The 57,671-nt window shown below is 52.7% G+C and carries 49 protein-coding genes and 1 pseudogene (2 of these 50 only partly in view); 26 read left to right on the top strand and 24 right to left on the bottom strand.

The features are described 5' to 3' along the window. The 5 genes and pseudogenes from ACQKE4_RS04580 to ACQKE4_RS04560 form a co-directional block, all read left to right on the top strand. A pseudogene (locus ACQKE4_RS04580) lies at nt 1-419 on the top strand (alpha/beta hydrolase fold domain-containing protein) (its annotated part extends 244 nt beyond the left edge of the window); the annotation flags it as partial. A 119-nt stretch (nt 420-538) separates the two neighbouring features. Continuing rightward, nucleotides 539-1,552: a Bug family tripartite tricarboxylate transporter substrate binding protein gene (locus tag ACQKE4_RS04575; protein WP_081192582.1), complete on the top strand. Its 1,014-nt coding sequence runs from the start codon at nt 539-541 to the stop codon at nt 1,550-1,552. An 84-nt stretch (nt 1,553-1,636) separates the two neighbouring features. Then, complete coding sequence (locus ACQKE4_RS04570; RefSeq protein WP_081192580.1) at nt 1,637-2,086, top strand: tripartite tricarboxylate transporter TctB family protein; 450 nt, start codon at nt 1,637-1,639, stop codon at nt 2,084-2,086. A 9-nt stretch (nt 2,087-2,095) separates the two neighbouring features. Next, nucleotides 2,096-3,604 carry a tripartite tricarboxylate transporter permease gene (locus ACQKE4_RS04565; RefSeq protein ID WP_081192578.1) on the top strand — a complete coding sequence of 503 codons (1,509 nt, stop codon included), beginning with the start codon at nt 2,096-2,098 and terminating at the stop codon, nt 3,602-3,604. Between the two features lie 40 nt (nt 3,605-3,644). After that, nucleotides 3,645-4,655, top strand: coding sequence for an AbrB family transcriptional regulator (locus ACQKE4_RS04560; RefSeq protein ID WP_427387106.1), 1,011 nt, complete (start codon nt 3,645-3,647; stop codon nt 4,653-4,655). On the opposite strand, the gene ACQKE4_RS04555 is transcribed toward ACQKE4_RS04560, so the two are convergent. The 6 genes from ACQKE4_RS04555 to ACQKE4_RS04530 form a co-directional block, all read right to left on the bottom strand. Then, nucleotides 4,648-6,030: a sensor histidine kinase N-terminal domain-containing protein gene (locus ACQKE4_RS04555; RefSeq protein ID WP_427387105.1), complete on the bottom strand. Its 1,383-nt coding sequence runs from the start codon at nt 6,028-6,030 to the stop codon at nt 4,648-4,650. The two genes, ACQKE4_RS04560 and ACQKE4_RS04555, sit on opposite strands and share 8 nt — an antisense overlap. Next, nucleotides 6,023-6,724, bottom strand: a complete 702-nt coding sequence (locus ACQKE4_RS04550; RefSeq protein WP_427387104.1) for a response regulator transcription factor — start codon at nt 6,722-6,724, stop codon at nt 6,023-6,025. The genes ACQKE4_RS04555 and ACQKE4_RS04550 overlap by 8 nt, the downstream gene beginning before the upstream one ends. A 14-nt stretch (nt 6,725-6,738) precedes the next feature. Beyond that, nucleotides 6,739-7,470, bottom strand: a complete 732-nt coding sequence (locus ACQKE4_RS04545) for a response regulator (protein ID WP_427387103.1) — start codon at nt 7,468-7,470, stop codon at nt 6,739-6,741. Nucleotides 7,471-7,543: 73 nt separating this feature from the next. Further along, complete coding sequence (locus ACQKE4_RS04540; RefSeq protein ID WP_427387102.1) at nt 7,544-8,950, bottom strand: ATP-binding protein; 1,407 nt, start codon at nt 8,948-8,950, stop codon at nt 7,544-7,546. Next, complete coding sequence (locus ACQKE4_RS04535) at nt 8,950-12,072, bottom strand: efflux RND transporter permease subunit (RefSeq protein ID WP_427387101.1); 3,123 nt, start codon at nt 12,070-12,072, stop codon at nt 8,950-8,952. Before ACQKE4_RS04535 ends, ACQKE4_RS04540 begins: the two co-directional genes overlap by 1 nt. Continuing rightward, nucleotides 12,069-13,271: an efflux RND transporter periplasmic adaptor subunit gene (locus ACQKE4_RS04530; protein WP_427387100.1), complete on the bottom strand. Its 1,203-nt coding sequence runs from the start codon at nt 13,269-13,271 to the stop codon at nt 12,069-12,071. Before ACQKE4_RS04530 ends, ACQKE4_RS04535 begins: the two co-directional genes overlap by 4 nt. Before the next feature lie 203 nt (nt 13,272-13,474). Here ACQKE4_RS04530 and ACQKE4_RS04525 point away from each other — a divergent pair, with 203 nt between their 5' ends. Next, a complete protein-coding gene (locus tag ACQKE4_RS04525) occupies nt 13,475-14,068 on the top strand; it encodes a TetR family transcriptional regulator C-terminal domain-containing protein (protein ID WP_427387099.1) in 594 nt (197 codons plus the stop codon). A 47-nt stretch (nt 14,069-14,115) separates the two neighbouring features. Here the strand turns inward: ACQKE4_RS04525 and ACQKE4_RS04520 are convergent, their stop codons facing one another. After that, a complete protein-coding gene (locus ACQKE4_RS04520) occupies nt 14,116-15,126 on the bottom strand; it encodes a zinc-binding alcohol dehydrogenase family protein (RefSeq protein ID WP_427387098.1) in 1,011 nt (336 codons plus the stop codon). A 127-nt stretch (nt 15,127-15,253) separates the two neighbouring features. On the opposite strand from ACQKE4_RS04520, the gene ACQKE4_RS04515 reads away from it, so the two are divergent. Beyond that, nucleotides 15,254-16,138 carry an alpha/beta fold hydrolase gene (locus tag ACQKE4_RS04515; RefSeq protein ID WP_427387097.1) on the top strand — a complete coding sequence of 295 codons (885 nt, stop codon included), beginning with the start codon at nt 15,254-15,256 and terminating at the stop codon, nt 16,136-16,138. 51 nt (nt 16,139-16,189) lie between these two features. Here the strand turns inward: ACQKE4_RS04515 and fabF are convergent, their stop codons facing one another. Continuing rightward, nucleotides 16,190-17,458 carry a beta-ketoacyl-ACP synthase II gene (fabF, locus tag ACQKE4_RS04510; RefSeq protein ID WP_172514815.1) on the bottom strand — a complete coding sequence of 423 codons (1,269 nt, stop codon included), beginning with the start codon at nt 17,456-17,458 and terminating at the stop codon, nt 16,190-16,192. An 89-nt stretch (nt 17,459-17,547) separates the two neighbouring features. On the opposite strand from fabF, the gene ACQKE4_RS04505 reads away from it, so the two are divergent. After that, on the top strand, nt 17,548-18,189 hold the full coding sequence (locus tag ACQKE4_RS04505) for a TetR/AcrR family transcriptional regulator (protein WP_172514814.1): 642 nt from the start codon (nt 17,548-17,550) through the stop codon (nt 18,187-18,189). A 182-nt stretch (nt 18,190-18,371) separates the two neighbouring features. Further along, nucleotides 18,372-20,555 carry an OsmC domain/YcaO domain-containing protein gene (locus ACQKE4_RS04500; protein ID WP_427387156.1) on the top strand — a complete coding sequence of 728 codons (2,184 nt, stop codon included), beginning with the start codon at nt 18,372-18,374 and terminating at the stop codon, nt 20,553-20,555. Nucleotides 20,556-20,614: 59 nt separating this feature from the next. Here ACQKE4_RS04500 and ACQKE4_RS04495 read toward each other — a convergent pair whose 3' ends face one another. Next, nucleotides 20,615-21,391 carry an IclR family transcriptional regulator gene (locus ACQKE4_RS04495; RefSeq protein ID WP_427387096.1) on the bottom strand — a complete coding sequence of 259 codons (777 nt, stop codon included), beginning with the start codon at nt 21,389-21,391 and terminating at the stop codon, nt 20,615-20,617. A 365-nt stretch (nt 21,392-21,756) separates the two neighbouring features. Between ACQKE4_RS04495 and ACQKE4_RS04490 the strand changes: the two genes are divergently transcribed. The 4 genes from ACQKE4_RS04490 to ACQKE4_RS04475 all read left to right on the top strand — a co-directional run bounded on the left by ACQKE4_RS04490 (nt 21,757) and on the right by ACQKE4_RS04475 (nt 27,403). Continuing rightward, nucleotides 21,757-22,920, top strand: a complete 1,164-nt coding sequence (locus ACQKE4_RS04490; protein ID WP_427387095.1) for an iron-containing alcohol dehydrogenase — start codon at nt 21,757-21,759, stop codon at nt 22,918-22,920. A 67-nt stretch (nt 22,921-22,987) separates the two neighbouring features. After that, a complete protein-coding gene (gene attM, locus ACQKE4_RS04485) occupies nt 22,988-23,779 on the top strand; it encodes an AttM family quorum-quenching N-acyl homoserine lactonase (RefSeq protein ID WP_427387094.1) in 792 nt (263 codons plus the stop codon). A gap of 1,101 nt (nt 23,780-24,880) precedes the next feature. Next, a complete protein-coding gene (locus ACQKE4_RS04480) occupies nt 24,881-26,344 on the top strand; it encodes an alanine/glycine:cation symporter family protein (RefSeq protein WP_427387093.1) in 1,464 nt (487 codons plus the stop codon). A 39-nt stretch (nt 26,345-26,383) separates the two neighbouring features. Next, entirely contained in the window at nt 26,384-27,403 is a 1,020-nt protein-coding gene (locus ACQKE4_RS04475; protein ID WP_427387092.1) for an asparaginase domain-containing protein, read from the top strand. 27 nt (nt 27,404-27,430) lie between these two features. On the opposite strand, the gene ACQKE4_RS04470 is transcribed toward ACQKE4_RS04475, so the two are convergent. The 4 genes from ACQKE4_RS04470 to ACQKE4_RS04455 form a co-directional block, all read right to left on the bottom strand. Beyond that, nucleotides 27,431-28,660 (bottom strand): nucleoside recognition domain-containing protein, encoded by a 1,230-nt coding sequence (locus ACQKE4_RS04470; protein ID WP_427387091.1) that lies wholly within the window; start codon nt 28,658-28,660, stop codon nt 27,431-27,433. A gap of 97 nt (nt 28,661-28,757) precedes the next feature. After that, on the bottom strand, nt 28,758-29,690 hold the full coding sequence (locus ACQKE4_RS04465) for a lysine exporter LysO family protein (RefSeq protein WP_427387090.1): 933 nt from the start codon (nt 29,688-29,690) through the stop codon (nt 28,758-28,760). Then, the gene (locus ACQKE4_RS04460) at nt 29,691-30,425 is read right to left on the bottom strand and encodes a hypothetical protein (RefSeq protein ID WP_427387089.1); all 735 of its coding nucleotides are present in this window, start codon (nt 30,423-30,425) and stop codon (nt 29,691-29,693) included. It lies immediately after the preceding gene. A 77-nt stretch (nt 30,426-30,502) separates the two neighbouring features. Further along, on the bottom strand, nt 30,503-31,438 hold the full coding sequence (locus ACQKE4_RS04455; protein ID WP_427387088.1) for a 2-hydroxyacid dehydrogenase: 936 nt from the start codon (nt 31,436-31,438) through the stop codon (nt 30,503-30,505). Nucleotides 31,439-31,743: 305 nt separating this feature from the next. Between ACQKE4_RS04455 and doeA the strand changes: the two genes are divergently transcribed. From doeA to ACQKE4_RS04410, 9 genes are all read left to right on the top strand, one after another. Further along, nucleotides 31,744-32,943 carry an ectoine hydrolase DoeA gene (gene doeA, locus ACQKE4_RS04450; RefSeq protein WP_427387087.1) on the top strand — a complete coding sequence of 400 codons (1,200 nt, stop codon included), beginning with the start codon at nt 31,744-31,746 and terminating at the stop codon, nt 32,941-32,943. Between the two features lie 30 nt (nt 32,944-32,973). Then, complete coding sequence (gene doeB, locus ACQKE4_RS04445; protein ID WP_427387086.1) at nt 32,974-33,990, top strand: N(2)-acetyl-L-2,4-diaminobutanoate deacetylase DoeB; 1,017 nt, start codon at nt 32,974-32,976, stop codon at nt 33,988-33,990. A gap of 8 nt (nt 33,991-33,998) precedes the next feature. Then, complete coding sequence (locus ACQKE4_RS04440; protein WP_427387085.1) at nt 33,999-34,475, top strand: Lrp/AsnC family transcriptional regulator; 477 nt, start codon at nt 33,999-34,001, stop codon at nt 34,473-34,475. A gap of 220 nt (nt 34,476-34,695) precedes the next feature. Beyond that, nucleotides 34,696-36,192 (top strand): NAD-dependent succinate-semialdehyde dehydrogenase, encoded by a 1,497-nt coding sequence (locus ACQKE4_RS04435; protein ID WP_427387084.1) that lies wholly within the window; start codon nt 34,696-34,698, stop codon nt 36,190-36,192. Between the two features lie 185 nt (nt 36,193-36,377). Beyond that, a complete protein-coding gene (locus tag ACQKE4_RS04430) occupies nt 36,378-37,811 on the top strand; it encodes an aspartate aminotransferase family protein (RefSeq protein WP_427387083.1) in 1,434 nt (477 codons plus the stop codon). Between the two features lie 145 nt (nt 37,812-37,956). After that, nucleotides 37,957-38,634 carry a haloacid dehalogenase type II gene (locus ACQKE4_RS04425; RefSeq protein WP_427387082.1) on the top strand — a complete coding sequence of 226 codons (678 nt, stop codon included), beginning with the start codon at nt 37,957-37,959 and terminating at the stop codon, nt 38,632-38,634. 61 nt (nt 38,635-38,695) lie between these two features. Next, the gene (locus tag ACQKE4_RS04420) at nt 38,696-39,043 is read left to right on the top strand and encodes a putative quinol monooxygenase (RefSeq protein ID WP_427387081.1); all 348 of its coding nucleotides are present in this window, start codon (nt 38,696-38,698) and stop codon (nt 39,041-39,043) included. Between the two features lie 60 nt (nt 39,044-39,103). Beyond that, nucleotides 39,104-39,571 carry an S-ribosylhomocysteine lyase gene (locus ACQKE4_RS04415; protein WP_290835322.1) on the top strand — a complete coding sequence of 156 codons (468 nt, stop codon included), beginning with the start codon at nt 39,104-39,106 and terminating at the stop codon, nt 39,569-39,571. 155 nt (nt 39,572-39,726) lie between these two features. Beyond that, the gene (locus tag ACQKE4_RS04410; RefSeq protein WP_427387080.1) at nt 39,727-40,338 is read left to right on the top strand and encodes a LysE family translocator; all 612 of its coding nucleotides are present in this window, start codon (nt 39,727-39,729) and stop codon (nt 40,336-40,338) included. 132 nt (nt 40,339-40,470) lie between these two features. Here the strand turns inward: ACQKE4_RS04410 and ACQKE4_RS04405 are convergent, their stop codons facing one another. The 4 genes from ACQKE4_RS04405 to ACQKE4_RS04390 form a co-directional block, all read right to left on the bottom strand. Further along, nucleotides 40,471-41,295 carry a DUF3037 domain-containing protein gene (locus ACQKE4_RS04405; protein ID WP_427387079.1) on the bottom strand — a complete coding sequence of 275 codons (825 nt, stop codon included), beginning with the start codon at nt 41,293-41,295 and terminating at the stop codon, nt 40,471-40,473. Further along, nucleotides 41,292-42,038, bottom strand: coding sequence for a HipA family kinase (locus ACQKE4_RS04400; protein ID WP_427387078.1), 747 nt, complete (start codon nt 42,036-42,038; stop codon nt 41,292-41,294). The genes ACQKE4_RS04405 and ACQKE4_RS04400 overlap by 4 nt, the downstream gene beginning before the upstream one ends. Before the next feature lies 1 nt (nt 42,039). Further along, nucleotides 42,040-45,507 (bottom strand): class I SAM-dependent DNA methyltransferase, encoded by a 3,468-nt coding sequence (locus ACQKE4_RS04395; protein WP_427387077.1) that lies wholly within the window; start codon nt 45,505-45,507, stop codon nt 42,040-42,042. Between the two features lie 106 nt (nt 45,508-45,613). Beyond that, nucleotides 45,614-46,264, bottom strand: coding sequence for a DUF1826 domain-containing protein (locus ACQKE4_RS04390; RefSeq protein WP_427387076.1), 651 nt, complete (start codon nt 46,262-46,264; stop codon nt 45,614-45,616). Nucleotides 46,265-46,554: 290 nt separating this feature from the next. Between ACQKE4_RS04390 and ACQKE4_RS04385 the strand changes: the two genes are divergently transcribed. After that, nucleotides 46,555-47,598, top strand: coding sequence for a CNNM domain-containing protein (locus tag ACQKE4_RS04385; RefSeq protein WP_427387075.1), 1,044 nt, complete (start codon nt 46,555-46,557; stop codon nt 47,596-47,598). Nucleotides 47,599-47,803: 205 nt separating this feature from the next. After that, entirely contained in the window at nt 47,804-48,454 is a 651-nt protein-coding gene (locus ACQKE4_RS04380) for a peroxiredoxin (protein ID WP_427387074.1), read from the top strand. 72 nt (nt 48,455-48,526) lie between these two features. Here the strand turns inward: ACQKE4_RS04380 and ACQKE4_RS04375 are convergent, their stop codons facing one another. Together ACQKE4_RS04375 and ACQKE4_RS04370 are read right to left on the bottom strand one after the other, a co-directional pair. Next, nucleotides 48,527-49,375, bottom strand: a complete 849-nt coding sequence (locus ACQKE4_RS04375; RefSeq protein ID WP_427387073.1) for a methyl-accepting chemotaxis protein — start codon at nt 49,373-49,375, stop codon at nt 48,527-48,529. A 405-nt stretch (nt 49,376-49,780) separates the two neighbouring features. Then, nucleotides 49,781-50,794: an isocitrate dehydrogenase gene (locus ACQKE4_RS04370; protein WP_427387072.1), complete on the bottom strand. Its 1,014-nt coding sequence runs from the start codon at nt 50,792-50,794 to the stop codon at nt 49,781-49,783. Nucleotides 50,795-51,395: 601 nt separating this feature from the next. Here ACQKE4_RS04370 and ACQKE4_RS04365 point away from each other — a divergent pair. Both ACQKE4_RS04365 and cfa read left to right on the top strand, forming a co-directional pair. Then, entirely contained in the window at nt 51,396-52,886 is a 1,491-nt protein-coding gene (locus tag ACQKE4_RS04365; RefSeq protein ID WP_427387071.1) for a SulP family inorganic anion transporter, read from the top strand. 189 nt (nt 52,887-53,075) lie between these two features. Then, complete coding sequence (gene cfa / locus ACQKE4_RS04360) at nt 53,076-54,230, top strand: cyclopropane fatty acyl phospholipid synthase (protein ID WP_427387155.1); 1,155 nt, start codon at nt 53,076-53,078, stop codon at nt 54,228-54,230. Here the strand turns inward: cfa and ACQKE4_RS04355 are convergent. The 5 genes from ACQKE4_RS04355 to ACQKE4_RS04335 form a co-directional block, all read right to left on the bottom strand. Beyond that, entirely contained in the window at nt 54,227-54,880 is a 654-nt protein-coding gene (locus tag ACQKE4_RS04355) for a hypothetical protein (RefSeq protein WP_427387070.1), read from the bottom strand. The two genes, cfa and ACQKE4_RS04355, sit on opposite strands and share 4 nt — an antisense overlap. After that, a complete protein-coding gene (locus ACQKE4_RS04350; protein ID WP_427387069.1) occupies nt 54,871-55,185 on the bottom strand; it encodes a hypothetical protein in 315 nt (104 codons plus the stop codon). Before ACQKE4_RS04350 ends, ACQKE4_RS04355 begins: the two co-directional genes overlap by 10 nt. Nucleotides 55,186-55,217: 32 nt before the next feature. Continuing rightward, a complete protein-coding gene (locus ACQKE4_RS04345) occupies nt 55,218-55,607 on the bottom strand; it encodes a fluoride efflux transporter FluC (RefSeq protein ID WP_427387068.1) in 390 nt (129 codons plus the stop codon). Further along, nucleotides 55,604-55,993: a fluoride efflux transporter CrcB gene (gene crcB, locus ACQKE4_RS04340; RefSeq protein ID WP_427387067.1), complete on the bottom strand. Its 390-nt coding sequence runs from the start codon at nt 55,991-55,993 to the stop codon at nt 55,604-55,606. Before crcB ends, ACQKE4_RS04345 begins: the two co-directional genes overlap by 4 nt. A 97-nt stretch (nt 55,994-56,090) precedes the next feature. Continuing rightward, a protein-coding gene (locus ACQKE4_RS04335) for a 2-isopropylmalate synthase (RefSeq protein ID WP_427387066.1) crosses the window boundary here: on the bottom strand, nt 56,091-57,671 show its 3' portion. Its footprint extends 111 nt past the window's final position; only the last 1,581 of its 1,692 coding nucleotides appear in the window; its start codon lies beyond the right edge, outside the window — the gene reads right to left on this strand; its stop codon occupies nt 56,091-56,093.

Raw genomic sequence — 57,671 nt, 5'->3', positions numbered from 1 at the left:
TGGCATTGGCCGGTGTGGAAGGCCCGCTGGCCGACCCTTACGGTGGCGAGCAAAGTCGTTTAGCCGCTGTGCTGGCTGGCGGGCTGCCCAGCGATCTACTTAAGTTCGACGATGGCCGACTGGTGGTCGACTTTATCGGCGGCACCCGTGCTGAAGAGAATGAAGTGTATCGACTAGCGTCACCCGCCCGGCATATAACCCCACAGGCACCGCCGTTTTTTCTATTCCACGGTAAGTGGGACCGATTAGTGCCCGTGGATCACGCCACAGACTTTTACCAAGCGCTTCAAGACAACAACATCGAGAGCGAGCTTTATCTGCAAAACTTCCGGGGCCACTTTGCCAGCTTTCTCCTTCGTGGCAGCGCTATTGAGGCAGGCATCGCATTTCTTAATCGACAGGTCTTGAGTGAGGACTAGACTTTAGTTGCGTTCTCGCACTATGCAAGGTTGGTGACAGTTTCGTGGGGTAGCGTCTTAGGCTTACAGGTGAAGACCTGTTTCAAAACGTAACAATCTTATAAAAAAGAGAGCCCGCTATGCCTAACAGTCACACTACTTCTTTATCGCTCAACTTTAAATCCTTGTTAGCAGGGGCTACAGCCGTTGTTGCCTCACTCGCTATCGCGCTGCCTGCTGCGGCTGAAGACTATCCCACACGGCCGCTTAATATGGTGGTGGGGTTTGGCACTGGTGGGAGCGCAGATCGCTTGGCTCGCATTATGTCAGGGCCTATCTCTGAAGAGATAGGTGTGCCTATTCAGGTAACGAATCGTCCAGGCGCTGGAACGCAGGTAGCTTCGAACTACGTTCTGAATGTTCCTGATGACGGTTACAACGTATATGCCTCCACGTTTGCTCCTTACTTAACCAACTCGATACTTACTGGCGGTGCCGATTTTAGCGTCGATGATTTCTCCTACATCAACTTTCAGTGGTTCGACCTAGACATTATCGCGGCGAATAAAGACAGCGGTTATGAAGATTTGCCTAGCCTCATGGAAGCCATTCGTGAAGAGAGAGGGCAGGTGCGTGGCGCGGTAGTGCAAGGGTCTGCTGGTCACTTGATGGTGCGCTTACTGCTTGATCAGGCGGGTATCCCTCAGGAGAACCTGAATTTGGTGACCTATAACAGCGGTGGCGAAGCACGTTCCGCTGTGGCGGGTGGTCAGGTGGATTTTGTCTCTATCAGTGCCCAGGGTAGTGAGGGTATCCGCGAATTTCTAACGCCGCTGGCGATTGTGAACGATGAGCGCATTGAGCAGTGGGATGCGCCCCCAATCAATGAAGCGTTAGCACCGATGGATCTTGAAGTGCCGGTACTGCAGGGTTCCATGCGTGGTTTTGCGGTCACCAGTGAAATGGAGCGCCAACATCCTGAGCGTTTTGAAAAACTCTCTTCAGCAATCCAAAGCGCCCTCGCTCGTAAGGATGTTCAAGAGCAATTGGAGCGCAACGAAATGGGGGGTGTTTGGGTAGGCCCAGAACGCTCCAATGAGTTGATGCGCGAAAACTACCAAGTATTCGAGCAGTACGCTCACCTGCTTAACTGAGTTCCCCGTATTAATCGTAATTAACTAATCCTTCCATGATAGCTGGCCCTTCACCTTAATGAAGGGGCAGCATGGGGTTTTACCATGTCTGAATATAAACGTGACTATGGGGATTTCATCGTTCTCATGGGGCTGGCTAGTTTTACGCTTTGGTATTTATTAGACGCTATTAGCGTATCCGCTAGCCCGCAAAACCTGCTGCTGATACTGCCACTTGCGGTCATTGTGTTGGCGATTATTGCACTTGAATTAATCCTGCGCATAAAACATGGCTCGCTGTTCCGCTCTACTGAAGAAGAGCCGCTGCATAAAACATTACCCGTGGTGGGCTTATTTGCCGCCTACGTGTTGTCGCTTGAAGTCCTGGGCTTTGATATTGCCACTGTGGTTTTTTTGGCGCTGTTTTTGATCCTCAAAGGTGAGCGTAATTGGTTGCTACTGGGTGGCTATAGTGTCGCTTTTGGACTTAGCGTCGCGTTCTTTTTCTCACAGATGCTGCCGTACCCCATGACACTGCTGCTGCTACCCAGCTAAGGAGAAACCATGATTGATTTTGGCGCGGTAGGGCAGAGTATGGATCTGCTTTTTTCCAGTTTTGGCCCTTGGCTAGTGGTGGTTCCGGGGATCATATTAGGGCTGATTTTTGGCGCTACGCCAGGGCTACAAATTTCCATGGCTATGGCTATTTTTCTGCCAATGACCATGTATATGGATTTTATCCAAGCCATGCTGTTTTTGACGGCTATTTTTACGGGCGGCTCATTTGGCGCCGGTATTCCCGCCATTTTGATGAATATACCGGGTACCTCTTCGGCGATTGCCACCGCATTTGATGGTTATCCTATGGCACGCAAGGGGCAGCATAATCAGGCGTTAGGCGTTGCATTAGCATCATCGGTGATTGGCGCACTGATGGGCTACATTGTGCTGTTCTTTATGATTCAGCCACTCTCCTACATGGTGCTAAGACTAGGCCCGGCCGAGATGTTTGTGGTTATTCTCTGGGGGATGACGCTTATCGCTAGCCTAAAAGGCGAGCAGGTGCTTAAAGGCTTAGTGGCCGGGTTTATCGGGCTGTTAGTCGGCACGATTGGATTCAGCGAAATTGGCTTGGCACGCGGCACGATGGGGCAAACTTATCTATTGGATGGGGTGCCCGTTATTCCTGCCATGATGGGTATGTTTGCAGCCTCTGAACTTTTTAAGCTAGCCAATAAAGGATTCATTGTTGAGTCTGCCGATGATCGTAAAGTAAAAATTGGCGAGATATTCGAAGGCTGCAAAATGGCAATGCGCTACCCCGTGGTAATGGTTCGCGGTGGCTTAATCGGCGTGTTAGTCGGTGCCGTGCCTGGTGTGGGCTCTTCGGTTTCTAACCTGCTTTCCTATATTGAAACCAAGCGTCGTGATCGCGACCCTGATTCATTTGGTAAGGGTAACCCAAAGGGCGTGGTGGCATCTGAAGCGGCGAACAGCAGCTCCGAAGGGGGCTCGATGGCAACCTTGCTGGCGCTGGGCATACCCGGTGGGGGCGCCACAGCGGTGATGCTGGCGGCGTTTGCTATGCACAACATTACTGGCGGGCCGCAGTTTATACGTCAGCAGACCGATGTTGTGTACGCGATCATTTTTGCTAACTTTGCTCAGGTGTTTCTATTGGTGATCATCGGTTTACTGTTTATTCCGTTACTGGCCAATATCGTTAAAGTGCCGATGCGTTACCTGATTCCATCCGTATTAGTGCTTGCAGTGATGGGGTCCTTCGGGCTAACCGGCAATATGACTGGCCCTGCTACAGTGCTGGTGTTTGCTGTGATCGGTTGGATATTCCGTCACTACGGCTACTCAGTACCTGCTGCAGTCATCGGTATGCTATTGGGGTCGCTGGCTGAAAAATCCTTGCTTCACTCCTATCAAATCAGCGGTGGTGACATTACCTATGTGTTTGAGCGCCCAGTGACGCTAGGGATTTTCGCCCTGTTGCTAATCTCGTTGTTTAGTCAGCCACTAATGAAGAAGCTTAAAGCACGCCAAGAGGCTGCCCAATTATGATACCTATTTTAAATTATGATTAATAAGCTCAGTCACTGATATGTTGAAAAGAACAGTAATTACCGTTGGTTTGGGGTTTTTGGGTGGCTGGGTTGCCACCCTTTTTTCATTACCCCTGGCATGGATGCTGGGGTCTCTATTTATGGTGATGAGCTTATCATTGGCTGGCGTGAAGACCGGTGTCGATAAGCGCTTACACCGCACCGCCATTGCGCTGTTGGGCCTTTTTATCGGTAGCCGAATTCATGCAGATGAGTTGGCTGGGCTTGTGTTTTGGTACCCTAGCGTGCTGGCGATGCTGGTCTATATGGTGCTGATGTTATTTGGCGGATACTGGATATTTAATCGCGCCAACGTTGGGCGCATGAATGCGATGTTCTGCTCTTATCCTGGGAGTATGAATTCAGCGTTAGTACTGGCAGAACGTGCTAATGGGGATTTGCGCTGGATTGCTATTTCACACTCGCTGCGCTTAGTCACCGTTGTGTCAGGTGCGGCAATATTAGCGAGTTTTTTTGTCAATGACGTGACGCTGAGTGGCGCGCCAACATCATTAACCCTGATCGATAGCCTACCGCTGCTACTGGCACCGCTTTGTTGGTGGTTAGGGCGCTTATTGAGGGTACCCTTGCCGGAGTTTCTAGGGCCGATGGCAGCTGGGGCGATTATCGCTAATCTGGGATTTGAAACCTCATTACCCACATGGATAGTACTGGCAGCATTTCTGGTATTGGGCGCCTCAATGGGTGCACGTTTTTCCGGCACTCAGTGGTCGCAGGTGATCAGTATGGGCCGTTACGGCATTACCTTTGCGCTGTTTGCACTAGTAGTGGCTGCCTTGATGGCTTGGCTAGTATCAAGTGTTACCCAATTAGCTTTCGTGGCGGTACTGCTAGCGTTAATTCCTGGCGGTGTGGGTGAGATGGCCGTGATTGCTATGGTGATGGATATCGACCCGGTGTATGTCGTTTCGCATCATATATTGCGACTATTGTTACTCATTTTTATGACGCCGCTGATGGTACGCATCGCCAATGCACCGATTAAGTAATTGGGAAGATCACGGTGACTTCAAAGCCGCCCTGTGGTCGATTGGCTAAGCGGAGTTGTGCTGAGTGTGCGGTGGCGATTTGCTCGACGATCGCCAACCCTAAACCGCTACCGGAAGCGTGCTTATTAAGGCGAAAAAAACGGTCTGTTAACTTAGAAATGGCCGCTTCATCTACACCAGTGCCTTCATCACTTACTGTTAGCGTCACTTGGTGCTCGTTAGCCGTTAAGGCAACGGTAATGACACCGGTATAAGCGGTACTGCCGCCTGCATGCAAGCTAGCATTTTCAATTAGGTTAGTGACTAACCAACGCAGTGTAATAGGGTCGCCAATGACCTTGGGAATTGCATGATGCTGATCGAAGGCAATCTCTTGGCATTGCTGGTAAATATTAGGGGCGGTTTGGGCACAAGCATCCTGGCAAATCACGACCAAATCGACCCTTTCTAAATGAGAGGAGTCGACTAATTCGCTGCGTGTTTTAGTATATTTGAGCAGCTGCTTTACGGTATGACTAGCTTGTTCAGCGATACGTTGTATTTCTTGCAGGCTGGAGTGAACCGGTAATTTAGGGGTCTCTTTTAGAGATATTTCTGTTAAAGCACGAATCTCAGAAATAGGCGTTCTGAGCTGGTGTGAGACATCAGCATTGAGCTGCTGAGTGCTTTCAATACTGCGCCGCATGCGCTGCATTAAATTATTTATGCTCTGAATGAGCGGCAAAATCTCTTTGGGGGCGGCGGCATCATCTAAAGCGTGCAAATCATTTGATGAACGTTGGCGCAGCGCTTGGCTAACGGCGTTTAAAGGAGCCAACCCCTGGTGAATCGCCAGTAAAGCAATGGAAATGGCAAGCAGTCCCGTTACCAGCATTAGCCCTGATAGGGTCACCATAAAATCGTTGGTTAATGTGTGACGTGCTTCTTTGGATTCCGCTACGATGACTTCAATATCGACGGGTTGGTTGCCACGGCTGAAGGGGAGGGTAAGCGCTACGGCGCGTAATGCATTTCCTGCATAATCCACATCATAAAAAATGGGATCATGTGATGCTGTGGGGGGATCTGCCAAACCGCTAAAGCCTGCGATCATACCCCCGTCTGCCTCCTTGATACGGTAGAAAATTTTACCTTCGCCCCGGCTACCAAGTGTACTAACACTGAAGTAGTGCATATTGATGCGTAACTCGCCATCGACGGTATAAATACGCCGCTCTAAGCGTTGCGCAGCATTGAGTAGCAGGTCATCAAAGGTGGCGTTGATTTGCCGGGATAGCAGTAGGTGGCTGGAGATTAGCGCCAGAACAGCCAATACGATGAAGGGCAGGCCAATCCATAACAGTAGTCGGCTACGAATCGATTGGCTTTTACTCATTAGCTGAGCCTGAAACATCTCTGGGTTCTAGGTCTTTAGACGCCAGATAATAGCCCAACCCACGAACCGTCTTCAGGCCGAAATCGTAGCCAATTTTTTTACGGATGCGTGAAATATAAGTTTCTACGGCGGCGTAGCTGACTGATTCAACAGAGCTAGATAGACGGTCAATGATTTGGTCTTTATTGACAAGCCGGTTCTGATTTATCAACAGGTACTCCATCACCTCTAACTCTCTGCGGTGTAATAGCAAAGGTTTACCATCAAGTCGCAGTTCCATGGCATCGGGTAAAAACTCTAAGCGGCCACACTGCAAGGTTTCGCCACCAAAGTGTTTGGCTCGGCGCACTAATGCCCGGGCGCGAGCAGTAACCTCTTCCAGCGAAAATGGTTTACATAAATAGTCGTCTGCGCCCACCTCAAGCCCATGGATACGTTGATCCAGGCTGTCCCGTGCCGAGATGATTAACACAGGAATGGTGTTTTGTTGATGGCGTAATTGGCGAAGCAGGGAGATGCCATCCAGTTCGGGCAGACCAAGATCCAATACCAGCAGGTCATATCCGCCCTGTTCAAGCATATGGAGTGCTTGTCTGCCATTGTCGGCAACATCAATACTAAAGACAGCCTCTTTAAGCGTGGCTGCAATAGAGCGGGCTAAATTAACGTTGTCTTCTACTACCAGCGCCTTCATAAGTCATCCTATCGTTACCCCTCCGGCTGATACTTATAGCCGACACCATATACCGAACGGATGATTTCCAGTTCAGGGAGCGCTTCGTGGATCTTTTTACGCAGTTTCTTGATGTGGCTGTCCACGGTGCGCTCCGAGACAATGCGGTTGTCGCGGTACATGTGATCCATCAGCTGTTCGCGGCTGAAAATGCGCCCCGGTGCCTGCATCATTACTTTTAACAGCTGAAATTCCACTGCCGTTAGCCCTAAATCCTTGCCATATGCCAGCGCCTGCCAACCATCTTCATTTAAGACTACCGGGGCGTTTTGTACTTCTGCCGGCGAGTCGGCGACCGCTTGGCTGCGGCGCAGTACGGCTTTAACACGGGCGACCACTTCACGTGGGCTGAACGGCTTGCAGATATAGTCATCGGCACCGAGTTCCAGCCCCAACAAGCGGTCGACTTCTTCAACCTTAGCGGTGACCATAATGATGGCAATGGTCGGCCAGTGCTGGCGAATTTCGCGGCTGAGGGTGAGGCCATCTTTACCCGGCAGCATAATATCGAGTAGCACCAGAGCTGGCGAGTGCTGTTCTAACCAAGGCAAGACCTCATCGCCATGTCCTAACGTTGTGACTACAAAACCGTGAGTGGTTAAGTAGTCTGCCATCAGGCGGGCAATCTTCGGCTCATCCTCAACAATCAGTACAGAGACAGCGTTGGACGCAGCATTAGAGGTAGTATTAGACGTCGCATTAGACATAGGTAGTCGGACTCGCTTGGCGATGAACGTGAAAATACTCGTTAATACGTTATTAAAAAAAGTTAGTAATAAGTCAGTTAGCTGATAGCAGGGGGAAGCGCAACGTCCAGCGCAACCCACCCAGCGTTGCGCTGGAGGGCGTCAATGTTGCTCCATGGGCATTGATTAACGCACTGGCAATCGAAAGCCCTAAACCACTACCGCCGCTAGCACGATTGCGGGAACCCTCTACGCGATAGAGGCGCTCCGTTAGACGGGCAAGCTCGCCTTCAGGCACGCCCGGCGCACTATCTTCCCAGGTTATCACTGCAAACCCTTGCTGTGCAGTGAGCGTTACGTGCAACTCTCCTGGCGGTTGAGTGTAGGCGCAGCTGTTGTCTAATAGGTTATTCCATAGCTGGCGCAGGCGTTGGGCATCCCCGCGAATCATAATGCCAGCGTCGATCTTCTCGGTCAGCGCTAGGCCGCTTTCAACCAACCAGCGGTCTGCGTCGGCCAAACGGCTGCTAAGGCTTTCGCTAAGATTCATCGGGGCAAGCTGCATATCCAACGCGCCAGCATCGCTTTGTGACAGCAGGCGTAAATCGGTGACCAAGCGCTCTAGCTGGCCCACTTCTTGCGCGAGGGAGCCGAGATTTTCCTGGTTTAGAGGGCGAATGCCATCCTGCATGGCTTCAATCTCTCCTCGCAGCACCGCCAGCGGCGTACGCAGCTCATGGGCCGTGTCAGATACCCAGCGGGCACGGGCATCGCGGCTGGCTTCCAGGGTGGCGGCCAGCACGTTGAAGTCACGCGCCAAGCGCGACAGCTCATCGCGGCCACGTTCGGGTAATCGAGTGCGATAATCCCCTTCGGTAAGCCGAAGCGTGGCGCCTGCCAGTGCCCGGGTGCGGCGCCCCAACCACCAGGAAAGCCCCCCTGCCAGCAGCAGCGAGGCAACGCACAGCGATATAACGATCAGTACCAGGTTACGCTGCTGGCGCTCTAGAAAACGGCTCTCCATGCGCTCCATCATTTCACGAGGAGGCCTGAAACCAAGCGAGCCTATATTCGTTTCATCGCTGCGCAGCGTCAGCCAATGCCAGTTGCCTGGGCCTGTGCGGCCACCTTGGGGCGGCACCACATAGTTGCCATCCGTGTCGCGCAGTGCGAAATCTCGCGCTTCCCCTAGTGGTGAAGGGCGGTCACGATGCTCCTGGCCCAGTTCAAAACGCACAATAAACGGCCAGCGTTCTGGGGCCTGCTCTAACCACTCCCAGCTCTGCTGGGTTTCCCAGCGGGTCACCAAGCCATCGGCCAACAGCGTGGCGCGGCGCTCTTGTGCCTGGTTGAGATAATCGAAAAAGCCGCGGTCAATACTATACGAGACCGCCAGAAACATGCTGGCGGAGATCGCAACATTAACGCTTAAAATGGTCACGAACAGCTTTAGACCCAGGCGGGAGGGTCGCCATTGACGTATGGCAGTCAGCACGGCCATTAATGCGCTCCCTCTTCTTGATTTGGCTTATTGTGCCCGAGCGGCGTTTGTTTCGGTGCGCTAAGGCGCTCGCGAATATTTTCCATGCCCAGGTAGAGGCAGGGCACCAGCACAAGCAGGATGACGGTCGCGAAGATCATCCCGAAACCCAAGGAGATCGCCATCGGAATCATAAACCGCGCCTGCCGAGAGGTTTCCAGAATCATCGGTGCAAGGCCCAAAAAGGTGGTTAACGTGGTCATCATAATCGGCCGTAGGCGCCTTGTGGCAGCGGCGACAATGGCCTCCCGTGGGGCCATCCCTTCACGGCGTTTGCGGTTGGCATAATCGATCAATACCAGCGCATCATTAATCACCACCCCAGACAGCGCGAGCATACCCAGCAGGCTGATGATGGAAAGACCAAAGCCCATAATCATGTGACCAGCGACGGCTCCCACGATACCAAAGGGAATCGCCGCGAGAACCAGCAGTGGCTGCAAATAACTTCTAAACGGAATAGCCAGTAAGGCATATAGCGCCGCTAGCATTAACCACATTGCAGTACGCAGCGTCGCCAGGTTATCAGCGGTATCCTGTTGACGGCCACCCATACTGACCTCAAGCCCCGGCCAAGTGTTGCTAAGCGTGGGGAACACATCTTCTTGCAGCGTGGCGAGCACTTGGTTAATGACCTGGTCGCCTTCGGAGTCGGCGGTGACGGTAATAATCCGGCGGCCATCGATACGCTGAAGACTGCTTGAAGCTTGGCTAAGGGTAATATCGGCGACCCGTGATAGCGGTACGCTAAGCCCATCGGGCGTGCGCACCGGCAGGCGATAGAGCTCGTTCAGGCTGTCGCGATCCTGCTCGGGCAGGCGGACTTCCACACTGACTTCGCGCCGGCCAATAAACTGCTCAACGGCGGTGGCCCCTTGCAGCGGGCCACGCAGGGCCTGAGCAAGATCACTGCCGGTTAATCCCAGTGCACGCCCTTCAGCGGAAAGACGCATTTCGAGCTGGGGCTTGCCATCACCTAGACCGCTGTCGATATCGGTCAAGCCATATTCGCCAAGTAGCTCCGCCAGCCGTGTCGCGGCGGCTTCGAGCACTTGGGTGTTCGGGTGAGAAAGCCGCAAACTCAATGCCGCGCCGCTGCCGGGGCCACCAAAGTCTGATTCAAAGCGCACCGACTGTGCGCCTAGCAAATCGCCGGTCAGCTCTCGCCATTCACGGGCAATGCGGGAAGGGGGCCATGCCTCTAAACTCTCTCTGGCAATATCCAGGCGTACTGACAGGCTTTCCCCATCCAGGCGGCTGCGCGAGCTGCTAAAACTAAGCGTATCTTCCCGCTCGCTGAGCTCCTCAGCAGCATCTAACAACTGTTGGCTAAGCTCGCGGCTCACGCTGATATGGCTGCCAATCGGCAGCGTAATGCTGGCTTGCACCTGATCGGATTCCGCTCGTGGCATCAGCGAAAAACCCAGTCGTCCGCTCATTGCCCAAGCCAACGCGATACAAAGTAGCGCCACCGCTAATGCGACGGTTAGCAGTTGCTGATTAAGCGCGCGCTGCAAAAACGGTTCGAATTGGCGGTAGGTGAAATGGTGTAATCCGCCCTGCATACGCTGACGCACCGCCTCAAGGGGGCGCTGCCAAGCGGGTGTTTGGCGTGGCTTGCGGCTGTGGGCAAGATGGGCAGGCAGAATAAACAGCGCTTCTACCCAGGAAATTAAGAACACAGTAATTACCACGACCGGTACGGTGGCAAAAATAAGGCCAAGAAAACCGGGTAAGAACAGCAGGGGTAGAAATGCCACAATATTAGAAAGAATGGCAAAGGTAAGGGGCGTGGCAATTTCCTGGGCACCTTTCACTGCTGCATCACGCAGTGAGTAGCCCTCTTCGCGGTAGCTGTAGATGTTCTCGCCCACCATAATGGCGTCATCCACCACGATGCCTAACGCGATAATAAAGGCAAACATCGACATCATGTTTAGCGAGACGCCTATCCAGGGCAGAAACAGCATGGCGCCTAGAAACGCGGTGGGGATACCCAGTGTGACCCAAAAGGCGAGCCGTGCTTCCAAAAACAGCGCCATCAGGATCATTACCAGGGCAAGGCCCATCCAGGCGTTTTTCAGCAGCAGGCTAAGGCGATCCTCATACTGTTCGGAGCTGTCACGGGATACGTCGAGACTGACACCGTCTGGCAGGTTGCCTCGCACTCTTTCAAGCTCGCCATACACGGCGTTGGAGATGCTGGTAGGGGTCTGGTTGCCAATTTGGTAAATATCAACTGAGAGCCCACGCTGCCCGTTGTAAAACTCCTCGCGGTCGGTTTCCGCAAAGCCTTCACTGACGCTGGCAATATCACCCAGTACCACCGGGGCGCCTTGGGCAGTGGTAAGGATCGGGAGATCAGCAAATTCCGCCGCGCTATTACGGCGCCCTTGGTAACGAATTAGCCATTCACCTTCAGCGGTGGTGAGCTGGCCGCTGGCCAAGTCCAGCGCTTCTTCGGCAATACGGTTGGCGAGTTGCAGGTGATCCAGACCGTAACGTTCAATGGCCTCATCGTCCAAGTGCACCTGGATTTCTCGATCGCGGTTGCCGGAAAGTTCAGCGCGGGAAATGCCGCTTGTCGCCTGTAGCTCAGCGCGTACGTCTTCAGCAGCGTCATGTAGCGCTGCCAACCCTACCGAACCGTATACCTGCAGGCTAACCACGCTGCGCGAGCGGCCTGCTAGGGTAAAACGCGGTGGGTCGGCGGCGTTGGGCAGGGTGGTAATCGCGTTAACCGCCTGCTGAATATCTTGATAGGCGCGCATCACCTCTACCCCATCAATCAGGGTGGCGCTAACGCTGGCGCTACCTTCACTTGCCGTGGCCGTCAGTTCATCAATGCCTTCCACATTGGCCAGGGCGGCTTCAACGGGAAGTAGTAAGCTTTGCTCAACATCTTCGGGGGTGGCACCTGGATAGCTGATCGTGACCTGGACAACTTCGGTTTCAAACTCGGGAAATACCTCTTTTTTGATTGCCAGGGACGCCAGCAAGCCGCCCAGGATAAATATCACCATTAACAGGTTGGGCGCCACGCCGTGGTCAACCATCCATGCGAGCGGTCCGCGACGGGTCATAAGGTGCCTCCATCACGGGCGGGGGTGTCACCCCGCTGACGTAGCCGTACTTGCTGGCCTACGCGAGGCTGGGCAAGGCCTGCAACGACGACGCGCTGTCCCGCTTCCAGCCCGCTACGCACCAGTGCCACTTCCTGACCACGATAGGCTAAGGAGACAACGGTGCTGCGTAAACGGTCATCCTCATCGACCCACCACACCTGTTCACCCGGACGAAGTGCGGCAGAGGGCAGTGCGATAAGTTCTTCAGCGGCGGAAGTGTGATAAGTGATGCGCATAATATCGCCCAGGCGCAGGGCAGGGCCTTCGCTTTCAAGCGCCAGGGGGTCATCCACGGCTATCAGTAACTGTGCTTGTAAGCCGTTCTCTTCCAGATTGGGAAGGATGGAGAGCAGGCTGCCTTCTCGGGTGGCGCCCTCTGGCCAGCCTTGGCTGGCGAGGGTGACTCGGTCGCCAGGCTCAAGCCAGGCTAAGGTATCCCCTGGTAATGAAGCTCGCACCCAAAACTGCTCGACACCCACTAAACTCAGCACTTCAGTCCCTTGGCTTAGCAGGCTGCCTGCGCCGACCAAACGGTCTTGTACCATGGCTTGCCAGGGAGCTTTAAGAGTAGCGCGCTCTAAACTAAGTGCCGCTTGGTCGCGAACCACGCGAGCTTGAGTCAGTTGTGCCTGCGCTTGGCGAAGCTGAGGCTCACGTAATACTAAGGCCCGCCGTTCAGCGGAAAGCTGGCGCCCAAACGACTCATATTCGCTGCGTGCCCGCTGCTGCTCTGCTTGCTCTAAAGCGAGTAGAGCCTGTGCGTTTGCTAATTGCGCTTCCGCGTCTTCAAGTGCTAGCCGTAAGTCGGCTTGATCGATGTAAACCAGCGGCGCATCCTGTTCCACCACTTGGCCTGGCAATACGCCTTCGCCAAAGCGCTCAAGCTGGCCCGCAACGCGGCTGGCGAGCATAGTGGATTTTTCTGCCTCGACCCGCCCAAAGCCCGTTAACGTAGGTGCCTGAAGCTGTTCAGTAACAGTGATGACGTCAACAACAGGTGGGGCTGTGGGTGGTGGCGGGCGTCGTTCAATGCGGGGTGGTTGACTAATGATCCACCAGGCAAAGGCCACGCCGACGGCAAATATCAGCAGCGCCGCTAGGGCGCCGAGGTGAATACGACCTTGTTGATTGGTAGCGTAATAGCGAGAGAGGGTCATTACCGCGCGTCATCCGATGGCTAAGGGCGAAAAATCCAGAAAAATAGGCGTATGATGCTAGCATCACCTATTGTTGAGCAGCGATAAGTCAAACAATGTGCAAATAACATGCAATCAACATTTACTTATCTCTGATTCGTTTTTTTACTCACTTGGCTTTTACATCTTTGATTGTAATAGACTGACTGGTCTACTTTGAACATATGAAAAATAATGTTACCCGCGACAAACTAATTGATAGTGGTGCCGAGCTGATTAGCCAGCAAGGCTACAATGCAACGGGCATTAATGCCGTGTTAAAAACCTGCGGCGTGCCTAAAGGTTCCTTCTATCACTACTTTTCCAGTAAGGAAGACTTTGGGCTGGCGGTGATTGAGCGCTTTGCCACCACCTATGATGAAACATTGGTGGCGCTGTTAGAAGATAGTGACACGCCGCCGCTTGAACGTCTAAAGCGCTACTTCACGGCCGGTCGAGATCATATGAATGAGTGCGACCATGCAACAGGCTGCTTGATTGGCAATCTTGGTCAAGAGCTTTCAGGCCAAAGCGATACCTTTCGCGATGCGCTAAACCTTGTATTTCAGCGTTGGGAGCAGCGTTTTGTACGTTGCTTACAGGCTGCTCAGACACGGGGAGATATCGCTAAACATATCGCCCCAGAAGCGCTAGCAAGCTTCATTCTTTCCGGCTGGGAAGGCGCTATTCTGCGCGCTAAGACATTGAAATCTGTCGAACCAATGGAGCAGTTTGAGAAGATCTTATTCCAACAGGTGCTAGTTCGCCCATCGCCGTAATCCGGCGATGGACGAAACGCATTCCTATTACTCACTATTTTCTAAACTTAAAAGCCTTCCAATACCAGCTTGCCAATAGTGCGGTTGCTCTCAATTAGCGCGTGAGCGCGCTTTAAGTTGTCGGCATTAATAGGGCCTAGCACCTCGCCTAATGTAGTTTTTAGTCGGCCGTTATCGACCATGGCCGCCACTTCTGTGAGTAGGTCATGCTGCTTGGCAAGATCGTCCGTGGTGAATAACGGGCGGGTAAACATCAGCTCCCAATGCAGTGACAGGCTTTTCATTTTTAGCTTCCGCACGTCAATTAGTTCAGGGTCATCAATGAGAGCCAATTTGCCCTGTGGCTTAAGGGCTTCAATAATTGCATCAAAGTGGTGGCCAGTCTGGTTAAGGCTGATTACCATATCCACTCCGTCAAAGCCCGCCGCTTTAAGTTCTTGATCAATTGGCTGGTGGTGATTAATCACTGCATCCGCACCTAGCGACTTCACCCAGGCTTGGCTTTCGGGCCGGGACGCTGTACCAATCACGGTAATATCGGTTAGCTGTTTGGCAAGCTGTACCAGGATAGAACCAACGCCACCTGCCGCGCCTATCACCAACAGGCTTTTGCCTTTGGTGTCGCGCATGCCCAGCTCTAGCCGGTCAAATAGCAGTTCCCAGGCGGTAATGGCAGTCAGCGGTAGGGCAGCGGCTTCTGCGTCCGAAAGACTTTTCGGCGCGTGACTGGCGATGCGCTCATCGACCAGTTGAAATTCGGCGTTAGAGCCCTGGCGTGCAATATTGCCTGCGTACCATACCCGGTCTCCTGGCTGAAAGCGTGTAACGGCGCTACCAACGGTATCTACAATACCCACTGCATCGTAACCCAGTACTCGCGGCTCACCAGATTTGGGCAGGGCGCTATTGCGCACTTTGGCATCAACAGGGTTTACGGAAATGGCGGTAACCGCAACGCGAATATCGTGGGCTTCCGGAGTTGGCGTGGGTAAATCGATGTTTTGAAGAGCGTCAGAGTGGTCGATGGGTAAGCTTTGGGTAAAGGCGACAGCTTTCATAACGGTTGCTCCCGTGGTGTTAAGTAGCGCCATCATGCCCGGATGTTGTTTTATTAAAAAGGATTATGGTGCGTAATATAAGCAGCAAGTTGTATTGATACATAATGGGATCAGTCAGGAGCACGCCATGTTTCAAGGGTTTGAAAAAAGTCATTGCCAGGTTAACGGCGTCGATATTGCCTATCGGATGGGCGGCAGTGGCCCTGCACTGTTGCTGCTGCACGGCCATCCACAGACTCATGTCATTTGGCATAAAGTCGCAGATGCGCTTGCTCAGCACTTCACGGTGATTGCCGCCGACCTGCGCGGCTACGGCGATAGCAGTAAACCCGACGACGACCCCGAGCACCTTAATTACGCCAAGCGCGCTATGGCAAAAGATATGGCGGAGTTGATGAGCGTGCTCGGTTTTGAGCGCTTTAAAGTGTTGGCCCATGATCGCGGGGCACGTGTTGCCCATCGATTAGGTGTTGACCACGCCGCACGGATCGAGCGCATGGTGCTGTTAGATATCGCCCCCACGCTGGCCATGTACCGTGGCACCAATGAGGCGTTTGCCCGCAGCTACTGGCACTGGTTTTTTCTGATTCGCCCTCAGCCGCTGCCGGAAATGCTGATTCAAGCCGACCCCGGGCAGTATCTGAAAAGCGTGATGGGCGCCCGCAGCGCAGGTATGGCACCGTTCGCCCCGGAAGCGCTGGCAGAGTACGAGCGCTGTCTGTCGCTTCCCGGTACGGCCACCGGCATCTGCGGCGACTACCGCGCCAGCGCCACCATCGATCTGGAGCACGACCAGGCGGATATCGACGCGGATGTGAAACTCACCTGTCCGATCAACGTGATGTGGGGTGCCCAAGGCGCGATTGAAGCCTGCTTCGATGCCTTGGCTGAATGGCGCAAGGTAGCAACGCAGGTAGAGGGCAAGGCGCTGCCCTGCGGGCATTATATCGCCGAAGAGATTCCTGACCTGCTGCTGGAAGAAGCGCTGCCGTTTCTACACCGGGATGAATGACATTAGACGCTAGCTGCACCGATCATCGCGTCGGTTCTGCTAGCGCTACTCTTAACGTTCCATGCTGCTGACGATCAGTGCCGCATTGACGCCACCAAAACCAAACCCGTTGCACAATACATGCTGAGTGGCGTGCTGATGAGCCGACGTGACGAAGGTCAAATCCTGCATATCTTCGTCGCACGCCTCCAGGTTGATGGTGGGCGGGAGTTGCTGATGCCGGAGTGCCAGTACGGAAAAAATACTCTCTATGCCGCCGGCTGCGCCCAACAAATGGCCTGTGGCTGCTTTCGTGGCCGATATGGGAATGGCGGGCAAGCGCTCACCGAATACGTTGCGCAATGACGCTATTTCAGCCCGGTCGCCAACGGGTGTCGAGGTGGCGTGGGCATTGATATGATCAATCGCATCAGGAGAAAGCTTGGCCATCCCTAGCGCCGCTTGGATCGCTGCGGCTGCGCCAGACCCATCTTTGGGACCTGCCGTCAGGTGGTAGGCGTCCGCGCTGGTGCCGTAACCGCTAATCACTGCTAAAGGCGTGGCACCCCGTGCCATCGCATGGTCAAGGGTTTCGATCACCATGACGCCAGCGCCTTCTCCCATAACGAAACCATTACGGGCGTTATCAAACGGCCTGGAAGCACGCTCCGGGGCGTCTGATTCTGTGGAAACGGCCTTTAAAGCGTTAAAGCTGGCGAGCGAAAGCGGATCAATACATGCTTCAGCCCCGCCGACGAGGGCGACATCGGCTTCGCCATTGCGGATGATCCGCATGCCGTCGCCAATCGCCTGTAGTCCTGCGGCGCAAGCCGTTACCGGACACCCCAAGGGGCCTTGAAATCCATAACGGATAGAAAGGTTGCCCGCTGCCAGATTGGCTAGAAAGGCAGGCACCGTGAAAGGGGTAAGTTTGCGATAGCCTCGCTCGACAAGCGTCCTTTGAGCTTGTGTGATGGTAGGAAACCCGCCAATACCAGAGCCAATGATGGTGGCCGTTCGGCGTTTTTGCGCCTGCTCGACGGGGAACCAGTCGGCCTGCGCCAGTGCCTCTTGGGCGGCTGCTAACGCGTACAGGCTGAACAGATCCATTTTGCGCTGCTCTTTGGGGTCGGCGATGGCATTCAAGTCAACGCCGCCGCTGGGGTCCTGGCTAATGCTCGGCACCGTCCCAGCAATTTTGATCGGGATATTGCTGGTATCAAAGCGGTCAATAGTGCTGATGCCAGACTGGGCGTTAACCAGGCGCTGCCAACTTTTATTGACGCTGTTGCCTAACGGGCTGACCATGCCCATGCCGGTAATCACAATAGGTGACTGCATAAGTGACTCCTGAATCAGTAGTGTGGTCACCCTAGCAATGGGCAGTATATGATCAAGATAATATTTAGCTGACGCACGATGAGGTGAGCATGCCTTACCCCAAGAGCCATAAATCGAAAACCAAAGAGCGTATTCTGGCTTCAGCGACGGAGCTATTCAGCCGCAATGGGTTTCAAAAGGTATCGATTGGCCAGATCATGAAGCTAGCCAAGATGACCCATGGCGCCTTTTATGCTCATTTTGCGTCGAAAGAGGCTCTGTACCATGAGTCTGTTCGCCTGACCATTGATAACAGCCGGGCGGCTAGACTGGTAAAAGGCCCGCTTTCGTTACAGCATCTAACCGAGCTAGTCGCCAACTACTGCAATCTCCAAGAGCTGGAGGCAAAACATAGGCCGGGGCCTGAAGCAGTACTGTTCAACGAAATTGGTAGTGAAAAAGCTGAAATCCGCACCCTGTTTGAAGCGTCTTATATGAGTATGAAAAAGATGCTTGAAACCCGTTTGATCGCGCTGAGTAAGCTGAAACAGCTGCCCTTTGCCAATGACCGCAAAGTGATTGCTGATAAATCTCGAGTCATTTTGGCCTTATTGGTAGGGGCTGTCGCCATTGCTAAAAGTCTGCCGGGAGAGGTGGAAAGAAAGCAGGTGCTGTTAGCCACACAACGCCAGATTTTACTTATGCTCGGTGTCAGTGAAGCTGAGGCAGACCATATGATGCAGGCACAATAGTGCAGTGATTTACGCCAAAGAACCCCATACGGCCGCTATATCAAGCGACACCATGCCTGCATGACGAGTGGTAGATGATTTGGGCGACTGCCCAAGACGAAGCGGGCAAAAAACTGGATAATGGCCGCCATTCGCCTGATGCGTTGGCGCTCAGGCACACTCATTACTCCGGACACCCGCTTATGGAAATCAAAGTTAACTATCTCGACAACCTCCGCCTGGAGTCCAGGTTCGACGACTTTACGGTCATTTCCGACCAGCCGATTCGCTACAAGGGCGACGGCTCGGCCCCTGGCCCGTTTGACTACTTCCTGGCGTCGTCGGCCATGTGTGCCGCCTACTTCGTCAAGGTGTACTGCAACGCGCGCAATATTCCCACCGAGAACATTCGCCTGTCGCAAAACAACATCGTCGACCCGGAAAACCGCTACAAGCAGATCTTCAAGATTCAGGTCGAGCTGCCGGAAGATATCTCGGAAAAAGATCGCGAAGGTATTCTGCGCTCCATCGACCGCTGCACAGTGAAGAAGGTCATCCAGACCGGCCCCGAGTTTCAGATCGAGGTGGTCGAGAACATCGACGAGGACGCCCAGGCGCTGCTGATGGGCGCGCCGGAAGGGGGCAGTACTTACATCGAAGGCAAAGACCTGCCGCTGGAGCAGACCATCGCCAATATGAGTGCGATTCTTGCCGACCTTGGCATGAAGATCGAAATCGCCTCCTGGCGCAATATCGTGCCTCACGTGTGGTCGCTGCATATCCGCGATGCGGCGTCCCCCATGTGCTTTACCAACGGCAAAGGCGCGACCAAAGAGAGTGCGCTGTGCTCTGCGCTGGGCGAGTTCATCGAACGTCTGAGCTGCAACTTCTTCTACAACGATCAATTCTTTGGCGAAGAGATCGCGAACAGCGAATTCGTGCACTATCCCAATGAGAAGTGGTTCAAGCCGGGGCCGAATGACGAGCTGCCCGCCGAGATTCTCGACGAGCACTGCCTGGCGATTTACAACCCGGAAGGCGAGCTGTGCGGCTCGAACCTGATTGATACCAACTCAGGCCGTGAAGACCGGGGCATCGTTTCGCTGCCCTTTGTGCGCCAAAGCGATGGCGAAACGGTCTACTTCCCCTCCAACCTGATCGAAAACCTGTTCCTCAGCAACGGCATGAGCGCGGGCAATACGCTGGTGGAGGCTCAGGTACAGTGCCTTTCAGAGATTTTCGAGCGGGCGGTGAAGCGTGAGATCCTCGAACAGGAGCTGACCCTGCCCGACGTACCGCAAGAAGTGCTGGCCAAGTACCCCAGCATTGTCGAGGGCATCAATGCCCTGGAAGCCCAGGGCTTCCCGGTGCTGGTGAAGGATGCCTCCATGGGTGGGCAGTTCCCGGTCATGTGCGTGACGCTGATGAACCCGCGTACCGGCGGCGTGTTCGCCTCCTTCGGTGCTCACCCAAGCTTTGAAGTGGCGCTTGAACGCAGCCTGACCGAGCTGCTGCAGGGCCGCAGCTTCGAAGGCCTGAACGACCTGCCGCTGCCGACCTTCAATTCCCAGACTGTCTCTGAGCCGAACAACTTCGTCGAGCACTTCATCGACTCGGTGGGCGTGGTCTCCTGGCGCTTCTTCAGTGCCAAGCCCGACTTTGAGTTCAGCGAGTGGGACTTCTCTGGCAGCAACGAGGAAGAAGCCGAGACCCTGTTCGGTATTTTCGAGGAGCTGGGGGCTGAAGTGTACATGGCGGTACACGAAGACCTGGGCGCACCGGTGTGCCGCATTCTGGTGCCGGGCTACTCCGAGGTGTACCCCATCGAAGACCTGATTTGGGATAACACCAACAAGGCGCTGGATTACCGCGAAGATATCCTCAACCTGCACCGCCTCGACGACGCACAGCTGACCGATCTGGTCGAGCGGCTGGAAGAGAGTCAGATGGACGACCACGCCGATATCATCACGCTGATCGGTATCGAGTTCGACGAGAACACCGTGTGGGGCCAACTGACCATCCTGGAACTGAAGCTGTTGGCCTACTTGGCGCTTGGTCGTCATGAAGAAGCGCTGGACTGTGTGCAGATGTTCCTGCAGTACAACGACAATACCGTCGAGCGCGGCCTGTTCTACCAAGCGGTAAATGCCGTTCTGGAAATTGTACTGGATGATGAACTGGCGCTTGAAGATTATCTGCATAACTTCCAGCGCATGTTCGGCGAAGCCACCATGGCGGCGGTCGTTGGTTCAGTGAGAGGCGAGGTACGTTTCCACGGACTAACGCCCACCAATATGAAGTTAGAAGGCCTAGAGCGCCACCAGCGCTTGATTGAGAGCTATAAAAAACTCCATGCGGCACGGGCGGCAAAGGCGGGCATTTAAGCATTATCCAAAAGTGATGATCGTTAACTGCTGGCGTTACGGCGTCAGCAGAGAGGAGGCTATGCACCTAAGTTGCGTGAAATATCTTTGCCCGCGATAACCAATCTCTCTCCCAGCTTTTCGATTTTCTTAGTTGTAGCTTCGCTGCGAGTCAATGATATGGCTAAGCCTGCAACAGGGTCACCGGCATGGTTATGTACTGCCGTGCCAATGCAAATCATACCTTCACGAACCTGCCCATCATCAATGGAAAAACCGCGCTGCCGGGTTTCCTCAAGATCCTTTTTTAGCTCCTCCAGGTTACCCACACTATGAGAAGTCATTGGGTCAGGAAAACAACCAGAAAAAAGCGTTTGCAGCGCAGATGGATCAACCTCTGATAGCAGGGCTTTTCCGGTGGCGGTAAAGGCCGCAGGCAGGCGCATGCCTATCCGGAAGGTGATGCCAAGCGGTAAGCTCGCGTTTGAACAAGCAAGATATACCACTTCGCTTCCATCAAGGATTGTCATCGTATTCGTGTAGTGGGAAAGATCATGGTTCTTGGCAAAATAGTTTTTAAAAACGGCTACTAGGTCATTTTCGGCTAAAAAACCATTAGCCCAGCGCATAGGATGAGGTCCAGCACTGAAGGTGCCGTCTAAGTCCTTATTTAAAAGACCAAGCTCGACCATTGTCATCAGAAGCCCATGGAGCGTACTTTTCGGCAGTGCCAAGTGACGCCCTATTTCAGTTGCGGTGTGTTTAGATGATGCTGACACAAAGTCCATAATCGCCACCGCTCGGCGTAGAGCGGGGGCCGGTGCGGCGCTTACTTTAGGTGCTTCTATCTCTTTCATGGTGTTTATCCTTCTTGACTTGAAACTGTTTTTATAGATATCTTGTGGTTCATAATGCTGATTGTAGTTCATTATGGTGAACTTAGCATAGAAAGCAATTTAAAGTTCAGAGACAAAGTATTGCTTACAAGCTGGCTAATATAAGAGAGGGGGTCGTCGTGCAGTCTAGGGCTGGTACCTTGCAGGGTGTGGCCTACCTGCTGGGCCAACTTAGGATGCCTTTATCAATGACGTGGATACAGTGTTGTAGGGTAAAAAAGCGCAATACTCAGGCTCGGCCACTATTTAGATAGCAATATTTCTGCATCACCAGAGGTTTTGATTTAAAACGTTAATCCAATAAATGAACAAAAAAGGAGAGAACGATGGCTTTTAATCCATTTGGCTTCACTACTGTCGCGGATACCCATGTTGAATGGGGCGCTGCGGCTCGTCTTGGCGAATTGCTCGGAGAGCGCTTTAGTGAGCGAAAAGCATTGTTAGTCACAGACCGCGGGTTAATTGACGCTGGGCTGATTGCTCCCGTTGAAGAAGCATTAGTCGCGTCTGGTTTTGCTGTATCGATTTTTGATGAAGTGGTCGCTGACCCTGCCGAAGCTATTGTTCAGAGCTGTATTGAACAAGCTCGAGAGAAAAGTATTGATATCGTGATTGGGCTTGGAGGCGGTTCTTCGCTTGATATTGCCAAGCTTGTGGCGGTGATGATTGGTAGTGAGCAACCACTTTCCGAAATGTATGGAATAGGCAAGGTAACTGGCAAACGCTTGCCTCTCACCCTGATTCCGACAACCGCTGGCACCGGGTCTGAAGCGACTAATATTTCTATTATTACTACTGGCGAAACCACTAAAATGGGGGTGGTTTCTCGCCAGCTTTTCGCAGATTTTGTACTTCTAGATGCAGAGCTAACCGTTGGTTTGCCGCAAATCCATACGGCGGCGACTGGAATTGATGCGATGGTACATGCTATTGAGGCCTATACCTCCAAAAGTAAAAAGAACCCGTTGTCGGATGTACTGGCTCGAGAAGCGCTGCGTCTGCTGGGTAGTAACTTAGTAGCGGCATGTAAGGATGGAGCAAATCGCGAAGCACGTGAAAAAATGCTTCTGGGGGCGATGCTAGCTGGGCAGGCTTTTGCTAATTCGCCTGTCGCCGCCGTTCATGCGCTGGCTTATCCGTTAGGTGGTCATTATCACTTACCGCATGGTTTGACCAATGCTTTGATGCTAGGGCCAGTCCTTCGCTATAACGCTAAAGTGGCAGCGACGCTTTATGCTGAATTGGCGGACGTGATGGGCATTCAAGGCGAGTCTCAAGAGATTAAATCCCGCTCAGAAGATTTCGTAAGCCATATGCTGTCTCTAATGGACGAAAGTGGTGCTCCTCGTCGTTTGCGCGACGTTAACATCACAGAGGATAGTCTGCCGATGCTAGCAAAAGATGCTATGAAACAAACTCGCCTTTTAGTAAATAATCCTGTGGAAGTGACGGAAGAAGATGCATTGAACCTTTATCGTGAAGCTTATTAAAGCTTAGTTATTTTGATTTTAATAGATCTGGATTGAGCCAGATATAATGAGACCAAGGATAAAAATAATGACTGATATTCGACTCTATATGTTTCAAACCGGCTCGCTGAAATGCAAAGTGCATAATATTAAGATGAATGAAGGCGCTGGCGCCGACTATGAAATCCCTGTGCCATTTTTTCTGATCACCCATCCTGAAGGTCATACGATTATTGATGGTGGTAATGCCGTAGAAGTGGCCACCGACCCGGTTGGTCATTGGGGTGGGATTACAGACGTATATTGGCCTGTCATGGAAGAGTCCGAAGGCTGTGTTGCCCAACTTGAGCGAATGGGGATAAAGCCAGAAGATATTCGCTATGTGGTGCAGTCACATTTGCATTTGGATCATACCGGAGCGGTGGGCCGTTTCCCAAATGCGACGCATATCGTACAGCGGGAAGAGTATGAGTATGCATTTACCCCTGACTGGTTTGCGGCCGGTGGTTATATTCGCAAGGATTTTGATAAACCAGGTTTAAAATGGCAGTACCTCAACGGAACTGAAGACGATCATTATGATATATATGGCGATGGGACGCTGATTACTGTTTTTTCACCTGGTCACGCACCCGGGCATATGTCATTTAATGTTAATTTGCCCAATAGTGGTTCTATGATTTTAACTATTGATGCAGCATACACAACGGATCATTGGGAAGAAAAAGCTTTGCCGGGCTTTTTAGCATCCACTGTTGATGCTGTTCGCTCCGTACAAAAACTCCGAGCCCTTGCAGATAAAACCAAGGCAATCGTGGTGACTGGGCACGATCCAGATGCTTGGGCCACTTTTAAGCATGCACCAGAATTTTACGATTAACTAATATGAAATGCCGGTCTGCACTTGCGGGCCGGCTTCTATCTTCTTCCTCTTCGGCCCTTTTATCCATAAGCTAGCCCCACCGCATTGCCGCGAAGATCTAACTGCTTGCGATGAACTGTGTTGCACTCGCTGAGGCAGTGAGTGCAACAACTGTGCTGTGATCGGCTCTCAATGCACCGCGACCTGGTAGGCCGCAGCGAACTTTTCCGCCATGTCCGCGAGGCACTTGTCTAGCGTCCATAACTGCGTATCGGGCGTGATAAGTGTTGAGGCAAGTAAGCACATCTCGACTAAGCCGCAGTCCAGGCCATAGAGATTTCACGTTCGATGAAATCCATCACTTCCGACAAACTAGCCTGGTAACATGATCGCAAAAGGGCAACACTCTGCTAGCGTTTGAGTGCGTGGGGAAGGAGGTGTCCCGCGGGAATGTTTAACTAAAACCATGGGATGGTTCAATACAAGAGCTTTTTCGATCAATTCGACCAGGGCATCGTTTCGTTTTCTGAAATGATCCACCTAGACCGATGTGTAGATTAGCACGCTCATTGCGTTGAAGGCTCCTCGCGCCGGCGGAGTATGTCGGGCATCTTTGGCGCAGTCCCGCCTAAGGCTGCAATGCGCCGACCGGCTTGTAAGAGGACATAAATCTTCATGGCCTCGCGAAAGAGGTCTGATGGTTTATCCATTCCCGGCTCAGCAAACGCCAATGCTTGATTGTACAGCTCATCGTCAATGGTAACAGTGGTTCACATCGTTCATTCCTGCCTAGTACTTCACTAGCTTGCATTAAAATTGATGTTTTTTAACGTCAATCTTTGCGTCTTCTCAAGCGGGTATAGCAATAACACCATCAAATGACTGTTCGGTGCATTCTCACCTGCGGTCATCATCTCGCGGGGCTGTACGAAATCCATAGGCCTGATGCATTATGATGCACCCTATGATGCAGCGAGTGCACACAACTGCACCGCTGCGCCAAATTTAATTCTGGCCCACGCTTGGTAAAACACTCCCCGCGACGCGAATTCCACACGTGCGATAACAAACGACGCGAATTCAAACATAACGCTAATACAAAAACGCGGAGAGAATCACATGCTCGATATGCTCAATGACCTCCTGTGGGGGAAGGTTTTATTAGTGCTGCTGGTGGGCGTTGGCATCGGTTTTACCGTTGCGTCCCGCTTTGTGCAGTTTCGCTATTTTGGTGAGATGTTTCGCATCCTCGGTTCGGGACAAGCCTTTAAGCGCAACAAGCACGGCCATTTAAGCTCATTTCAGGCGCTGGTGCTCTCAGTGGCTGGGCGCGTTGGTGGCGGCAACATCGCCGGCGTAGCGGTTGCAATTTCCTTGGGTGGCCCAGGGGCTATTTTTTGGATGTGGTTGGTGGGCTTAATGGGTATGGCCACCAGCTTTTTGGAATGCACCCTGGCACAGACCTATAAAGAAGCCGAAGGTGACGGTACCTATCGCGGCGGCCCCGCGTATTACATTGTGAAAGGCCTGGGTAAGCAGTGGCGCTGGCTGGCAGCGTTCTACTCGGTGCTGCTGCTGTTGACCTTCGGCTTTGCCTTTACTGCACTGCAATCCTATGCGGTGGCAACCTCATTCGGCGACGCTTTTGGCGTACCGGTGCTGTATAGCGGTATTGCGCTGGCGATGCTGGTAGGGCTGATTATTTTCGGCGGTATTAAGCGTATTGCGCGTATTTCCGAGATTTTAGTGCCCTTTATGGCGGTGAGCTATATCGCCATTGCGTTGCTGGTCATCGCTATGAATATTACGGAAATCCCTAGTGTGATTGCGCTGATTGTAAAGAGCGCATTCGGCCTTGAACCACTGATTGGTGGCGGTATTGGCGCAGCCATTATGATGGGTCTGAAGCGTGGTCTGTTCTCTAATGAAGCGGGCTTGGGTAGTGCGCCTAACGTCGCGGCGGTGGCTTATGTGCCGCATCCTGCTAACCAAGGTATCGTGCAGGCGTTTTCGGTATTTATCGATACCGTGATTATCTGTTCTGCCACGGCGTTTTTGATTCTGCTCAGCGGTGTATATGACCCTGCTGCGGGCGCTGGTGTTGAGGGTATCGCGCTAACTCAAGCAGCATTGGCTGACCACGTAGGCGAATGGGGACACACCTTTGTCAGCCTGGCGCTGCTGCTGTTTGCTTTCAGCACCATTCTCTACAACTACTACTTGGGTGAGAACAGCCTTAACTTCTTTAGCCGCGACAACCAGAACCTGTTTAACGCCTTTCGGATCGCCATCGTGCTGCTGGTGTGCTGGGGCGCGACCACCGATCTGGGCACCGTGTTCGGCTTTGCGGATGTCACCATGGGGCTCTTGGCAGTCGTCAATCTGGTGGCGCTGATTCTGCTGTTCAAGTGTGGTCTTCGCATTTTGAAAGACTTCGATGTTCAGCGTCGGCAAGGGATCAAACAGCCGATTTTTGATGCCAACCAGCATCCGGATCTCGACCTGGACCCGAAAGCCTGGGAGCTGGAGCCCGAAGAGGCCGAAGCCTTAAAACAGCGGCTGGAAAGCGCGCCTGCGAAGTAAGTAGTCTTCTAAAATGGATCGATAAGGAAAGGAGCGCCCATGCCCAGCGTACTGATGCTCTATACCGGCGGGACTATTGGTATGCAGCCATCGTCACAAGGCTACGTGCCCTGTGCAGGGGTGGGCGAGCGCCTGGTGGCGCACTTGGCTCTGGGCGATCCTTACCGGCTGCCAGTGTTTGATGTGATTGAAATGCAGCCGCTGATTGATAGCGCCGAACTAATGCCAGAGGCTTGGAACCGCTTGGCGGCGCAGCTGGAAAACCATTGGCCACGCTACGATGCATTCGTGGTGCTGCAAGGCACCGATACCATGGAGTACAGCGCGTCAGCGCTCTCGTTTATGCTCGGTGCGCTAGACAAGCCGGTGATCTTCACCGGCTCCCAAATTCCACTGGGTGAGCCAAGAAGCGATGCGTTGAACAGTGTGGTTAGCGCGCTGCAACTAGCAGCACATCCAGACACTCCTCGCGAAGTCAGCCTGGCCTTTCATGACCGGCTGCTGCGCGGTAACCGCGCGCGTAAGGTGCGCACCCAAGGCTTAGATGCCTTCGACTCACCCAACTTCCCCTGGCTTGCCGAGCTTGGTATTGGTATTCGTTTTCCCCAACCCTCGGCGCTGCTGATCGGAAAACCGAATTTTGCACCTATTGAGGTGGACGACGAGGCGGTGGCGGTACTGCCGCTGCATCCAGGGATGTCGCTGCGCCGAGCAAAGGTGCTGCTGGCGGATAAAACGCTAAAAGGGCTGGTGCTTTATACCTATGGAGTTGGCAACCCGCTTAGTTTTGAAGGCGAGCTGCTTGATTGCTTGAAGGCGGTTAACGAGAGGGGCGTAGCGCTGCTTAACGTCACCCAGTGTGCCCAAGGCGAAGTAGTGCAGGGTGCCTACGCCACCGGTGCCGCACTTAATCAAGCGGGCGTGATTGCCAGCAGCGATATCACCCTGGAGGCCGCCATCGCGAAGCTCACGGTGCTGATAGGCCGCGGTTTAGACGGTTGTGAATTGCGAAAAGTGCTGAAGAGTGCGGTACGAGGAGAGTGTGACTCCATGCGTTAAACCAGCATTTTTATTTCAAAGCTTCGTCTACCCAAAAAACCAATAGCACACTGCAATAGCGGTGGTAACGCCTGCGAAGTCCGCTACCAGAGCACAGCCTAAACCGTGACGGATACGCGTGATGCCTACCGCACCGAAGTAGACCGCCAACACATAAAAGGTGGTTTCGGTACTGCCTTGCATAGTGGCTGCGAGCAAACCAGGGAAGCTATCGACGCCGAAGGTGTCCATGGTTTCAATCATCATGGCGCGGGCGCCGCTGCCTGAAAGTGGTTTAACAAAGGCCGTCGGTAGCGCATCCACAAAGCGGGTGTCCCAGCCAAAGCCTTCTACTATCCAGCGGATACCGCCTAAGCCAGCGTCTAACACGCCGCTAGCACGCAGCACTCCCACGGCCACCAGCATAGCGATCAAGTAGGGCAGTAGCGTAATGGTAAAGCTCAAACCCTCTTTGGCGCCTTCGATAAAGGCGTCATATACCCTGACACCGCGCAGCGCTGCTACCACTAAGAACATCATCACGATGCTAAATAGCGTCAGGTTGCCGACTAGCGTAGAGGCTGCTGCCAGCGCTTGGGCAGACATGCCCGCCAGCGTGGTAATCAATAGCCCCAGCGCTAGAGCCGCGGCTACTAAATAGGCCAGCACAACGGGCTGCCATAACTTTAAGCGCTGCATCACCGAAACGGCTAAAAGCCCTGCCAGGCTAGAAGCACTTGTTGCCAGCAAAATCGGTAAAAATATCAAGGTAGGGTCGGCAGCCCCTTGCTGGGCGCGATACATAAAAATCGTGACTGGCAACAGGGTAAGCGACGAGGTGTTGAGCACCAAAAATAGGATTTGCGCGTTGCTGGCTGTCTCGCGGCTTGGGTTGAGAGTTTGCAGCGAATGCATGGCTTTAATGCCAATCGGCGTGGCGGCGTTATCCAGGCCCAAGATATTGGCCGCGAAGTTCATACTGATCAGCCCCATGGCAGGGTGGCCACGGGGAACCTCTGGCATTAAGCGGCAGAACAATGGGTCGAGTACCCGCCCCAGCAAACGAATCAAGCCTGCCTTCTCGGCAATAGAGAGGAAGCCCAGCCACAGTGTCATCGTACCCAGCAGCACTAGAATGATATCAACGCTGACCCGCGCCATATCGAATAGTGATTGCACCAAGCGAGCGAATACCTCGCTATCGCCGCCCACTAACCACTGCCAAAGAGAGGCCACAAAGGCAGCAATAAAAAAGCTTAACCAAATTCCGTTGAGCATGGGGAGTGGGCATCCAGGGTAGTGAAGCGGTAGCTAGTTAAATAAACAATTTAAGTAAGCAATGCCGCTTATCCTAACCAAAGAGTACCCAACATCGCTAACCCGACAGCGAAAGAAAAAACAGAATCAGTGGTGGTGACAGCAGCGAGAGAATAAAGCCACTGACCACCGCAATAGGCACGCAGGCTACGCCGCCGTGCTGCTGAATAACGGGCAGGGTGAAATCCATGGAGGTGGCGCCGCCGTAGCCAATGGCCAGGGCGGTGTGGCGGTGGATCACTAGCGGAATCAGGATAAACGCCAGCAGCTCACGGGTGAGATCGTTGAAAAATGCCACGCCGCCCATCAACGGGCCAAGCTGGTCGCCAATCAAAATGGCTGAAAGCGAATACCAGCCAAAGCCTGATGCCATCGCCAGACCTTCGTTCCAGCTTAGCGAGAGCAGCGGGGCGGCGACTAAGCCTGCCAACAACGAACTTATTGCCAGCGTCACCGCGATTGCCAACCCCATGCGGTTGAGCAAAATCTGCTTGAGCGGCATACCGGAGTTACGTAGCTGGCAGCCGATTAACACTAGCAGTAAATAGAGCACCCACTCGGCTAACCAATCTGCTGTAGCAAACAGTGCGTCTCCAAGCGCTGAACCCAATAGCAAACCGATGATAACGCCGCCTGCCACCACGGCGACGAGCAGTAGTGACCCCTGCATAGCGGCTAACTTGCTAGTGGGGGCGTTTTTCACCACTGGAGAATTGCCGGCTTTTAACGGTAAACGGCTCGACAGCCACCATAGTGCCGCTAGGTTAAAGACGGTTGTAATGGTAAACAGCAGTAGGGCATTGCCCCCCAGGCGTGAAAGCTGACTCGTCAGGTTTTCCAGGCCCGCCAAGCTAATGCCCATAAACAGCAGGATCAAATAAACCGAGCCACTAACCGCTCGATTTATCAGTTGCTGGATACGCACAGACCGAACCGGAACCAAATAGCCCAGTACTAGCGGTAGTAGAACAATCAATAAACCCGAAAGCATTTAGGGCGTCGCGCCCCCGTTTGGATTGAAGTTAGTCAGTGTCAGCTGTGTTTCTCGGCTACCCTCTTTTTGGTACACCACCGAAAGAATCAAGCCGGGCCAGTCAGGGTGAAAACGGATCTGGAGAAGACGATCCGGCTTTTCCACATCAATCAGCGATACATTCAGTGCTTCGAACTCGCCACCGGGCATTCCAAGGCTACCGGGATCAGTTACCCTTTGTTTATCAACATAATATTGGAAATGCTCATCACGGCCTTTGTGGTCGACAAACTCAATTTCGCACGGGGCGCTCTCTGTGCAGTCTTCGTGACCTGCTCGGCGCGATAGGTCAAAGAGCGCTGTCTGACGGTCTAACGTGGGAATATCCCGCTCGTTTAATTGATAGCTGTCACCTACGCCGAGCAACGAATAGCTACTGCTATAGAGCAACGCGTGGGTATCATCATCATTCAGCGAAAAACGGCTGAACTCCTGACCGCGTGCCACGGTGACCGAGAAGCGCATATCGCTTAACCAGTGGCTGCCTTCATTTGAAAGGCGATGGGTGATATTGGCACCTGGCCAGCCACGCACTTCAAGCCGATACTGTGCTTCAAAGGGCTGCGGGTCTTTAAGCACTTGCTCTGCTAGCGCTATTTCGCTTGCCAAAAGGCCCAAGGCGCTAAAAACTGCACCGATAAGCGGGCGGCTAGGCAATCGTGCTATGACATTGATCAAAGGCACTTCCTCCATAAAGTTGTCTCTTCCTAAGAGCCTTCAATAAGCACTTGGTTCTCAGCCGCCTAGTATAACCGGGACGGTGAGAGGCGTCAGTAACCTGCATCCGGATTGATCGTGGAAAGTTTTTCACCCGATTCAAAGGCATGCAAGTAAGAGATCACTTGGTCGATGGCATCATTTAGCGGGGTGGGAGCGGCCATATGCGGTGTGACGATTACCTTAGGGTGTTGCCACAGTGGATTATCAGTGGGCAACGGCTCTTCATGGAATACATCCAACAGCGCACCTCGCAAGTGGCCCGGCTGACCGGCGCTTCCCAGCGCATCCAACAGCGCCTGCTCATCGATCAAGCTGCCACGGCCAGGATTAATCACGCTGGCACCCTGGGGCAGTTGGGCCAGTCGCTCGGCGTTGAGAATATGTTGGGTGGCGGCGGTATCAGGCAAAATGGTGACGAGGCTTTGTACTTGGCCAAGCAGCTCGTTTAGCCCGTCATCGCCATGAAAGCAGTGTACGCCGCTAATTTGTTTGGGTGAGCGGCTCCAGCCGAGCACGGGGAAACCAGCCTGCTGCAGAGCACTGGCCACAAAACCGCCAATGGCGCCTAACCCTAATACACCTACCGGCCATTGTGCCTTCTCTACCACTGCCTGCGGCTGCCAAGTGGCGCTTTGCTGCTGTTCCGCGTAACGATCCATGCTGCGATAGAAGTGCAGTACGCCATATAGGGCGTAATCGGCCATCAGTTCGCCCATGCCTGCATCGCGTAATTTCACAATGGGAACATCGCTGGGTAGCCCTGGGGTTTTCAGCAGGTAGTCCACCCCAGCGCCTAAATTGATAATGCCTTTGAGCTGCGTCTGCTCTTGCAGCAAGTGGGCGGGGGCTTTCCAAACGGTAAGGTAATCTGCATTTTTGCGCTCATCCGCTGACGCTTCGCTGGTCAGCACGGTGGCTTGGGGCAACGCTTCCGCAAGTGCCGCTTGCCACTGCGCTGCTTCATCAATATGCACGACAATTTTCATCCCATTACCCTCTTACTATAAGTGTTATCACTGCAGGTTATCATGGTGAGCGGTAGGTGCGGTTGCAAGCACGCTTAGTGCAAATAATGATGCCGTATGCACTTTTTGTAATAAAGCCTTTGACCGCTGACCAAGGGTCGGTGCTAGTATCGGCTTAAGACGACATTGGCGGGCCTGCTGCAAGTGCAGCAGATGCAACCCCGACGCCTGATCGGTGGTGGCCAGGTCGATCCTGTGGCCCAGCGGTGCGTGCCTATAGTGGGCAGCGCGCTGGTTCTTGGTGATCTTTAATGGCGAGTTGCCCGATGACTCAGGTTTCCCTGCCTTTCACGCGCGAAGAGTATGCTACCCGCCTGTGGAAAGTGCGTGCTGAAATGGCCAGTCGTGGCATTGACGTACTGATCGTCAGTGACCCTTCCAATATGGCTTGGCTAACCGGCTACGACGGTTGGTCGTTTTATGTGCATCAGTGTGTGCTGGTGGGCCTTGAAGGCGAGCCGGTATGGTTTGGGCGGCGCATGGACGCCAACGGCGCGCTGCGCACCTGCTGGATCGACCCTGACAATATTACCTACTACCCGGATTACTATGTACAGAATCCGGACATGCACCCGATGGAGTATCTGGCGCAGTCGATCATGCCTGATCGCGGCTGGCACCTGGGTGTGGTGGGTATGGAGATGGATAACTACTACTTCTCCGCTAAGGCCTATCTAAGCCTGCTGCGCGAGCTTCCCCATGCGCGCTTTATGGATGCCAATTCACTGGTGAACTGGTGCCGGGCAATAAAGTCGCCCCAAGAAGTTGAGTACATGCGTATTGCCGCCAAAATTGTCGAAGGCATGCACACGCGTATCCTGGAAGTAATTGAGCCTGGCTTGCCCAAGAGTAAGCTAGTGTCAGAGATTTACCGCGTCGGCATTGAAGGTTTTGTGGATGAGAACGGCAAAGTTTTTGGCGGCGACTATCCGGCTATCGTGCCGATGCTGCCTACCGGTAAAGATGCTGCTGCGCCCCATCTAACCTGGGACGACACGCCGTTTTGCAAAGGGGAAGGTACCTTCTTTGAGATAGCTGGGGTGTTTAAGCGCTATCATGCGCCGATGTCGCGCACCGTGTTTCTGGGCACACCGCCAACGGATTTTATTCGCGCGGAATCAGCCCTCCTGGAAGGTATTGAAAACGGCTTGGCAGTCGCCAAACCCGGTAACCGCACGGCGGATATTGCCATGGCGCTAGGGGCGGCGATGGATAAATACGGTTTTGACCGCGGCGGTGCCCGTTGTGGTTACCCCATCGGTATTTCCTACCCGCCCGACTGGGGTGAGCGCACCATGAGCCTTCGCCCCTCCGATGACACTATTCTGGAACCGGGCATGACGTTCCACTTTATGCCGGGGCTCTGGGAAGAAAACTGGGGCTTGGAAATTACCGAAAGCATTTTGATTACTGAAGACGGCTGCGAAACCCTGGCCAATTTTCCGCGCCAGCTGTTTGTAAAATAACCGCCTACTCGAACACCGAAGGAAACCGTAATGACCCAGCGACCCAGCCCTATTTCTGCCACCGTTGATTTTGATGCTGATGGCGTGCAGCACGGTTTTTTAAAGCTGCCGATCTCGACCGATGAATCCGCCTGGGGCGCGGTGATGATCCCCGTCACCGTGGTTAAGAATGGCGACGGCCCCACGGCGCTTTTGACCGGTGGTAACCACGGCGATGAGTACGAAGGCATCACCTCGTTGCTGAAGCTCTCTTCAACGCTGAAGGCAGAGGATGTCACGGGGCGGGTGATTATCGTGCCGTGTATGAATACCCCGGCGGTGATGGTAGGCAAACGCACTTCGCCAATGGATAAGGGCAATCTCAATCGCAGCTTTCCCGGCGACCCCAACGGCAGCGTGACGCCGCAAATCGCCGACTACTTCACCCGTGTGCTGGTGCCCATGTCTGATGTAGTGCTCGACCTGCATTCGGGCGGCCGCACGCTGGATATCCTGCCCTTTGGCGCGTCTCACGTGCTGGATGACAAAGCGCAGCAACAGTCCGCTCTGGAAGGTGCCAAAGCCTTTGGCGCCCCCTATGCCATGGTGATGTTTGAACTGGATGCGGAAAAGCTTTTCGACACAGCCTGCGAGCGCCAAGGCAAAGTGTTTGTGGCCACCGAACTGGGCGGCGGCGGCACCTCGACGCCCCAGAGTATCGCCATTGCTGAGCGGGGCGTACGCAATTTACTGATTCACTACGGTTTGGTAGCGGGTGAAGTGGAGATGCCCGCCGGTGGGCAGATGTATCTCGATATGCCCGACGCCAGCTGCTACGTACAGAGCCAACACTCGGGCGTGCTAGAGCTATTGGTAGCGCTGGGGGACGAAGTGAAAAAAGGCCAAACCATCGCCTACGTATACGACATGACCCGCAGCGGCACTGAGCCGGTGGCTTACAAAGCCGAGCGCGATGGCATTTTAATGGCCCGCCGCGCGCCTTCTTTAATCAATATGGGGGATACCCTGGCGGTGATTGCCGATGTTGTTGAACGCCTGGAGGCGTAACCCCCGGCATGATGAAACTTGACCGTTACGATCTGAAAATTCTCGACATCCTCTCCCGCGATGGGCGGATCACCAAGTCGAAGCTGGCCGAGGCAATCAACCTTTCGGTCAGCCCCTGCTGGGAGCGGGTAAAAAGGCTGGAAAAAGCGGGTGTGATTGAAGGGTATACCGCGCGCATCAATGCCGACGTGTTAGTGCCGCGTAACCCGGTGTGGGTACAAATCGAGCTCAAACAGCACAATGCCGAAAGCTTTACCCGCTTTGAAGCCCTGGTGATACAAACCCCGGAAGTCACCGAGTGCGTTGCAGTAGGCGGTGGGGTGGATTACCTGGTGAAATTTGAAGCGCGCACTATTGATAGCTATCAGCGTTTGATGGATAAGTGGTTGGTGTCTGACGCGGGTATTGAGCGTTACTTCACCTATATTGTGACCAAAACCGTCAAGCGGGTGCCGATAGGCATCGATAGCGACGACATTCTGTAAACTGCTACGTTTTCCTTTTTGCACTACCCTGCCAAAAAAAACCACTGTCAAACGCTCACTGACAAAAAAAGTCGCGCCATAAGGCGCGGTTTTCAAAAACACTTCGTGGCCCCTCTCCGTTAACCTGTAGACATTCCACAGCAAGGCAATGAGCTTGCTGACAATGCCACACAGTTTCTGCAGCGTTCGGTTAGCCAGACTGCATTTGAGGGAGGTTTCCATGACCACACTATCGACCACGCTTGCCAAGCGCCTGGAAGATCCGCGTCTGTTCCGGCAGTACGCCTACGTGAACGGTAAATGGACCCACGGTGAAGGTGGTCGCGAAGAGGCGGTTTATGATCCTGCCACCAATGAAGCCATTGGCCATATCCCGCTGCTGGAAGCCGAACAGATTACCGCTGCGGTGGATGCCGCTGAGGCTGCGTTTGTTCACTGGCGGGCGCTACGCGCTGACGAGCGCTGCGAGCGCTTATTGGCCTGGTACGACCTGATTCAAGCCAACCGTGAAGACCTCGCCACCATCATGACACTGGAACAGGGCAAGCCGCTGCCCGATGCCCGTGGTGAAGTAGAGTACGGTGCTAGCTTCGTGCGTTGGTTCGCAGAAGAGGGCAAGCGTACCTACGGCGAAACCATTCCCAGCCACATCCCTAATGCCTCACTTGGCACCATTAAAGAGCCGGTGGGTATTGCGGCCATGATTACGCCCTGGAATTTCCCGCTGGCGATGATAACCCGCAAAGCGGCCGCCGCGCTGGCCGCTGGCTGCCCAGTAATCGTTAAGCCTGCCAATGAAACGCCGTTCTCGGCGTTGGCGCTGGCGGAGCTTGCCGAGCGTGCCGGCATTCCAGCGGGTATTTTCAACGTGGTGCTAGGCGACCCGGCTGAAGTCTCTAAAATTCTGTGTGGTGAGTCGCGTATTCGGGCGCTCTCGTTCACTGGTTCCACACGGGTAGGTCGCCTACTGATCGAGCAAAGCGCTAACACGGTAAAACGGCTCTCCTTAGAGTTGGGCGGCAACGCGCCGTTTATTGTCGGGCCGGATATGGATCCGAAACAGGCGGCCTACGCGGCAGTGGACGCCAAGTTCCAAACCGCCGGGCAGGACTGCTTAGCGGCTAACCGTATTCTGGTGCACGAATCGATCCACGATGAGTTCGTTGAGCAGTTTGCCGAGCGTATGTCTGCCCTCACGGTAGGTAATGGTTTGCAAAGTGAGATTGATCTTGGCCCACTGATTCACCGCCAAGCGGTGGAAAAAGCTGCCGCGATTGTTGATGATGCCATTTCCAAAGGCGCTACCATGATCGGTGGTGATCAGAACAAAGCACCGGGTGAAAACTTCTTTATGCCAGTCATGCTGACCGGCGTAACGCCCCAGATGAAAGTGTGGCGGGAAGAGAACTTTGCGCCGGTCGCCGGCATCACCGCTTACAGCACCGACGATGAAGTGATTGAAATGGCCAACGACACCGAATACGGTTTGGCCGCGTATATCTATACCCACGATATTCGCCGCATTTGGAAGCTGATGCGCGCGCTTGAGTACGGCATGGTCAGCGTCAACTCGGTGAAAATGACCGGCCCGCCAGTACCCTTCGGCGGCGTGAAGCAGTCCGGCCTTGGCCGTGAAGGCGGCGCCACCGGTATCGATGAGTATCTCGAGACCAAGTACTACTGCCTGGGCGCGCTGGGTTCGGTGTCGGGGAGCTAGCGAGGATAGAGTCGCAGTCGAGGCTGGTTAGGCACTAAGCGAACCGTCTTTTTCAGGGATGAAAAAGCCGAGCACCCAGGGATGGGTTTACAGCGTGTTCGCGTGTGCCTAATCAGCCGTGCAGCCCACAATATTTTTAATGCCGCCCCGCTGATCGGGGAGGTTTATCGTACAGAGAGAACACTATGAGCTTGCATCAGGACCTGATCGAACGCGATCGTAAAGTCACTTTCCACGCCTCTACCCACCTGCGCGATTTCGCCCACGGCGATGCGCCAGGCCGCGTGATTACCGGCGGTAAAGGCATCAACATCGTGGATAAAGATGGCCGTGAGTTTATCGACGGCTTCGCAGGGCTTTATTGCGTCAACATCGGCTACGGTCGCACCGAAGTCGCCGAAGCGATCTATAAGCAAGCGCTAGAGCTCTCCTACTATCACACCTATGTAGGCCACTCTAACGAGCCGCAGATCGAGCTTTCCGAGCGCATCCTGAAAATCGCTGGGATGAACATGTCCAAGGTTTATTACGGCATGTCCGGTTCGGACGCCAACGAAACCCAGCTCAAGATCGTGCGCTACTACAACAACGTGCTGGGCCGCCCGCAGAAGAAAAAAGTTATCTCGCGCATGCGCGGCTACCACGGTTCCGGCATCGCCTCTGGCTCGCTGACCGGCCTGAAAGCATTCCATGACCACTTCGATCTACCGATTGATACTATTCGCCATACCGAAGCGCCGCACTACTACCTGCGTGCCGCCGAGCAGCACGGCATGAGCGAGCTTGAGTTCTCTGGTTACTGCGCCGACAAGCTGGAAGCGATGATTCTGGAAGAAGGGCCGGATACCGTGGCCGCCTTTATCGGCGAGCCAGTATTGGGCACTGGCGGTATCGTGCCGCCGCCGGAAGGCTACTGGGACGCCATTCAAGCCGTACTGGCGAAGTACGACGTACTGCTAATTGCCGATGAAGTGGTATGTGGTTTTGGCCGTACCGGCTCTGACTTCGGCAGCCACCACTACAACATGAAGCCTGACTTGGTCACCATCGCCAAAGGGTTAACCAGCGCCTACCAGCCGCTTTCCGGCGTGATTGTCGGTGAGAAAGTCTGGCAAGTGCTTGAGCAGGGCACCGGCGAGTACGGCCCCATCGGCCACGGTTGGACCTACTCCGGCCACGCCTTGGGCTGTGCCGCTGGGCTCGCTAATCTGGATATCATCGAGCGTGAAAACCTGGTGGGTAACGCTGCCGAAACTGGCGCTTACTTCCAGCAGCAGCTAAAGGCTAACTTCGAAGGTCATCCGCTATTAGGCGATGTGCGCGGTGTTGGCCTTATGGCTGCGCTGGAATTCTCGCCAGATGCCAAGCAGCGCCTGCACTTTGACCCTGCGCTTAAAGTTGGCCCGCGTGTGGCTGCCGCTGCTATGGAAGAGAACCTGATTGCGCGCGCCATGCCCCAAGGCGACATTCTCGGCTTTGCACCACCGCTGACGATTAACCGGGGTGAAGTGGACGAAATGATTGGCCGCGCCAAGCGCGCGATTGACCGCATTACCGATGAGCTTACGCGCTCTGGTGATCTAAAAACCGGCCAGCAGGAGGCTGCTTTTACAGTTTAATCACCTGTAATTAGGCTTTTGAGCGCCGCTGCCTGTGCAGCGGCGCTTTTGTTTTTGTAGGCCACGACTATGCTGAATACAGTGGTTAGCCAACTGATAGTAGCCAATTGATAGTAGCCAATTGATAGTAAAGGAGAGGCCCACGATGCAGCCGGTATTAGCCTTCGATGTTTATGGCACGCTGATTGATACCCAGGGAGTAACCTTTGAGCTGGAGCGACGCTTGACCGATCCCTCCAAAGCCGGCGAATTTGCCCGCCGCTGGCGGGAAAAGCAGCTTGAATACAGCTTTCGCCATGGTGTGATGGGTGCTTACGTGCCATTTTCGGAATGTACCCGTGAAGCGCTAGTATTTATTGACCGGGCACTGCAAACTGGGCTTTCAGATAACGACCACGATCACTTAATGGCGGTATATGGTGAGCTACCTGCTTTCGAGGATGTGGTGCCCGCTTTAGATCAGCTTCGAGATGTGGGCATTCGCTGCGTGGCGTTTTCCAACGGCACCGCCGAAGCCGTGTCTAAGCTGCTAACGCGAGCAGGCGTAGAGAGTCATATGGATGATGTAATCAGTGCTGATGAGGTAAAGCGCTTTAAACCTGATCCCGCTGTATATTCTCATCTACGTAGTCGCTTAGAGACCCGACCCGAGCATACGTGGTTAATTTCCAGCAACCCCTTTGATGTGATAGGCGCCACCCACGCCGGTTTGCGCAGCGCCTGGGTGCGGCGCAGCTCCGATACGCCCTTTGACCCGTGGGGTATTGAGCCCGATATGACGGTGACCGATTTACAAGCATTAGCGGAGCGCATTATCCGTTAGATTGTTAACCTACGTAGACAGGCCGCATAATGACGCACGCTTAACGACTTAGGATATGAGCATGTCAGAAAAAATTTACTGTGTTGCTGGCTTTAAACCCAAGCCGGGCAAAGAAGAAGCGGTATTCAAAGCGTTGCAGGGTTTAGAGCCAAACACCCACCGTGAAGATGCGTGCATTCACTACACCGTAACGCGCCAAATCGACAACCCTTTCGCTCAAGGCACCGGTTACCCGATTGTTTTTCATGAGATTTGGGCCAGCCGTGAAGAGTTCGAAGCCCACTGTCAGCGCAAAGAGATCCAAGCGTTCTTTGCCAAGCACGTTGAATCACCCGATGGCGATATCGAAGATGCCAACGTGTGCGTTTACACCGACGAGCCATGGAATTTTGACGCGCCCAAGGTATAACCCTAGCGTGTAGAATAGGCCGAATAGAAAAGCGAAAAGCTCAACGGAAAAGGAGCCAACATGACCGATAAAAAGATGAACGTCGAAAGCTTTAACCTGGATCACACCAAGGTAAAAGCCCCATACGTGCGTTTAGCCGACATCAAAGAAGGCCAAAATGGCGACCGTATCCACAAGTACGATCTGCGGATCTGCCAGCCCAATAAAGAGCACATGGAGATGCCAGCGCTGCACTCCCTTGAGCATTTGATGGCTGAGCTTTCTCGCAATCACACCGATAAAGTGGTCGATATCAGCCCCATGGGCTGCCAAACCGGTTTCTATATCGCGATGATTAACCACGATGACTATGACGGCGTGCTGAGCATCATTGAGCAAACGCTAAACGATGTGTTGGTCGCGACTGAAGTACCCGCCTGCAACGAAATGCAGTGCGGCTGGGCTGCCAGCCACAGCTTAGAAGGTGCCCAGGAACTAGCCCGTAATCTGCTAGCTAAGCGCAACGAGTGGACTGAAGTCTTCGCTTAAGCGTTAAGCAACATCATAAACGCAGTAGCAAAACGCCTTCCCAGCGCCACATATCGCCGGGGAGGCTTTTTATTGTCTGTGCATTAACAATGGAAAACGCTAATTAATAGTGACATGCTGGCGCCACACATATTTTCCCTGGGTGAGGCAGTAACATGCTGTTGGACACTTGGCTTTTATACCTTATCGCCTGCATAGGCCTGTCACTTTCGCCAGGGCCCAACGGCCTGTTGGCGCTAACCCATGGCGCGATGCATGGCAGCCGGAAAACGCTGTTTACCATTATTGGCGGTGCCACAGGCTTTTTCCTGATTATTGCCCTATGCATGTTTGGGATTGGTGCGCTGCTTAAATCATCGGTGATATGGCTAACGGTGCTGAAATGGGTAGGTGGAGCCTATCTTGTCTGGTTGGGCATTCAAGTATGGCGCTCGCCACCAATTACAGGCGAAATTGACGTGAACGCAAGCCAAGCGAGCGGATGGCATTTATATCGCCAGGGCGTACTGGCATCCATCACCAACCCTAAGGTGCTACTGTTTTTCAGCGCTTTTCTACCACAGTTTATCAACCCGCAAGGTAGCTTGATGCTGCAATTTTTTGTGCTAGCAGGCACTTTTGTAGCTATCGAATGCATTGTAGAAGGCCTGCTCGCCAACATGGCCAACCGCATCCGCCACTGGTTAAAACGCGTTGGCCGCGGATTCAACCGCACCTGCGGCGGTATCTTTGTTGCTATTGGGGCTGCTTTGCCGTTAAGGGCGTGAAGCTTCTAACAACTGCTGTGCAGCTCAAGCGGTAGTTAGTGCCAAAACTAATTGATAGCAAAAAGTTTGTTTTATAAAGAAAAGATATGTTTTCGCGTTGTGTGCATTGAGTTCTTCAAAATGAATGTCACGCTATGCAACAGGCTCTGCGACTGCCTTGAGAATACTATATTGCCCCAGTTGCTCTGGAAGTACTCTCGCTGAAAACTCGCTCTCTATTTCTTGGCAGATTTCATTGTAAGCACGTAGTTTAGGGCCTTTTTGTACGTTAGGTGTTTGACTGATAAACACCATGTCATCAGGAGCATTTTCAGACATTTCAAGTCGGCGTAAATGCGCCAGCCATTTATCTCCTTTTTCAATAATTCGGCTAGCGTCTTCTAGATCGAAGCTGATGGGTTTAATTGCCTGGCGTATACGCGCACCTTCCTGCCAAACAAATGGCAATTTTACGCGAACAATATCATTACCCAACGTTTGCTCTGTGTATCTGCGATTCAGTGATCTAAGCCAATGCGTAACGTTTTTAGTGAGCTGTTCTTCTGGTGTAGCTATGTGCTTGAAATCATGGTGAACATAGCGATTGAACAGTTCATCAAGGGCGGTCTTTGGATCTTTAGCAGCCAGAGTCCCCGGCTTGCTGAAGCGGAACATGGCTTCGCGTGGTTCTACCAAGTCATTGAATATGCGCAGCTGTACATCCAATTGACCTTTGTGGTGGTTGGCTAAATCAACCGTGCGCTTAAGCTCCGTCACGAAATGCTGGCGTGCTTGTGTAAACACTTTGACTGGCAATTTATCGAAGAAATGGGTAATACGCTTTCGTGAAATGGTTTCGACCCGCTGGAGAAAAGCGCCATTATTGCAGAGCATGATGATCCCCAGGTTCGCGAACTCACCTGTATCGAGATAGGGCTGAAAGCGCAGTACCGCGTAATTACAAATAATTGCGCTCATATCAAGCTCCAGAAGGACGGATCGCGTAAACGTACTAACAAATTAAAGCGCTCTGCTAACGTGGGCTGTATCTCAGAGGCCTCGTCGTCTATATCTCGGTAGAGCCACTCTAAAGGTATTAAGTCAGTGATCATATCCCAATCATTCAGTGTAGCGTCAAGCACCGCTTCGTGGCGTGCGCGTATTTCGAGGTCTGCAAAGCGTTCACGTTGGTGACTAAATACATGATTTTCAAAATTACCTGTGTGGTTTATGGGGTCAAAAGCTAAATTATGATCTATGACCACCAAACCACTTACAGCGCTCCATAGTAGGTTTACATTGCCTCCCTGGCTGCTTAAACATCGATCTTCATTGTTAATCCAAATATCAAACAGTAAGAGACGTTGCTGGATACCTTCGTCGACCTCTCCTATTAACGAGAAGAGTAAGTCTTGGCTATGGGGAGCTACCTTAGACGCAAAGGCCATTCCTCCCTCTAGATCCCCAGCACGTGGTTCTGTCGAAAAGTCCAACATGCCCGTTGGAAAACGCATTAAGGCGTACTCAGCAACAGGCAATTCACAGCGTCGTGCTAATTCGGAACAAATGAGTTCAGATACCAGTGACTGTTGGCCAACGCCATTGACGCCTTTCACTACATATTGATCATTATTTACATCACGTATGATAAATGGCTTTGTGCGCCCTTGGGTCGATTGGCGCAGAATTTCCTTAGCCTCTACTACGTAAGGTCTTTTCATATCACCTCACCAATCGCCATTGCTCGCCTTCTTGCTGGGCTTGGCCCAAGGCGGCTAGGGCGGAGAGTACCTCGTTTACGCCTTTTACCGGTTTGCGTTTGAACTGGGCGGCCAGGCTTTCTGCGCTGTTTGGGCTGGCGGCGAGCATATCGCGTAGCTGGGTGACTTGGCTGGCCAAGTCTTTGGGCCATGCTGCTTTAGTTTTTTCGGCGGCGGGTGTGTCGCTGACCGTCGCTTCGCTTCCCATCTCGGTTTGAGTGGGCGCTGTCTCTTCCGGCGCTTGGTACTCCGGGCGTAGCCAACGCACCTTACCTTGGGCTTCCTCTAAGGCGCGCTGCTTGTTAAGCGCTACCAAGCGCATCAGAAGCTCTTCTTCGGCTTCTGCCTGGGCGGTGGGTTTATCCGGCAGGGGCGTAGTGGCGCCGGGTAAGCCTACTAGTACTTTTGCCAAGTCATCCCAGCCGTAGGCGTTAAAAACTGCTTTGTCTAAAGCATCGTGGTCGGCCATCAGCGTGCTGACTAGCCCTTGCTGGTTGATGGTTTGCTCTTTGGCGTTGAGCGCCTCACCGGCGCGCAGTTTTTCCATCACGTTGTACATACCGGTTAGCGTGAGCGTTGGGTGCTCTGCCTGCTGGCGCTTGCGGTGAGCGTCGATCTGCTCGGCCAGTTGGCCGATATGCGACGCCTGCTCATCGGTAAGTTCAGGGAAGGGGAAGGTCTCGAAGCAGCGAGAAACAACGTAAGTTGGCCTATCTTCAAGCGTACTGCCTGTCGCAGTCGACCAAATAAAGTGTATGCGAGATGATAAAAAGCCCAGCAGACTGATATTATTCACCGCTATAGTAATTAGCTTGCTATCAGGTAGTACGCTCGCGCTTAGTTTTTGAAATGTTCTGTGTTTTGCAGTTTTGACAGTAGTAATAAAAAAAGGAATCGTAGCAGTGGCCTTCCTCAAGTCTCTACGAGGCTCACCAAAAAACCACCAGTTTTCCCTGTAAGTCGCTCGCTTGTTTTGGTCTCGCTCAGGTTTGACTCGCTCCAAAATCCACTGGTAAACAGCAGGATATAGCGACTTAACTTCTTCTATATTTAATCCGAAAAGGTCAATGATCTTCACGCCGCGAGGAGTCTGAGTTAAATCTCTGCCATTACGATATTCACGTATATGCTTTTCGAGACCTTCGACTGTCCCAAGGTCCAGTTGCTCAGCTTCTTCTTGAGTGACAACAAATCCCATACCGTGTGGCTTTACTCCTTCGAAGCATAAGCTTTGGTTTGCAGCTAACCCTTGAGCCCCCGCCACATCTGCCCCAATCGTTAAATCGGCAAACACTTTTCCTTCACGGCGGCTAAGTGCAACTGTACGTGCTTCTCGGGCTTCATCGCTGTTTTCATTGGTGACTTGCTGCAAAAGCCCCGGTGCTTCGCCAGCGCGGCCCACGGTCATAGCGATGCGTACTGCGGCACCGTCGTTGCCGTCTACCCAGGGGTGGTCGGGTATGGCAAAGGTGAGCGACAGCGGCTTTTTGGCATCGCTTAAGTGCGGTTCTAATACGCGGCGGTTAAAGGTTTGGCGCAGGCTGTTGGTGGTAATAAAACCAAATTGCTGAGCGTGGCCAGTGCGGACCGCTTCGGCGGCAATATGCCACCAGTACATCACGAAATCGGCGGATTCCGGCACGGTGCCTTTATACACTGAACGGACAGCATCCACATAGCCATCGCCCAGGGCGCGGCGCATGGTAGAGGCGCCAATAAACGGAGGGTTGCCGACAATATAATCCGCCTGCGGCCACTCGGCGCGCTTGGGGTTGTGGTAGCGGTAAACGTCAGTCCGGCCACTTTCATCGGGGATCAGCTCACCGGTGGCGGGGCTTTTCTTCATGCTGATGCCGTCCCAAACGGTGACTTTCTCTCCATGTTCGTCCAAGAGCAGCTCTTTGCTGTCGTATTCAATTAGCGCATCGCGCTCCTGGATATTGTGGAAGTCTTTCAGAATCGGTTCGGGCAAGTCGAGGCTGCCGTGGATACGGTAGTGCCACTGCAGGTAACCAATCCACAGCACAATTTCGGCAATGGCGGCGGCGCGGGGGTTAATTTCCATGCCGAGGAACTGCTGGGGCGATACAGTTAGCCCTTCGGCATCCAGGCTGTCTTGCCCGCCACTCAGGTCGGAAATCAGGTTTAACACCTCGCCTTCAAGGCGCTTCATATGTTCCAGCGCGACATATAAGAAGTTGGCGCTGCCGCAAGCGGGGTCAAGCACGCGTATTTGGCACAGCTTGTGGTGAAAAGCGCGCAGGCTTTCCAGCGCTTTGTCGGTTTTGCCTTTCTGGTTGTGGGCTTCTGCGACCACTTGCGCAGTGGCCCATTCACGGCGTAGCGGTTCAATCAGGGTAGGCATTACTAACCGTTCTACATAGGCGCGGGGCGTGTAGTGGGCACCTAGTTTATGACGCTCACGGGGATCAAGTGCGCGCTCTAGAAGGGTGCCGAAAATGGCCGGTTCCACAAAGCGCCAGTCGGCTTTAGCGGCATCAATCAGCAGTTGAATCTGTTCTGCATTAAGTGGAATCGGGTCGATGCCTTTAAACAGACCGCCGTTAAAACGCATAATTTTGGCGGTCAGCACGCCGCTAAAGCCGCCGCTGTTCATGCTTTCCCATAGCGAGCCGATGGCATCAGTAAAGTGTTCAGGGGTTTCTTTCATGCGCTCTAAAAACGCGGTGAAGCTGCCTTTGGGCAGTAATTCCACATCTTCGCTGAACATGGTGAACAGGCAGCGCTTCAAAAAATGCGCCACGCGGTCGACTTCATAGCCATCGGCCTCTAGCGTTTTCGCTAGGGTCGCAAGCTTGGCGCTGACCTCACGCGTGACGCGAGCAGCGTATTGGCTGGGGTCTAGCGTGTCCGGCGCTTCCCATAGCGCTTTGAGGCGATGCTGGATCTCTGGCTGACGTAAGTCTTCGAGTTTAATGCGGTAGTTGCGCGGGTCGGGGAATGGCACGTAGGTGCCGCCAGAGCGCGAAAATTCTGAATAGAGTGCCAGCGTGCGGCCTACATCGGTAACTACGATAAACGGTGGGCGGCCTTCTTTAGCAGGTAGTGCGCGCACGTATTGGTCGGCTTGGTTGTAAGCCGCCTGCATGGCTTTGTCCCAACCTTTGGTTTCTAGTCCTTTGCCGGTTTGCTTGGCTTCCAGCACAAAGGCGCTGCGCTTGTAGAGATCGATAAAACCGCGATTTTCGCTACCATCGGGGTTTTGAATATCCACCCGGCGCTCAAAAGTATAGCCGTTCTCGCTGTTATCCTTGCTAGCGGGGTCGGGTGTCGGGAGTTCAAGCAGCGCGCACAGTTCTGAAAGGAAAAGCTGATAGTTGGCTTTTTCGGTGCCGGTAGTGTGTTGCCAGCGCTCAATAAAAGCAGTAACAGCATCAGCGGTTGCTATCGGTGTAGGCGCTTCAAACATCAACATTTTTCCTTTCAGGCAGGGGCATCTAACTACATTAAGCAGGGTTAGATAGTAGCATGCTTAATTCGCCTGTCGGGATGTGAGTCCGATAGAAATGCGCTAATTACACAGGATCAATCGTCAGCAATAATCTCTTTTCACCTTCTTTTAGCGACGGGCTGCGATGCACCAGGCCTTGCTCTTCATTGCCTACCCAGCCACTGCCTTTGAGAAGCGCAATTTCACCAGGCGCCATACGCTGAATGGCAGAAGCATCTTTAATAATCTCAGGGCGTTCAGGGTGGGGCGCGCCAAGTCCTGCACGATTGATGGCATATTCTGGCAGCCACTCACTGCCCGGCCCCATATAGGTGGTCACCAACCGAACGGGCAGATTATCGCAATGAAAACGCGGGCACATAGCAGCATTGAGCAGGCGTAGCCGGATGCCTACCGTTTCAGTATTAAATAGATAGGCAGCGGCTTCGGCCACGCTGGTAATGTCGTCAATTAGCGCTTCAGCGGCATCGGGCTGCGGTAGGCGTTTTCGTAAGTCGGTTCTGAGTGAGTGATCTGGCTTACCCAGCCATGCAAATTGCCATGCGCGGTCTATTTGGCACTGTGCCGCCACGCTCAAGGCCACATCCGCGGGTAGGCGGCGGCACATGATGGTGATATTGATCTCATCCTCAAAGATACGTGGCAGCACGCTGATGTCGTCACCTTTAGCAGTGTGATTCTGGAGCGTCATTGAGGTCGTGGCGATTGATGGCATCTCGGAACTCATCTGTTGAATTGTAGAAAACAGCAAATATTTTATGAGATGTTATAACATATAATAAAAGAGTGAGAAAAGCGCTCCATGACGATTGGGTGGCTATTATTTAGCTATTAAAACCGCGTTATCATTTCATTAGTCGAGCTGAGGTGAGAGGGCGTTGGGTGGTGATTTGCCCGACGACAATGCGCGTTTAAAGGGAGGGGTAAAAAACGTTCTCCAGTTTTAATTGACTGCGCCTGTGAAAGGACCTATATAGTTTCTACGATCCACTACCATGAGTCCCCATGATCCTTCTGATTGTTATTGCCACTGTGGCAATTGCGGTGTCATTCATCTGCTCGATCCTTGAAGCAGCTCTCCTTTCCATAACCCCCAGCTACATTGCCCAACTGCGAGACAAGCAGCCCAAACTCCATGCAGCGCTGACTAAGCTCAAAACCAATATTGATCGTCCTTTGGCGGCAATTCTGACGCTTAACACAATTGCTCATACTGTCGGCGCCACAGGTGTAGGTGCACAGGCGGCGGTCGTGTTTGGCGAAGCTTCGATTGCAGTGGTATCGGCGGTAATGACGGTGCTCATTTTGGTACTGTCGGAAATTATTCCGAAGACCATTGGCGCCACTTATTGGCGCGGTATTTCGCCTGTATTGCCCCGTATGCTTCAGATAATGATCATCATACTTCTGCCGTTTATATGGATGTCTGAGCAAATAACGCGCCGGTTAGGCAAGTCATCGCATGATGTCGATTTACGTGGTGAAATTGCCGTCTTAGCACGCGTTGGTTTGGAACAAAAGGTGCTGGATGCTGATGAGTCCCGCACCATTATTAACATGCTTAACTTGCATAATATCCTCGTCCACAAGGCGATGACACCGCGTACCGTTTGCGTCACGGTGTTGCCGAATATGACCGTTGCCGAGTTTGATAAAAAGTATGGCAAAGCCCCGTTTACGCGTTTCCCCGTTATGGATAACGGTGAGCAGGCGTTTGGCTATGTGCATAAGTCGGATATGTATCATGCCGACGATAGCAAAACGATGCGTGAACTAATGCATCCCATTGGCAGTGTCGATGTGGCGCAAAACGTGGAGCAAATTTTTACCTCCATGTTAAAGGATCGCCTGCACATGCGTGTGGTTTACGATGAGCACGGCACTTTTGTAGGATTAATTACCCTGGAAGACATTATCGAAACGATTTTGGGCCAGGATATTGTCGACGAGACAGATCACGTCGATAACTTGCGCCATTATGCTAAACAGCGTTGGTTAAAGCGGATAAAGCCTGAAGACAATAAAATAGCAGGCGAAGCAAGATCTTAGTGACTTGGTTATGCTTGAAAACGGCGCCTTAGGGCGCTGTTTTGCTATCTTGAATACGCTCATTGCACAGCGTAATGCGTGTGCTAATAAACATCATGGTAACCATACGAAGTTATTCGCTGTCTTAGCGCCAAATGATCTATAGTGGGGGTGTTGTAAGTCAAATAAGGTATTAGGGCATCTGATGCCCGATTGAGGAGGAAGTATGTCTCTACGTATTAATGCAGTTGTGCCTGATTTTGAAGCGGACACCAGCCAAGGACCGATTCGCTTTCATGAGTGGATTGGGGATAGTTGGGCAATTCTGTTTTCCCATCCAAAGGATTTTACGCCGGTATGCACCACCGAGTTTGGCGCGGTAGCGCAGTTGAGTGATGAATGGAAAAAACGCGGCACTAAAGTAATTGGTGTCTCGGTCGACGGTGTGGAAGATCACCAGCGCTGGGCAACGGATATTAAGACGTTCAGTGGCAGTGAAGTGGATTTCCCGATTATCGCCGACGACAGCCTGAATGTCTCCAAGCTGTTTGACATGCTGCCTGAAGATGCCTATTTGCCCGACGGCCGCACGCCAGCCGACAGCGCAACGGTTCGCTCGGTGTTTATTATCGGGCCAGATAAGCAATTGAAGCTTTCAATGACTTACCCGATGACCGTAGGGCGTAACTTTGCAGAAATCTTGCGCGCTCTGGATGCGCTGCAAACTACAGTGAAGCACGGTATTGCAACACCTGCTGATTGGACCGTTGGCCAAGATGTTATCATCCCGCCCAGCGTCTCCAATGAGGATGCTAAACAGAAATACGGCGAATACGAGACCGTTTTGCCGTATTTACGTAAGACGCCTCTGCGTTAATGCCACTGCGTCAATAGAGTGGTGTAAAAAGTGAAAAGCCAGCGCCCACGCGCTGGCTTTTTCATGGGGTTATCAAGAGGATTCCCGCGCTAACTGCTCAATAGAGCTTGAAACACTGCGGGCGCCAGTAAGTATCTCATGGACGATGGTTTCAATTTCACCAACGCTGGCCTGACTGGATTTCCCCTGTTCCACTACTTGCCGCATCGCTTGGGTGGTGCGCTCTACTAAGGCGCTATTATCTTTAAGCATCCGGTTAATTTCTTCTACCGCTTCGCTAGAACCTTTGGCTAAACGGCGCACTTGGTTGGCAACCACGGTAAACCCACGCCCTTGTTCGCCTGCGCGTGCTGCTTCAACAGCGGCATTGAGTGATAGCAGGTTGGTTTGATTAGCGATACGGGCAATCGATTCAGTAATGCTATTAATGCTCTGCGCCTGCTGGTTTAGCGCGGCAATTAGCTGCTGCGCCTCTGCTAAAGTGGAAGCTGCTTGTTCAGCGCCACGCATAACACGCTGCAAGTGACTCAGACCATTTTGGGCGATTTGTTGCGTTTGAGAAGAGGTGCTCTGGGCGGCCAATACGGCGCGGTTGGCTGATTCAGCTTCTTCGATTGAACGGGTAATGTCGGTGGCAAACTTGACCACTTTCACTACATTGCCGTGGCTATCATAAATAGGGTTATAGGTAGCTTCTAGCCATACGTTACGTTCTTGGGCATCAAGGCGCTCAAACTTGCCTTGCATAAAATCACCTTGGGCCAGCTGTTTCCAAAAGTCAGGCCTTTGCTGATAGAAAGCGTCAGGGCAAAACATTCGGTGATGAGCACCACGGATCTGATCTACGCCATATCCCATGGTCTGTTCAAAGTTATTATTGGCATCAAGGATGTAGCCATCAGAAGTAAAATGTAAGCGCATTGCTAATTCCGTTCACTCATCTTGTTGTCAGTAAATTGCTAACAATAGACCAGTTGGTTATAAAAATACTGGATTGTATCGCTCTGGCACAAAGAGTTACTTTTGCTAATATTTTGCAATATGAATGACGGCGAATAAAGGCTCAATGAAATAATAGATTTATGCTGGCAAGTAATGATTAATGATGATTGTTGGGCAGATGTTTATCTCGGGAAGAGCCTTTAGCAACCGTGCAAAAGTTACTAACCGTGGGCGTAACCGTGGAAGTAAAGAGTGGCGAGGAAGGCGGTAAGAGGCACGTGTTTTCTTATCGTTAGGCAACCACGCTACTCTGTCACTATTAATGGGTAATAGGCAATAGATAAGCATAGAGCAGGCGCTTAGTCCTGCTCTATAAGTGGACGCTTAAGCGCTAACGTATTCGACCAGTGCTTGGGCGAAGGAGTCTGTAGTGCCGGTGCCGCCCATGTCAGGGGTGACCATATCGCGGCGGGTTTCCAGCACGGTGCGAATACCTAGGCGAATGGCGTCGCCTTTTTCATTCATGCCCAGGTGATCAAGCATTTGCGCGGCTGCGAGAAGTAGAGCACAGGGGTTGGCGATGTTTTTGCCTTCGATATCCGGCGCTGAGCCATGTACCGCTTCAAAAATCGCTGCTTTTTCGCCGATGTTTGCCCCTGGGGCTAAGCCCAAGCCTCCAACAAGTCCTGCACACAAATCAGAAAGAATATCGCCAAACAGGTTGGTGGTGACCACCACATCAAACTGATGCGGATTCATCACCAACTGCATGCAGGCGTTATCCACAATCATCTCTTGAAATTCGATCTCCGGGTACTCTTTAGCAACTTCCCGTGCCACGTCCAAAAACAGACCAGAACTGGTTTTAATAATGTTGGCTTTGTGTACCGCAGTGACTTTTTTGCGGCCGTTGTTTTTAGCCAGCTCAAAAGCGTAGCGCACAATACGCTCAGAGCCTTTGCGCGTTACTTTGATGATGGATATGCCGGTATCACCGTCGTCGATCATTTCCTGGCCGTCAGAAAGATACGCGCCTTCGGTGTTTTCGCGCACGGTGATCATGTCGATACCGTCGTAGCGTGAACGGGTGCCGGGGAAACTAATCGCCGGGCGCACGTTAGCATACAAATCAAAGTGGCGGCGCAGCTGTACGTTAATCGAGGAGAAGCCTTTGCCAATCGGCGTAGTAAGCGGCCCCTTTAGCGCAATGCCATATTTCTCAATGGCATCCAGCGATTCCTGGGGAATCAGCGTGCCATGCTTTTCAAGTGCACCTAAGCCAGCGTCAATATGCTGGTAGGTCAAGCCGCAATCTAGCGCGTCGAGTACTCGTAGCGTGGCCTGCATAATTTCGGGGCCGATGCCGTCGCCCTTAATGACTGCAATAGATTGGCTCATGTGTTGCTCCTCGCTAATCGGCAGGCGTGTTTATAAGTAATCTATAAAGCACCAAGCACTGCCGCTTCAATGTGATAGTTGAGACTGGAATTGCTAGGACTGAGAGTTAACAGGTACTGAAATAACCGGTACTAAGATAATTGTTACTGAGATAGATAGACTAAGTATGCTGTCATTTGCGGGCAATGGTACGCCAAAATCCAGCCTCTGGGCATCCTGCTAAGGGCGTACACAGCCTGCATGGATGCAATAAAGCAATATTGCTGGTAGACTCCCGCCGCTTATTACAACTTAAGCTTTATTCCCCGCTTTATTTGACAGCAAGGCATAACGGTAATGATCCGCGTACATGCAGCACAGGCACGACCAATCCCAGGGCTGATGACTCCACCCTAGGTTTCCCCCTTCCCAGCGATACGCCTCGACACGTTCATTACGTGGTCACGGCGTTGCGGCACGCTATTGCCGTTCTTCCGCCTCAATGGCGGGTTGACTAATCGATCCCGTATTTTGCGTTGTTAGTGAACACTCGCGTGTAGCTTTTTTGGTGGCGCGTAATGCTACGGCTCGGCTTATCTTGAACTTAAACAGTGGACTCCCAATGGCTCTTTTCAGTAAGCAAGAGTGGTTTTCCAATATTAAAGGCGACACGCTTTCGGGAATTGTGGTCGCGTTGGCGCTCATTCCCGAAGCAATCGCTTTTTCAATTATTGCGGGTGTTGACCCTAAAGTTGGCCTCTACGCCTCTTTTTGTATTGCCGTCATAATTGCATTTACAGGCGGCCGCCCCGGCATGATTTCTGCCGCTACCGGTGCCATGGCGCTACTGATGGTGACGCTGGTACGCGAACATGGTCTTGAGTACCTGCTGGCCGCAACGTTGCTAACGGGTGTGCTGCAAATTGTGGCAGGTTACTTAAAGCTCGCCGAACTCATGCGCTTTGTATCCCGTTCGGTGGTTACCGGGTTTGTGAATGCGCTGGCAATTTTGATTTTTATGGCGCAACTGCCCGAGCTGACGAACGTTACGTATCACGTTTATGTCATGACCCTGGCAGGGCTTGGGATTATTTACCTCTTCCCTTACTTGCCGGTTATCGGTAAATCCATTCCTTCACCTCTTGTGTGCATCGTGGTGCTCACCGCCGTGTATATGATGAGTGGCATGGATATTCGCAGCGTCGGTGATATGGGCGAGCTGCCCGATACCTTGCCAATCTTCCTGTGGCCGGACGTACCGTTAAACCTTGAAACGCTATGGATTATTTTACCTTACGCGTTGATGCTCACAGTCGTTGGCCTGCTTGAGTCGATGATGACTGCCACTATCGTTGATGATTTAACCGATACGCCCAGCGATAAAAACCGCGAATGTAAGGGCCAGGGCATCGCCAATATTGGTTCAGGTTTAATGGGTGGTATGGCGGGCTGCGCCATGATTGGTCAATCGGTGATCAATATCAAATCCGGTGGTCGTACGCGTCTTTCAACGTTAATTGCAGGTGTTGTGCTGCTGCTCATGGTGGTGTTTCTCTCCGAGTGGGTATCACAAATCCCCATGGCTGCGTTGGTCGCGGTGATGATTATGGTGTCAATCGGTACCTTTAGCTGGGAGTCGATCCGTGACCTGAAGAAGCATCCTTTAAGTACCAACATTGTCATGCTGGCTACCGTAGCGGTCACCGTCGGCACGCATAACTTAGCCATCGGTGTGTTTGTTGGTGTTCTGCTAGCGGCAATGTTCTTTGCCAACAAAGTCGGCAATATTCTCTATATCGGCTCAAAAGAAGTAGAACCCGGTAAGAAGCGTGAATATCAGGTGATAGGTCAGGTATTTTTTGCCTCATCAGAACGTTTCATGGCCGCTTTTGATCTCAAAGAGAGTATCGATAAAGTTACTATTGACCTCTCTAAAGCGCATTTTTGGGATGTTACCGCTGTTCAGGCACTCGACCGGATAGTGATTAAGTTTCGCCGCGAAGGCACCGAGGTCGAACTCATTGGCTTGAATGAAGCGAGCGCGACCGTCGTTGATCGCTATGCGCTACACAATGATCCAGAGGCTGTCAAAAAGCTCATTGGCGGCCACTAATTAAGCTTTAGAGTTAGTATAAATATCTTCTATAACTGCCTTTCTCCTAGTGAGTCGGGCGGTTTTTTATGCCTATAAAGCGAAAAAACACTTCATCAAATAATGCTCATATTGCAATGCAGTTCTATGCTGGTAGTCAGGTTGTTACCTATTTACTCACTGGAATAGCGCGAGGAGCCTGCCTTGAACATGCCTACGTTGGAAAAATCGCCTGTTGGCTTTGATGAAGATTCTCCCTCCCATCGCTTTATCGCAGAATTACTGGCCAAAGCCGATATTCAACTGAACGGTGAGCGCCCGTGGGACCTGCAATTAAAAGCCCCTGGTGTTATTGATAGCGCCCTTGCGCGAGGCAATCTGGGACTTGGTGAAAGCTATATGAAGGGGGAATGGGACGCCGAACGGCTAGACGAGCTGTTTTTTCGTTTAATGCGTGCCCAGATTGCGCAGCGTATTAAGCCTACCCAATTGATATATCACTCTTTGCGTTCGCGCCTGCTGAATCGTCAAACGGCAAAGCGAGCGTGGGAAGTGGGCGAAAAGCACTACGATCTTGGCAATGACTTCTACGCAGCCATGCTCGACCAGCGAATGACTTACACCTGCGGCTACTGGAAAAATGCCCGTACGCTGGATGAGGCCCAGGAAGCGAAACTCGATCTTATCTGTCGCAAGTTACAGCTGAAGCCAGGGATGCGCGTGCTTGATATTGGCTGCGGTTGGGGGAGCTTTATGGCTTATGCTGCTGAGCATTATGGCGTTGAGTGCGTGGGCCTTACTATCTCTAAAGAGCAGGCCGAGTTCGGTCAGCGGCTGCTTAAAAAAGGTTTGCCTGTAGAGTTTCGTTTGCAGGATTACCGAAATGAATGTGAGCAGTTTGACCGCATTGCCAGCATTGGCATGTTTGAGCATGTGGGACATAAAAACTATCGCGAGTATATGAGCGTCGTTAATCGCTGCTTAAAAGATGAGGGGCTATTTTTACTGCATACCATTGGCAAGAACTTAAGCAATACGGTGACGGACCCCTGGATTGATAAGTACATTTTTCCCAATGGAGAATTGCCCACCTTAGGGCAAATTGCAGAGGCCGCTGAGACGTTGTTTGTTATTGAGGATGTACATAATTTTGGCGCTGATTATGATCGCACCTTAATGGCATGGCACCAGAATTTTGAAACCCACTGGCCGACCTTTAAAACACAGTATGGTGAGCGCTTCTATCGCATGTGGCGTTATTACTTGCTTATATGCGCGGGCGCTTTTCGGGCTAGGGAGATCCATCTTTGGCAATTGGTGATGAGTAAGCAGGGTGTGCTAGGCGGGTATTTCCGAATCAGTTAGTTTTTTTCAGGCAATAGCTTGCTAGGCACCCAGCGCAAGTAAGCCACCATACCAAATAGCTCTACCAGTGATTGAAAAACAATCACCACCACCGCTGCTTGCCATGCACTGGGTAATGTAAGCGCAATGGGCAGCATCACAAATGAATTACGGGTGCCAAAGCTAAACGCCAGGGTTCTGGCGCTAGCGGTGGGCAGTTTAAACAACTTGCCTAACCCTTTACCCAGCATTGCCGCAAAGATCAAAAAGCTAATAAAGATAAATACCACTTGAGCCAGCACGTGACTAAGCCCAACAATGCTGTTTACCTGCGATGCGGCAATCATAAAGACGACTAAAGCCAGTAACGGCACCGGCATAAGCCCAAGGCATTGAACGCCGCGTTCAACTGCTTTATAGCGTCGGGCATAGTATTCAGTGAGCCACGCGAGTATTAAAGGTATAAGAATAAGGCCAATAAAAGCACTTACTAGCGCCGTAGAGAGCGCAATTTGGAACCACTCTTTGCCCAAAAATAGCCACAGGTAACCAGGTAGCGCAATCATTTGTACCAGCAGCAGTAGTGGGGTAGCGGCAACGGCACGGGCAGTATCTCCTTTGCCTAAGTGGGTAAAGGTAATAAACCAGTCGGTGCAGGGCACTAATAGCACCAGTAAAACTCCCGCCAGCACAGCAGGAGATAGCGGCAGCCATAAAACGATAAGCGCCAAAAAGCGGGAATGGCAATAAAATTACCCACCATGAGCGCGGCCATAAAGCGCGTGTCTTTAACGCTACGGGCAAGATCCAGTAGAGGTATTTGGGTAAAGGTGGTGTAAAGCAGTAGGCCCAATAAAGGCCACAGCCACTGTTCAAAAATCACCGATAAGCCAGGCGTTTTGATACCTAGCGTTAAGCCCATGGCAATAAACGACAGGTATAGCCAAGACTGATGCTTTTCCAACTGATCACGCATGCTGGTTCATTCTGTGGCCTGTTTGGTTAGTGTTAGTAGCGAGACAGCGCCAATCGCTCACCAAGGACGGCAGCACCTAACCAAAGCGGCAAACTGACAAGAATATACACGAGTGCTATCCACGCTTGCCCCAGTTGCACAAGATGCAGCGTCTCTAAGCTAAACAGTGAAAAGGTGGTAAAACCGCCGCAAAAACCAGCGACCAGCAGGGGTTGGAAGCGCGCCAGCTGGCGACGGGGCGAGCGCGAAATAACGGCGGCCAACCAGCCAATTAAGCACGACCCCAGGATATTGACGATTAACGTTCCCCAGGGGAAGTAGCCGCCCAGCGTAGCGAAGGACGCCAACGATACGCCATAGCGCAGTGCGCTGCCTATGCCGCTGCCGATGCCTACTGCAAGGTACGTTTTCCAGGCGCTCATAGGGTACCACCTGCTAGTAGCCAGCCCAGCGTCACCATTACTAAACCAAGCGCAAGCGTGGTGCCCACATTGAGGGCTGCGCGCAGTTGCTGGCCGCTCTGCCATAGCTCAATGGTTTGTAAACTAAAAGAGGAAACGGTGGTGTAGCCCCCGAGCAGTCCGACCACTGTAAACAGCCATAAAGGCGACATTGGCAGCGTAGGAATGGCTAAGGTAGCTAAAAGCCACCCAGCCAGAAACGCACCGCTGGCATTGACTGCAAGTGTTCCCCAGGGAAAGGCTTTGCCTAAAGAGTGTGCGAGCAAATTTGAAATGGCAAACCGCCCCATTCCGCCTAACGCACCGCCGATGGCCACTAACAGTACGCTGGTGATGCTATGCCCCATGTTTTTCTCTCAGCCAGTATCAAAAAATGGATAGTCGGCAAAGTGTAACATGAGTAATAGCGCCCACTAGGGGCGCTAGAGGGTGCCGTGATGAAGGCTAAATCGTGGCTGTGGCTGCCTGTACGTCTGCAGTGCTTCTCGCCGTAGGCTTGGCAATATTAATCCCCGACAATAGCGCTTTTAGAGAAGCGCTTACCGTGTCGCTGTCCTCAGCAACCGCGCAAAGGCGTTGACCATCGATATTGAGCTGCACAAAGGCTATCGCATTGGCCTCGCTGCTGGCGCCTAGCGAGTGTTCGCTGTAGTCGATAATGCCTACGCTGCTGCCCGAGTAACGCTGCCAGGCATCAGTAAAAGCGGACATGGCGCCATTGCCTTTGCCTGTGAGTCGTAGTAGTTCGTCGCCTTGAGCTAACGTGATCTCAATGCCTTCCTGCTGACCTTTTGAGAGCCGGTAATCGACTAACGAGAGCGGTGCTTCTTGAGTGAAGTTGTCGAACATCACCTGACGAATCATTTCGCTGGAGAGTTCGCTGGCGCGCCGCTCGCTCTCTTGCTGCACGTAGGGCGCCAAGGCGAGCATCATCCAACGCGGTAGGTTAATGCCGTAATCGCGTTCAAGCAGAAACGCCATGCCGCCCTTGCCGGACTGGCTATTGACGCGAATCACTGCTTGGTAATCGCGCCCGATATCGTGAGGGTCGATAGGCAAATAAGCCACTTGCCACGGCTCGTCGGGTTTTTGATGCTTGAGGGATTTGCGAATGGCATCCTGGTGGCTACCGGAAAACGCGGTGTAGACCATTTCGCCCACCCAGGGGTGGCGTGGATGCATGGCGATACCGGTACACTCGTTGACCACCTGAATAATTTCGTCTGGATTTGAAAGATCCAGTTGGGGATCAATGCCTTGGCTATAGAGGTTCATCGCCAGGGTGACGATATCCATATTGCCAGTGCGCTCGCCATTGCCCAGCAGGGTGCCTTCTACTCGCTCAGCACCGGCTAGCAAGGCGAGTTCGGCAGAGGCTACTGCGCCACCGCGATCGTTATGGGTATGCACCGAGATAATCACGCTGTCGCGGCGACTAATATGCTGGCAGAAGTACTCAATTTGGTCGGCGTGATGATGTGGCCCAGCGACTTCCACGGTAGTGGGAAGGTTAAGAATACATTTATTGGTGGGCGTTGGTTGCCATACATCCATCACTGCTTCGCAGATCTCCAGGGAAAAATCGATCTCGGTGCTGGAGAAGCTTTCCGGGGTGTACTCGAAACACCACTCTATATCAGGGTATTGGTCGGCGTAGGTTTTGACCCAGGTAGCGCCTTGTACCGCAATATCCACGATACCGGCGCGATCCATCTCAAACACCCGCTCGCGCTGGATGGTTGAGGTAGAGTTATACAGATGCACAATGGCCCGCTTGGCGCCCACCAACGAGGCAAACGTTTTCTCAATTAAGTGTTCACGACACTGCACTAAGACCGCAATGGTCACGTCGTCTGGAATTTGATCTTCCTCAATCAGCCAGCGCACGAAGTCGTAGTCGGGCTGGCTGGCGGAGGGGAAACCCACCATCACTTCTTTGATACCTACTTTAACAATCTGCTGCCAGAAACGCTGCTTCTGCTCAACGGTCATCGGTTCAAGTAGCGCCTGGTTTCCGTCGCGTAG

The organism is Halomonas sp. NPDC076908 (assembly GCF_050269715.1).
Taxonomy (GTDB): domain Bacteria; phylum Pseudomonadota; class Gammaproteobacteria; order Pseudomonadales; family Halomonadaceae; genus Vreelandella.
Note: the sequence above shows the minus strand (reverse complement) of the source record. Positions and strands in the feature narration are given on the sequence as shown.

Bases quoted from the DNA above. Each gene is read 5' to 3' on its own strand.
- ACQKE4_RS04575 (WP_081192582.1), top strand. From the start codon at position 539: ATGCCTAACAGTCACACTACTTCTTTATCGCTCAACTTTAAATCCTTG.
- ACQKE4_RS04570 (WP_081192580.1), top strand. From the start codon at position 1,637: ATGTCTGAATATAAACGTGACTATGGGGATTTCATCGTTCTCATGGGG.
- ACQKE4_RS04565 (WP_081192578.1), top strand. From the start codon at position 2,096: ATGATTGATTTTGGCGCGGTAGGGCAGAGTATGGATCTGCTTTTTTCC.
- ACQKE4_RS04560 (WP_427387106.1), top strand. From the start codon at position 3,645: ATGTTGAAAAGAACAGTAATTACCGTTGGTTTGGGGTTTTTGGGTGGC.
- ACQKE4_RS04555 (WP_427387105.1), bottom strand. From the start codon at position 6,030: ATGAGTAAAAGCCAATCGATTCGTAGCCGACTACTGTTATGGATTGGC.
- ACQKE4_RS04550 (WP_427387104.1), bottom strand. From the start codon at position 6,724: ATGAAGGCGCTGGTAGTAGAAGACAACGTTAATTTAGCCCGCTCTATT.
- ACQKE4_RS04545 (WP_427387103.1), bottom strand. From the start codon at position 7,470: ATGTCTAATGCGACGTCTAATACTACCTCTAATGCTGCGTCCAACGCT.
- ACQKE4_RS04540 (WP_427387102.1), bottom strand. From the start codon at position 8,950: ATGGCCGTGCTGACTGCCATACGTCAATGGCGACCCTCCCGCCTGGGT.
- ACQKE4_RS04535 (WP_427387101.1), bottom strand. From the start codon at position 12,072: ATGACCCGTCGCGGACCGCTCGCATGGATGGTTGACCACGGCGTGGCG.
- ACQKE4_RS04530 (WP_427387100.1), bottom strand. From the start codon at position 13,271: ATGACCCTCTCTCGCTATTACGCTACCAATCAACAAGGTCGTATTCAC.
- ACQKE4_RS04525 (WP_427387099.1), top strand. From the start codon at position 13,475: ATGAAAAATAATGTTACCCGCGACAAACTAATTGATAGTGGTGCCGAG.
- ACQKE4_RS04520 (WP_427387098.1), bottom strand. From the start codon at position 15,126: ATGAAAGCTGTCGCCTTTACCCAAAGCTTACCCATCGACCACTCTGAC.
- ACQKE4_RS04515 (WP_427387097.1), top strand. From the start codon at position 15,254: ATGTTTCAAGGGTTTGAAAAAAGTCATTGCCAGGTTAACGGCGTCGAT.
- fabF (WP_172514815.1), bottom strand. From the start codon at position 17,458: ATGCAGTCACCTATTGTGATTACCGGCATGGGCATGGTCAGCCCGTTA.
- ACQKE4_RS04505 (WP_172514814.1), top strand. From the start codon at position 17,548: ATGCCTTACCCCAAGAGCCATAAATCGAAAACCAAAGAGCGTATTCTG.
- ACQKE4_RS04500 (WP_427387156.1), top strand. From the start codon at position 18,372: ATGGAAATCAAAGTTAACTATCTCGACAACCTCCGCCTGGAGTCCAGG.
- ACQKE4_RS04495 (WP_427387096.1), bottom strand. From the start codon at position 21,391: ATGAAAGAGATAGAAGCACCTAAAGTAAGCGCCGCACCGGCCCCCGCT.
- ACQKE4_RS04490 (WP_427387095.1), top strand. From the start codon at position 21,757: ATGGCTTTTAATCCATTTGGCTTCACTACTGTCGCGGATACCCATGTT.
- attM (WP_427387094.1), top strand. From the start codon at position 22,988: ATGACTGATATTCGACTCTATATGTTTCAAACCGGCTCGCTGAAATGC.
- ACQKE4_RS04480 (WP_427387093.1), top strand. From the start codon at position 24,881: ATGCTCGATATGCTCAATGACCTCCTGTGGGGGAAGGTTTTATTAGTG.
- ACQKE4_RS04475 (WP_427387092.1), top strand. From the start codon at position 26,384: ATGCCCAGCGTACTGATGCTCTATACCGGCGGGACTATTGGTATGCAG.
- ACQKE4_RS04470 (WP_427387091.1), bottom strand. From the start codon at position 28,660: ATGCTCAACGGAATTTGGTTAAGCTTTTTTATTGCTGCCTTTGTGGCC.
- ACQKE4_RS04465 (WP_427387090.1), bottom strand. From the start codon at position 29,690: ATGCTTTCGGGTTTATTGATTGTTCTACTACCGCTAGTACTGGGCTAT.
- ACQKE4_RS04460 (WP_427387089.1), bottom strand. From the start codon at position 30,425: ATGGAGGAAGTGCCTTTGATCAATGTCATAGCACGATTGCCTAGCCGC.
- ACQKE4_RS04455 (WP_427387088.1), bottom strand. From the start codon at position 31,438: ATGAAAATTGTCGTGCATATTGATGAAGCAGCGCAGTGGCAAGCGGCA.
- doeA (WP_427387087.1), top strand. From the start codon at position 31,744: ATGACTCAGGTTTCCCTGCCTTTCACGCGCGAAGAGTATGCTACCCGC.
- doeB (WP_427387086.1), top strand. From the start codon at position 32,974: ATGACCCAGCGACCCAGCCCTATTTCTGCCACCGTTGATTTTGATGCT.
- ACQKE4_RS04440 (WP_427387085.1), top strand. From the start codon at position 33,999: ATGATGAAACTTGACCGTTACGATCTGAAAATTCTCGACATCCTCTCC.
- ACQKE4_RS04435 (WP_427387084.1), top strand. From the start codon at position 34,696: ATGACCACACTATCGACCACGCTTGCCAAGCGCCTGGAAGATCCGCGT.
- ACQKE4_RS04430 (WP_427387083.1), top strand. From the start codon at position 36,378: ATGAGCTTGCATCAGGACCTGATCGAACGCGATCGTAAAGTCACTTTC.
- ACQKE4_RS04425 (WP_427387082.1), top strand. From the start codon at position 37,957: ATGCAGCCGGTATTAGCCTTCGATGTTTATGGCACGCTGATTGATACC.
- ACQKE4_RS04420 (WP_427387081.1), top strand. From the start codon at position 38,696: ATGTCAGAAAAAATTTACTGTGTTGCTGGCTTTAAACCCAAGCCGGGC.
- ACQKE4_RS04415 (WP_290835322.1), top strand. From the start codon at position 39,104: ATGACCGATAAAAAGATGAACGTCGAAAGCTTTAACCTGGATCACACC.
- ACQKE4_RS04410 (WP_427387080.1), top strand. From the start codon at position 39,727: ATGCTGTTGGACACTTGGCTTTTATACCTTATCGCCTGCATAGGCCTG.
- ACQKE4_RS04405 (WP_427387079.1), bottom strand. From the start codon at position 41,295: ATGAGCGCAATTATTTGTAATTACGCGGTACTGCGCTTTCAGCCCTAT.
- ACQKE4_RS04400 (WP_427387078.1), bottom strand. From the start codon at position 42,038: ATGAAAAGACCTTACGTAGTAGAGGCTAAGGAAATTCTGCGCCAATCG.
- ACQKE4_RS04395 (WP_427387077.1), bottom strand. From the start codon at position 45,507: ATGTTTGAAGCGCCTACACCGATAGCAACCGCTGATGCTGTTACTGCT.
- ACQKE4_RS04390 (WP_427387076.1), bottom strand. From the start codon at position 46,264: ATGCCATCAATCGCCACGACCTCAATGACGCTCCAGAATCACACTGCT.
- ACQKE4_RS04385 (WP_427387075.1), top strand. From the start codon at position 46,555: ATGATCCTTCTGATTGTTATTGCCACTGTGGCAATTGCGGTGTCATTC.
- ACQKE4_RS04380 (WP_427387074.1), top strand. From the start codon at position 47,804: ATGTCTCTACGTATTAATGCAGTTGTGCCTGATTTTGAAGCGGACACC.
- ACQKE4_RS04375 (WP_427387073.1), bottom strand. From the start codon at position 49,375: ATGCGCTTACATTTTACTTCTGATGGCTACATCCTTGATGCCAATAAT.
- ACQKE4_RS04370 (WP_427387072.1), bottom strand. From the start codon at position 50,794: ATGAGCCAATCTATTGCAGTCATTAAGGGCGACGGCATCGGCCCCGAA.
- ACQKE4_RS04365 (WP_427387071.1), top strand. From the start codon at position 51,396: ATGGCTCTTTTCAGTAAGCAAGAGTGGTTTTCCAATATTAAAGGCGAC.
- cfa (WP_427387155.1), top strand. From the start codon at position 53,076: ATGCCTACGTTGGAAAAATCGCCTGTTGGCTTTGATGAAGATTCTCCC.
- ACQKE4_RS04350 (WP_427387069.1), bottom strand. From the start codon at position 55,185: ATGCGTGATCAGTTGGAAAAGCATCAGTCTTGGCTATACCTGTCGTTT.
- ACQKE4_RS04345 (WP_427387068.1), bottom strand. From the start codon at position 55,607: ATGAGCGCCTGGAAAACGTACCTTGCAGTAGGCATCGGCAGCGGCATA.
- crcB (WP_427387067.1), bottom strand. From the start codon at position 55,993: ATGGGGCATAGCATCACCAGCGTACTGTTAGTGGCCATCGGCGGTGCG.